This window comes from Anaerolineae bacterium (genome assembly GCA_013178015.1).
Lineage (GTDB): Bacteria > Chloroflexota > Anaerolineae > DRVO01 > DRVO01 > Ch71.
On record JABLXR010000027.1, the window covers coordinates 1 to 57391 of the forward strand.

Sequence of the window (57391 nt, forward strand, 5' to 3'; positions counted from 1 at the left end):
GGAGAGGCCCGTCAGAAGAGGACCTACGGCGTAGCTGCGCTTGAGAAGGTGTGGCGGGGACTGGGGGTGGTGGGGTGAGGATCACGTTCGACAGTGAAGTGGATGCCCTGTACATTGGTTTCATCGAGACCACCGTAACCGCAGTGCCTGTGGCCGAGGACATCGCCGTGGACTACGCCGCGGACGGGCGAATCGCCGGTATAGAGACTTCCGATGCGCCCCAGCGCTTCGGCGACCCGGGCGTGTTCCGGCGCGTGGCCCTGGCACTGCCTGTCGGGATCCAAGAGCCGAGTGGGGCGCGCCTACCGGAGGGCGTTGAGCCATGAGCACTGATCTCGAGATTCTGCGCCAGGGCCTGCGTCGCCGCGAGGAAGAGCAGAAGCAAGCCCTGACCGGGCGCCGCGAGCGCGCCTGGCAGCTCGCCCGGCAAGCCGCCTGTCTCCTCAGAGACGAGTTCGGCGCGTCCCGTGTGGTTCTCTACGGCTCCCTGGTGCGTCCTGAGGAGTTTCATCTCCGCTCCGACGTTGACCTGGCTGCCTGGGGAGTGCGCGACTACCTGAGTGCCGTGTGCCGCTTGCTAGACCTCGATCCGGAGATAGAAGTCAACCTGGTCGAGTACGAAGCAGCTTCGCCCGGGTTGCGTGAGTGCATCCGCCGCGAGGGGGTGGAGCTTTGAGCGAAGGTGATGCTCTGGCAGGGCGCATCCGCGAAGCCCTGGCCGAGGTTGAGCAGGTGGTGCAGCGAGCTGTTTCCCTGGGAGACAGGGCGGTAGCCAGCGGTGACACAGGCTACTGGGACGGCGTCGCCCTGAATCTCCACGGTTACTACACAGCTGTGGACAGGATCTTCGAGGACATCGCCCGCACGCTCGACGGCGGCCTGCCCTCCGGGCCAGAGTGGCACCAGAGGCTCCTGCTGCAGATGTCCTCCGAAGTCGCGGGACGTCGGCCACCGGTCATCTCGCGGGAGACCCGGCATCTTCTGGACCAGTACCGTGGCTTCAGGCATCTGGTACGGAACCTCTACGCATCCTCCCTGCGCCCCAGCAGGGTGAGCGAGCTGCTGAGCGACTTGGGCCCAAGCTTCGAGTCGCTGAAGGCCGACTTGTTCGCCTTCGCCGCTCTGTTGGAGGAGGCAGGTCAGCGGAAGCTTACGTAGCACGCCCGCACCGGGTGCCACCCGAGCCGCGGCCGGACCACTCTGAAGGACGCGAGGTGAGGAGAAGAGAGCCGGGCTCGAAGGAGCTCCGCACAGGCGAGGCTGGCCTGGTCTTCTCGCTAATCCCGGTGGCAGAGGACGAACTGGGCCCGCTCTCGGAGTCTCCTTTCATGCGGTCCGTCCAACGGGAAGACATCCCACTGTGAGGCAGGAGCACGGAGATCGTGCAGTGGGCGGAGGCGTCCGTGCGAGAGGCAGCACGGTTCCTATCCCCGAGCTCGCCTGGGTAGAAGCCGACGCTGGCTGACACTCTCGCACCGATCTCGTCCCGTCGGAAGAGGGCCTACGGCGTGGTTGCGCTGGAGGGGGCGATAGAACGCTTATGCCGCCGACAAGCGGCGCCCTCACCTGCCATAGTGCTAGACGCGGATGAGGGCACGACGAGGGCCAACTACAGGAGGTTGCATGGCCGAAGCACTAAGCGTTGTGGGATCGCGGGCCATGGATCGGATTGTCCGGCAGATCGTTGAGGGTTTCCACCCACAGAGTGTGATCCTGTTTGGCTCGCATGCCTACGGCACTCCCGATGCCGACAGCGACGTGGACTTGCTCGTGATAATGGATACTGATGATCCGCTCCATACCGCTGGTCTCATCTCGGCGTCCATTGATCACCCGTTTCCCCTGGATATCGTGGTCTTGCCGCCCTCAGAGCTAAGGCAGCACCGCGAGGAGCGACGCATCTTCGCTGAGAAAGTAGTGGCGGAAGGCAAGGTCTTGTATGAAGCCGGCGAGGATTGAGTGGCTCAGGCCGGCCGAGGGAGACTGGAAGGTAGCCCAGCGCGAGATCCAGGCGCCTGACCCAGTCTACAACGTGGTTTGCTTCCTTAGTCAGCAGTGTGCCGAGAAGTCCCTGAAGGCATTGCTTGAGGAGACGGAGATCGCCTTCGGCAAGGCGCACGATCTCGTGGTCCTCCTCGATCTCACCTCAGGGCGGTTCCCGGTGCTCGAGGAACTGAGGCAGCCATTAGGGTACCTCACGCCCTTCGCCATCGCCGGCCGCTACCCGGGTGTGGAGGCAGGTCCCGAGACGGCCGCGACCGCCTTGCGCATTGCCAGCCAGGTACGGCAAGCAGTACAAGAACTCCTAGCAGAGTGAAGACAGGGGCGGGCGGTGATTGAGCGCTAACTGGTCGCTGGCCCACGCTGATCGAAGCCGTACGACCTATGGGCGGCAATGCCGAAGGACGCAGCAGCCGCTCCGGCCCCCCGCTCTTGAGCGCAAGACGCGGGACAGCACCTGACCACTGGAACCCGCGACTGCGTACCGGCGTCTTGACTCCAGGCACTAGCTCGGGCGCAGACAGAGACGACCAACTGACCTCAGAAGGAATGGGAACATGACACGTACCAGACGACGCGCGACGCCAGAACTGCTCGCCATCCTATCCTTGGCGGCTATCGGGCTCCTGCTGGCGGCCTGCGGGAGCACCCCTGTGCCACCCACCCTGCCCCCACCGGCCCCTACCGCCGCACCGTCGCCGACCTCCGCCCCTGAGGCGCCAACTGCTACCGTAGCTGCGGCCGAGGTTCCCACCGAGCCCTCCGCGACGGCCACTACCAAGGCTCTGGATACCCCGACGCCGCAGGCGGCCCCCACCCTGCCCGCCCAGGCCCTGGAGCCCGCCGAGCACTGGGTCGTGCGCAACCTCATGGTCGGTCCCGGCCGCACGTACGTCTTCCTGGCGGACCTGAGCGGCCGGTACCAACTGCTCTACAGCGATGACGATGGCCAGACATGGGCGCCCTTCCCCGGCGAGTTGCCCCTCGGCCATTGCCTCAACAACGTCAACATTGACTACGCCGCCATCGATTCGCTCTACGCTGGGGCCTGCGAGGGAGGCCTCTATCACTGGAATGGCTCAGAGTGGGAACGCATCTCGGATCAGCGCGTGGGCACCCTCGAGGTCGTCTACCTGGAACCCCAGCTGATGTGGTCCACCGACCCGGCGGCCGGGCCCGGTGACCCCAAGATCAGCCGCAGCGAGGACGGCGGTCGCACGTGGGTGGCGGCCGACAGCGGCATCGACAGCTCCGAAACCATAGCCTACCTCGGCATGGACCCGCGGGACAGCAACACCTTCTACGCCATGGGCCGAGAGACGCTATATCGAGGCACGGCCGACGGTCAGTGGAAAGCCATTCCGACCGCCCGCTTCCCTTCTACGTTCACCGGCATGGCCATCGAGGGCGGGAATGGCGCCCTCTACGTCAGCCTGAGCGCCCCCAACAACCAGATCTGGCGCTCCCAGAACCCCAACATGGCGGATGTCACGGGCGTGCGCTGGGGTCTTCTCCACGACTTCGGCGAGCGCCAGGCGGTACACCTGATGGCTACCGGCCCTAGCTCTCACCCGGTGGGCGTGGCTCTCTATGCCAACCTCGCCGAGATTCAGCGGGGAGACAGCGGGGACCGGCCGGGCAACTACCTCCCCTACCGCTCCCCCGACGGCGGCATCACTTGGGAGCGGATCGTCATACCCGGCTGGATCGAGTGACGCACGGGGGCCAGAGCCACCTCGCGACAGGCCGCCCCGCTGAGGCACAGATGATCCCGGATCGCGGGATCGCCTGTGCCTCCGTGGAGCCTTCCCCCGGCCGACACCGCCCCGGTGTCAGATAGTGAGAAGCAGGCTGAAGGTGGCGAGAGTCACCAGCACTGCCAGCACTCCCGCCATCCAGTTGCTGAAGCGCGGGTTGCGCCAGGTCTTCATCAGGCTGCCGTCGTTGGCCAGGCGCAGCATGAGCACCAGGATGGCGGGCAGAAGCACAGCATTGGCCACCTGAGAGAGCCACATCAGGGGAAAGAGCCTCAACCCCGGGATGAGCACGATCAGGCTGCTCAGGACGATGAGGAAGGTATATATCCCGTAGAAGGCCGGCGCCTCTTCGAAGGTCCGGTTGATGCCGCGTTCCCAGCCAAAGGCCTCGCAAGTGGCGTAGGTGGTCGCCAGGGGAAGCACCGACGCCGCCAAGAGTGACGCCCCCAGCAACCCGACGCCAAAGAGAGTCTCGGCCCAGGGCCCGGCGATGGGCGCCAGCGCCAGGGCGGCCTCCTCCGCCGACTCCACCCGAATGCCCTGGGCGAAGAGGGTGGCGGCGGTGGCGATAATGATGAACCCGGAGACCACATTCCCCACCGCAGCCCCGAAGATCACGTCCAGTCGAGCGAGAGGAAACTCCCTCATCGTGATGCCCTTGTCGGCAATGGAGGCCTGCATGTACACCGCCGCCCAGGGTGTGATCGTCGTGCCCACGGTAGCCAGCACAGCCAGGATGTACTCCGTGTCCATCTCGAAAGTGGGTACCACTGCGTGGACCAGTACCTCGTCCCAAGGGGGATGCACGGCGATGGCGGAGATGACATAAGCGATGGCGTACAATGACAACAGCAGCAGTACCTTCTCCACACGCCGGTAAGAGCCACGCAGCACCACGAACCAGACACTGAAAGCGCCCAGAGGTACCGCTAGGTAGCGGCTCACACCGAAGAGCTCGGCGCTGGAGCCGATGCCGGCGAACTGAGCCGCGGTAGTGCCCAGGTTGGCCAGGAATAGCCCCAGGATCACGAAAAACGTGGCTCTGACGCCAAACCTCTCTCGAATCAGATCCGTGAGGCCCTTGCCCGTGGCCGCCCCCATGCGGGCCGCCATCTCTTGCACTGTGCTCTCCCCCACGGTGACCCAGACCAGGATCCAGAGGAAGCTGTAGCCGAAGGCGGCCCCGGCCACCGAATAGGTGGCAATGCCGGGAGCATCGTTGTCGGCGCTGGCGGTTATGAGGCCGGGCCCCAGTACGCTCAAGAAGAGCAGGACTCGGGCGAAGGGCGCAGCGAGGCGATCCCTGACCCGCATGGGAGACTCCGTCGAGTTGGGCTAGAAGAAGCGAGGAAGGCGCTTCTTCCAGGCAGTGGGCAGCACGGCGTCGAGGGCGTCGTCCACAGTCACGATCCCTTTGAGCACCCCCTCTTCATCTACCACAGGTACGGATAGCAGATCATACTTGGCCACCAAGCGGGCGACCTCTTCCTGGGACTCCTCCGGCCTTACTGTCACCGGCCGCTTGACCATCACTTCGCTCACGGGCGTGTCCGGCTCAGCGAGCACCAGATCGCGCAACGAGACCACACCCCGCAGCCGGCCCGCCTCATCCACCACGTGTACGTAGTACATGGCTTCGTCCTCGCGGGCCTCCCGGGAGCGACGCAGGTGTGCCAGTGCCTCGCCTACAGTGAGCCCGGTGGGGATGGTAGCAAACTCGGTGGTCATGATCCCACCGGCCGAGTCCTCCGGGTAGCCCAGGAGCATCCCGACCTCGTCCGCCTCTTCCTTCTCCATGAGGCCAAGCAGGCTCTCTCGGTCCTCCTCTTTCAGAGTGGCCAGAACGTCGGCCGCGTCATCGGGGTCCATTTCTTCCAGCAGGTCGGCGGCTCGCTCCGGGGGCAGGGAGGTGAGGATGGCCGCCTGCAGCTCGGGGTGCACCTCAGAGATGGTGTCGGCGGCGGTCTCATCGTCGAAGGTCTCGATGAGGGCCTGCCCGGAGGGCCGGTCCAGCTCGATGACGATGTCGGCGATGTCCACCGGGTCCATCTGGCTCAGCCTGTCGCGCGCCACTCTCAGACGGATGGGAGCGTCGGCCTGGACGGAGGCCACGTCCTGCCAGGAGATTACCTTCTCCGGCAGGGGGCGGCGCAGAGCGCTCAGCACTCGGCGCGCTGGTTCCTCCACTCCCAAACGGCGCAGCAGGCTGGAGGTGCCCACGTTGACCGCGCTGAGGTAGTAGCGGCCATTGTCGCCCACGCGGGTGAACTGAAGATCGTTGACACGCACCAGTCGTCGGTCCTCAGTGTCCACGATCTGGCGGTCGAGCACCTGCCGCTTGAGCCAGAGCTCATCGCCCCGAGGGGTGTACCGGGCCGGCTCAGTGCTCTTGAGGATGACAGATGGGCTCAGCCAGGCGATTTCGCCGGCAGGGATGAGGGTCTCCTGTCCGTCGTCGGGCCGGAGAGCAATGGCACGCAAGGGGGGGAACCCTCGCTCGGTCTCGGCCACCAGCACATCGCTGACGCGGCCCACGCGGCGACCCTGGGCGTCCCATACAGCCCTTCCCAGTATCTGGCTGAGGTAGATGGCCACGGCACAACCTCCTGCGGACACGGCACCACCGTGCCTAGCGCGGACACGGTAATGGTGCACCTGGCGCTAAGGATACGCTGACCTGGTCAGAGCCTCCTTAAGCGCCAAGCCGCGGCGCCAAAGCCGCGGCTGGATCATGCCAAGGCAGGAACCCTGGCCACCAGGATGGGCTTGCCGCTAAGGAGGCTCGGTATTGAGTTGAGCTTCGCCGCAACCGTCTCCGAGGGCTAGTTGCGGCTCGCTACTACTACTACCTGCGTCCATTTCTCCTGTGTTTGCCCGGCCTTGTGCGCGACGGTAAGGACCGGGCCAAACGTGCGACATTGTAGACCTGCGCCCAGTAGGAGTCAAACTGCCTTGACGGCGGAAGAGCGGGCGGTTCAGGCAAGCCCTTAGCCGGAGCCGTGAGCCACAGACCCAAGACCTCTTGGTCGTGAGTTCTCCGCTGCGGGTGGCCCGACGCGTTTGCCCACCTCGTCCAAGGTGTGCAAGGGACGCCCCGCGCAGGGCCTCCCTATGCCCCCGATGAGCACGCCGCCCCTGCTGTATGCCTTACCGCCGCCCACCCGGGAGAACGGGACTCACCGCGGGGGACAACTAGCCACAAGTCCACAATCCATTCGAGGGAACGTTCCACCAGGCAAGATCGCCGCTTTCCTTCCTTCTGTGCGCTCTCTATGGTCTCTGTGGTCTCGGCGGTGGAATCCCTACGCGAACATGGGCAGGTAGGGGCGATGAGCCTCGATCATGCGATCGGCGATCTCCACTGCATGTTCCACCCGTTGCAGCGACGGATCTAGCAACAGGGCCTGCACCACGGCGCTGCGGCCGCCCTCCAGAGCCGCCTTCACGATCAACTCCTGCTGGGCGAACACCCGGCTCAGCACCCCCAGCACCCCGGCGGGCAGGGCCGGCACCGCCTGGGGATGCAGTCCATCGTCGCGGACGGTGGTAGGCACCTCGACGAAAGCATCCAGGGGTAAGCCGGCGATGGAGTCGCCGTTGCGGGTGTTGGTCTGGAGGGTACGGCCATGCCCAAAGAGGAGGTTCTCGATCACCTCGGCAATCATGAAGCCCCCCATGGCCTCTCCACCCAGGTTCTGGTAGAGCTCGCCCAGATTGCGCTCGTCCACGCGGCGCGTCAGGTCGGCCCAGCCCCGCTGGCGAGAGGCGATCATGGCATCCACGTCCCGCAGCGCCAGCCCGTAGTCGGCGCCCCGGTTGGTATCCTCGCGGACAAAGAAGGGAAAGAACTCAGCCACGTGCCGGTCGGCCGGCGAGGGGTAGAGGCCAAAGTGGCGGAAGAGCAGGAAGCTCACCGGCTGGCCCTGGGGGCCGCGCTCCTCGTATCTCTGCCTCAGCAAGCCATAGGCGTCCTCGCCGTCTACCTCCAGCCGGGTGACCCAGGTGAGGTGGTTGAAGCCAGCTATGTCCACCGCCAGGCGCGTCTCATCCACTCCCAAGAAGCGGGCCAGGAAGCTCTTGAGCCCATAGATGCCGGGGCACAGGCCCACCACGGGCACCCCATTGCCCTCGTGGACCATGCGGCAGATGCTGCCTTCGGGGTTGGACATATTGACTATCCAGGCGCCCTCGCTGCTATAGCGCTTCATGTCCTCGGCGATGGCCCCGATCACCCCGTAGTTGCGCAGCCCAGCGAAGATGCCGCCCGGGTTGATGGTGTCGCCCACGATCTGATAGATACCGTAGTCTTTGGGCAGCTCGATGTCTATCCGGTGCGCCTTCAGCCGACCGGCGCGCAGAGCGGTCACCACGAAATCTGCGCCCTCCAGAGCCTGCCGCCGGTCTACAGTGCTCTCTACCTGCAACTCACTCCCCACGCCCTCGGCCATCAGGCTCACAGCGCGGGCCATCACGGCCAGGTCGGCCTCCTCCTCCGGCGGAGCAAAGAGGGTCAGGGTGGACTCGGCCGCCACTTCCGGTCGCCGGATCAAGTGGGCGGCGGCGCCCAGGGTGAAGCCGCTGGTGGCGCTGATGAAGGCGATCTTGATCGGTTGCGTCTTAGCCATAAGCTCAGCCTCTGTTGGTGACGTTGGGGAGAGCCCTCGCCCACGCCATCTGGCGGCACCCCTCTCCCACGCCTGGGACAGGAAAGGGCGGGCTCCCCTTCCTTCGCAGCGAAGGGCGCTGGGGGGTACGTCAGTCGGCGAAGAACCGCGGCAGCACCGGGCGGGAGGCCTCAAGCATCTCGTCCAGCATCTGCTCGGCTTCCTCCACGTCGAAGGAGTACATGAGCGGGTCCATGAGCAGGGCCTGTAGGGCAAGCTTGCGATCGCCCTTCATGGCCGCCTCCACCGTCAGGCTCTGCACCGTGCCGTAGAGGTTGGTCCAGCCAGCGGCTGCCTCCGGCAACTCCCCGAAATGCACGGGGTGGAAACCGTAGGCATCGCAGGAGACGTCAATCTCCACCACCACCTCGGGGCCGACGTTGGAGATGGCCCCCCGGTTCATGACGTTCAGGGTGAAGGTGTCACCTCGATCGTAGACTATGGAGCCGATCATCTGCTCCGCCTTCTCCACCGACTGGTAGCCGCCGGTCAGGAGTGGCCCCTCTCCTGCGGCCGCCTTCTCGATATTGGCCCACACGACCTTGCGCTTCTCCACCCGCTCCTCAATATAGTCGTGCTTGAGGCCGTACTTGCCGATGTCCACTCCCTTGCGGATGAAGTGGGGCACGAACTCGGAGGTGTGCCCATCGCCGGGGATGGGCCAGGCGCCGTAGACCTCGTAGAGGGTGCGGCTGACCATGTCCATGCCCTGGGCGAAGCTAGCAGCGTACTTGGACTCGTAGCTGTCGGAGGCTCGGCGGCTGTGGGTGCGGGTGTAGTCGCGCCACTCGGCCAGCAGGTCCCGCCCGTCGGCCTCCAGGGTGGTGATCCAGTTCATGTGATTGACGCCCGCCGCCCGATAGCGCATGGACGCCGGATCCACCCCCAGGGCCTCGCCGATCCGGCCCAGGTAGCCGTATATGCCCGGGCAGACCCCGGCGCAGGGGATGGAAGTGTGACGCAAGACGCCCAGGGTGATGCTGGACATGGGATTGGTGTAGTTGAGGAGCATGGCATCCGGGCAGAGCCGCTCCATGTCCTGGGCCACCTCGACGATCATGGGCACGGCCTTGAGCCCCTGCATCAGGCCGCCAGGCCCCACGCTCATTCCTGCTGGCTCCATGAGGCCGTGTTCCAGGGCGATGCTCACGTCCTTCGACCAGTACTGATGTCCGCCCGCCATGAAGGTGGTGATGACGAAGTCGGCCCCTTCCAGCGCTTGCTGGCGGTCGGTGGTGGACACGAAGTCTATGTCGCCGCCGCTCTCCCGTCTCATCCGCTGGACGTAGCGCATCATGGTGTCCAGGTGGTCGCGGTCGGTGTCCATCAGGACGAGGGTGCTGCCCCGCAGGGGCTCGTACATGAGAAAGTCGTGGGCGAAGGACGGCATCCAGGTCATGCTGGCCCCGCCGATGAAGGCAACTCGAACCGCTCTCGACATTGTTAGCCTCCGCTATAGTGGCCCCGACGTCAGCCCCGGCGTGTCTAGAGAGCAAACCACTCCTCTACCGTGAGGCCGACAATCCGGACGATTGCCCGAACGGTACCCACGGGTAGATCACGGGACTGGTGCATGGGGATAGGTATCTTCAATCGGCTGTCAGGATGGCGCATGAACAGGTGCTTGCCACCGCCGTACGGCCCCTCGAAGCCCAGTGCACGCAGCTTACGGATTACCTCGCGGGGTGGCTCCGGGCTGAGCTTGGGCATTGGGGCCTCAGGCGGCGGAGCAGTCGGTAGCGTAGGCTAGGCCGAACCCGCCGATGACCGGCACTTCATCACCGAACCGCAGGGCCATCACAAGCCAACCCTGCACGGCGTCCTCCGCCATGATGGCGGCCTCGGCACGAGTGGCTCCCGAGGTCACGCATCCCGGCAACACCGGCACCTCAACGGTCCACTGGCCATCCTCATCCTCAGAGAAGACGGCGTAGCTTAGCGCCAGACGGACGTACTCATTCCAGGTCAGGGGCACCATTTCAGCCTCGCCTTTCATACTGTTAGGCGACATTGTACCGCCGATTGCTGTGTCTGAGCAGCTGGACTGAGCCGAAAGCGACGACTACCGGCTGGCGTAGAACGCCGGCAGCCACTCCTTGTTGGCCTCTAGCATCTCATCCATCATGGACCGGACCTGTTGCACCTCCAGGCTGTAGCACATGGGGTCCAGCAGCAAGGCCTGGAGGGCCAGCTTGCGGTCGCCCTCTACAGCGGCGCGCACGGTCAGGTCCTGCACCGTGCCCAGCAGGTTCACCCAACCGGCCACCGCCGGCGGCAACTCCCCGAAGTGCAGGGGATGGAACCCGTGGGCACCGATCTGCACCGGCGCCTCCACCACCACCTCCGGCATCACGTTCTCGATGGCACCCCGATTCATGAAGTTCAGGTCATAGATACGCTTCTCGTCGAAGAGGATGCTGGTGATCATGTGATCCAGCTTCTCCAGCGACTCCCCCCGAGGCCCAGGGACGGGTGCCTGGCCGGCCAGCGCGGCCTCGATCTCCTGGCGGTACCGGGCCCGTTGCGCCATGCGGTTCTCTACGAAGTTGTGCCGCAGCCGGTAGCGGGATAGGTCCACCCCCGGCCGAAGGTAGTAAGGCCAGCACTCCGAAGTGTGGTCGTCGCCGGGGGTGGGGAAGGCCCCGAACAGGTCGTAGAGCTCGGCGCTGATGGCCAGCGGGTTGTCGCTCACCCTCGCCTTCTCCACGATCTGTGGCAGTAGGTCCTCGCCCGACTCTCTGTGCCTGACCTCCAGCACCCAGTTGAGGTGATTCACGCCGGCGGCCCGGTAGGCCAGATCGTCTCTCTCCATCCCTAGGAAGTCGGCGAACCACTGCATGGCGATGGTGATGCCGGGGCACACCCCGATGGCCTTGATCCGGCTGTGCCGCTGCAGGGCCAGCGTGATGCTCGACATGGGGTTGGTGTAGTTGAACAGGGGCGCGTCGGGGCAGAGCCTCTCCATGGCGTGGGCCAGGCTGAGGAGCTGGGGGATGGCCTTGAGCCCCTGGATGAAGCCACCGGGGCCGACGCTCATGCCCTTAGGGTGCTGGACGCCGTACCTGTGGGCAATGTTCAGGTCGGTGGCCCAGGCGTTGTGGCCGCCGGCCATGAAAGTGGAGACCACGAAGTCGGCGCCGTCGATGGCCTCGTCCCGGTCCAGGCTGGTGAGCACCTCCAGGTCGCCACCCTGCTCCGCGATCATGCGCCGCACATAAGGGGCCATCAGGTCTAGGGCCTTCTGGTCCACGTCCATGAGGACGACGGTGCTGCCGGCCAACTCCGGAGTGCGCAGCAGGTCGTGAGTGAAGCGCGGTATCCAGGTGAGGCTTCCGCCTCCGATGAAGACGATACGTGGCATGGTCTATCTCTCCATAGCTTCAGATGGCCGGTGGGACGGGGAGAGGGGGAGACAGGGAGAGGGGGAGAGGGGGAGACACGGAGACGGAGACGTTCCTCCTCCATTCGCGTCGCCGCCTCACCCCCTCTCCCTGTCTCCGCGTCTCCGCGTCTCCCCGTCTCCCTGTCTCCCCGTCGTCATGGCTCGCTGCGTCCTTCAGGGAGGCCGGTGCCCCCCACGATCTGCTGGGCCGCCTCTCGGTACAGGTGCCGTAGGGCGCGGGCCTGCTCGGCCGGGAGCTCGAACTCGCATGCGTCCAGCAGCCGGCGCATCTCCTCTCGGGCGCGGTGGCGCAGGTCGGGGGCGCCAGCGGCGAGCCAGCCGTTGAGCATGCGCCGCTCGGAGAGCTTCGGGAGCCAGTACGCTTGGCGGAAGTGCTGCAGGGTCGAGTCCAGGCCCATGAAGCTGCCGGCCAGGGCTCCTTCCTCGGCCACCGCCGGGTCCAGGGCCTCCGGGCCCAGCTCGATGCCGCGGGCGAAGCGCTCGGCATAGTCGGCGATCTCCCGGTCCATCACCAGCATCTCGGGGCTCCACACCTCGTCCACCGAGAGCATGCCCGCCCCGAAGAAGGCACGCGATCCCATCAGAACGCCCGCCACCGCCGAGCCGGCCCTTTCCAGCGCCGCCTGGAAGTCCGGCCGCTTGGACATGCTGCGGATGGAGCGGGTGGCGCCGTTCTCCCGGCCGTAGAAGGCGGCCATTTCCATGCGGAACATGTCGCAGAGGTTCATCTCCGGCGCTCCGTAGACCATGGTCCCGAACTTCATGTCCATGGGGAAAGCCATGAAGCCGAAACTGACCCGAGCGTCCGGCCGAAGCAGCTTGATGACCACCAGCCCGCCGAAGGACTCGGCCAGGGCCAGCATGAAGGCCGAGGGCATGTGTATGGGCGCCGTGGCCCCCATGACCGGCATGGAGCCCACGCTGAACCGGTCCACGCGGTTCAAGAAGCGCTCGACGACCTGGAAGGAGTCGCCCATGAGCTTGAGCGGGCTAATGACATAGAGGGGGAGCGACGTCTCTCGCCCCAGCACCTCGTCCATGCGCAGGAGGTACTCGTAGGCCTCCAGCGGGCAGGGGGCGGTGAAGCTGGGACCGCCCCGGCCGTAGAGGGCTCCGATCACGTACTCGCCCAGGGCTTGCATATCCGGGGGCACGTCCTGAGGGAAGCCGGGGGCGTGCCCGCTCACGTCCACATCGTGCATGGCGTCGAAGAGCCGGACGCCTTCGACCAGGTCGTCCCAAGTGACGGGGCGAATCCGGTCGGTGTCTGGGTCCACAATGTGATGGGCACAGCAGCCGCCACTCAGGTGAATGCGGTCACCCTGAGCGGGCTGCCAGGGGCGCGGCTCCGGCCGCTGCAGCAAGTCCTCGACCAGCTGGGACTCGAAGCGGGCCCGGCCCTCGACCACCGAAACACCTCGATGGCGCGCCAGCGTCTCCCGAAGGGAGGCCGACTCCACCTCCAGCCCGGTCCGCTCCAGGATGGTCAGAGCGCCGTCGTGCACCGCCTGGCGCTGCTCATCGGTGAGGAGCGGCCCCCTCACCGGCACCGCTCGGGTTGTGGGTTCTACCATCACGTAATCGAACTCCTCGGATTCTGCCACAGGGACGGGGAGAGGGGGAGACGCGGGGACGGGGAGACAGGGGGACCGGGCGACGCCGAGACGAGAGGTACGATCCCTCTCCCATGTCTCCCGCTCTCTACGTCTTCACATCTCCGCTTCACACCCTCTCCGTGTCTCCCCTCTCCCCCTCTCCGCGTCGCCCCTTCTCCCTGTCTACCTCCCCGCCAGGCCGGTGACGCTGATGCCCCGGATGAAGTACCTCTGGGCGATGAAGAACAGGATGATGACTGGCAGCACCTGGATCATGGAGGCCGCCATCAGGTAGTTCACCCGCTGGCTGCGGGTATTCTGGAAAGTGCGCAGGGCCAGGGCCAGGGTGTACTTGTGCATCGAGTTGAGGTAGATGAGCGGGCCCATGAAAGCGTTCCAGTGGTCCAGCACCTGGAAGATGAGCACGCTGGCCAGGGCCGGCCCCGACAGCGGTATGGCGATGCGGTAGTAGATCCAGAAGTTGCTGGCCCCGTCCATCCGGGCCGCCTCGTCCAGCTCGTAGGGCAGGGAAAGGAAGAACTGCCGCAAGAGGAAGACGCTGAAAGCCGTCCCCCCCAGCCAGTACGGCACCGTCAGGGGCAGGAAGGTGTTCAGCCAGCCGAGGTAGCGAAAGATGAGGAAGGTTGGGACGAGCGTGACCACGCCAGGCAGCATCATGGTGGAGATCACCAGGAAGAAGACCCGCTCCCGGCCCCAGAAGCGCAGCCGGGCGAAGGCGAACGCCGCCAGGCTGGAGGTCAGGAGGGTGCCCAGGGTGGCGAACACGGTGATGGTCAGGGTGTTGATGACGTAGCGGTAGAAGGGGACCGCCAGGACTTCCATGAACTCCACGTAGTTGCGCCAGGCTACCGGGTTGGGAATCCACTTGGGCGGAAACACCCATTCCTGGCCCGAGACCTTGAGCGAAGTGGAAGTCATCCACAGCATGGGCAGCATCATGGCAACGGAGGCGACGATGAGCACCAGGTGGAGAATGGCGCGTCCGACCAGGCTGCGGGCCCGTGCCACGGTCCTGGTCCTGGCTTGGGCCCGCGCTCGGATGGCCTCAGTAGTGATGACGCTCATCTAGCGCGCCTCCTCGACTTCGTAGTACACCCAGGCTCGGGCGCCCCAGAACTGAATGAGGGTGAAGAAGAGCACGATGAGGAACAGCACCCAGGCCAGCGACGAGGCGTAGCCCATCTTGAAGTAGTCGAAGGCGTTGCGGTACAGGTAGAGCACGTAGAACAGGGTAGCGTTCTGAGGTCCGCCTCCAGTGGCGATGTAGGCGGTGGTGAAGACCTGGAATGATCCGATGATGCCGATGACCAGGTTGAAGAAGACGGTGGGAGAGAGCATGGGCAGGGTGACGGAGACGAACCGACGCCAGGCGTTGGCACCGTCAATGCTGGCCGCTTCGTACAATTGGTCCGGTATGCCCTGCAGCCCTGCCAAGAAGATAATCATCTGGCTGCCGATGTGCCACACTCCCATGATGATGAAAGACGGCTTGGCTAGGTTCACGTCGAAGAGCCACTTCTGGGGAGGCAGGCCTAGCTGGTAGAGCAGAGCGTTGGCCAGCCCGAAGTCGGGGTTGAAGATCCAGATCCACAGCAAGGCGTTGGCCACCGCGGGCGTGAGGCTGGGGAGGAAGAAGAAAGTGCGGTAGACGTTCATCCCTCGCAGGCCGGTGTTGAGCAACACTGCCGCCAGCAGCGACAGGACCAGGTACAACGGCACCCCCAGGAAGGTGTAGAAGGCGGTGTTGTACAGGGACTTGGTGAAGAGCGGGTCCTGGGCCATCCGGGCGAAGTTGGCCATCCCGCTCAACTTGGGCGGGGTGAGGATGTCCCAGTCCATGAAGGCCATGACGGCGGACGCGATCATGGGCCCCAGGGTGAACCCCAAAAAGCCAACCACCCAAGGAGCTATGAACAGCCAGCCGTCTACGTTCTCCCGCCAATGCAGGCCCCGATATCGAGGCCGACGGCGCGTCTGCGCTAGAGTCGCCATGGCACTCCCTCATAGGGGATAGGTTACAGGGGTTAGGGAACAGGGAATATGGTTGGGGGAGTTAGCCTGGCGGCATCCCCCTCAACTCCCTGTCCCCGATAGCCTGTTCCCTGTAACCTGTCCCCTGTGACCTGTAACCTATCTAGTCGCAGTTTCCTTCGGCGCGGCACTGATCCAGCAGGGCGTTGATCTCGGCCGCCACACCGGGCATGGACTCGGCGGGAGTGGTGTCGCCGGCAATGATGGCGTCCCACACAGGGTTGAAGATGTCCATCATGGGGGCGAAGATGGCCGTGTCTGGATGCCGCCGCACGTGGCCCTCCAGCGCGTCAATGAACAGCTGCCAGTTGACGTGAGTGGGCTCTTGCTTAACGAAGACGTCGTAGAGGACGTTCCGCTTACTCGTAGAAAGCCCAGCCTTGGTCAGTTTGGTCAGGGACTCGTCGCTGTTGAGGAACTCGATGAACTCCCAGGCAGCGCTTCGGTTGGGGCTGCCGATCCAGATGCCCCAGGCGTCATTGGGGTTGCGCACCCAGGAGCCGCCCGCACCGGTGGGCTGAGGAGCCGTCTGCCAGTTAAGTCCCTCCTGCGCCTTGAGGTCTATCGCCCACCAAGTGCCCTTTTGAGCCATGGCCCCCCGCTTGGCATAGAACATGCCGCTATTGCCGCCCTGGGGGATGTTTTCCGGCAGCGGCTGCACTTGGTACTTGAGGACGAGATCGGCCGCCCATTGAAGCCCGGCGATGGCCTCGGGCGAATCCACAACGCACCTGGTCTTGTCCTCCGTCAGGAACCAACCACCGGCGCCCCAGATCCAGTTGAGCAGGTAGTACCCTCGCTCGCCCAGCCAGCCGAATTGCCTTTCGGCTCCTTCGCCTGAGGTCAGGGCCTGAGCGGTGGCCAGGAAGTCCTCCCAGTTCCACTCGTCGTAGCGCGTAGGCGGATAGGCCACCCCGGCGGCGTCGAACAGGTCGGGGTTGTACCAGATCATAGCCGGGGAGTTGTCGAACGGCACCAGGTACTGCTTGCCGCGGAAGAAGCACTCGCCCCAGTCGGCAGCGATGTACATGTCTTCCTGTACGCCCGAAGACGCCGCCACCATCTCGTCCAGAGGCAGGAAGAACCCACGAGCGGCGAAGCCGAACATGTACTTGTTCTCGAACATGTACACATCGGCAGCCACGTTGCCAGCGGCGGCCGCCATCACCTTCTGATAGCCCTCGGCCACGTCCTCGTACTCAGGAACGGTGATCCGATCCTGGGAGGCGTTGAAGTCCTGAACGATGGACTGCCAGGGTTCGGAGAGCCACCCGCCCCAGCCCACGCTGGAGAAACGCACTGTCACCTTCTCCGCCGGTGCGGCGGTGGCCTCCACCACCTTCTCCACCACCACGGTTTCCTTCACTACCTGCGGGGTGCCCTCGACAATCCTGGTGACCTCCCTTTCCACCACCTGGGGCGTAGGCGTGGCCCCGCAGGCGGCCACGGTACTCGCCGCGGCACTGATACCCGCCACCTTCAGAAGTCCGCGCCTGGTCAACATCCTCTTGCTGGACATCGCCTAACCTCCTCCTCTAGCGCCCCTCAGGGCTTCGTCTGATGGGAGACGCCGGTCTCCCCGTCCACAGACCGACCTGGCTGCCGAGGCCGCTAGCCCAGCTCTCTACCGGCTGTGGCCATCCTTCTCCGGCCCTCCTCCGGGCCGCTGACGATCGCTTCCAGGATGAGTCCTGTATCTGCCCGTTCTCGCCAGCCCTCGGGCAGGGGGCCGTTCCAGATCAGGCACACGCCGCGCTCCTGAGCCAGAGGCCAGACCACATCGAACTCCTCTGCCTTCTCCGTCCACCGGTACAGCCCGGTGATGCCGGGCGTGTCCAGCACGTCCCGGATGGCAGGGAGCCCCTCATCGGCGTGTAGCAGGTAGCCTCCCCCGAAGGCCTCGTACACGCGGGCGTTGTAGGGCACAGCGAATTCCGCGTAGTGCCGGGGAGAAAGGCTGAGGGCGAAATCCTCGGAGATGCGCACCCCGCCCACCACCCGAAAGTGCCAATGGTAGGCCCGGTTTCGCTCCTCCCCGATGATCTCTTTCTGCCGCAGCGTACCGGCGATGATGCTCTCCGTGACCACGCCGAGCAACTCGTGTAGCAGAATGGGGTCGTCGTAGACGGCGGTGTAGACGTCGGGGCCCATCACCTCCGCGGCCACGTTCATGGGGCCCTGCAGATCGGCCTGACCGACGCGGACGGCGGCGCTAAGGCGGGGGTAGGGAGCCAGGGCCTCTATGAAGAACTGCTCCGTCTCCAGCGCCCGGGCGAACAGGCCCCGATCCAGGTCAGGAGGGCCGGAAGACGCCACCCGGCGAACCTCATCAGGACTCAGGGGCTCCACCCACGGCAGGTCGTTCCCGGCGGGGGCGTGTATCTCACACCCGAAGACAGACGGCAGAATCCCCACCCCATAGTTCGCGCGGACGGTGTAGACCTTGTCGTCTCCCAGCAGCGCCCCGACGTACACGTCCTCCAGCTCGTCCAGCAGCATCTTCTCGGGCGAGCGGAAGATCTCTGCATAGGGAAAGACGGGCCAGTCGGCGGGGGCCTTGCGCTCCTTACTCACCTTGTCGCGATAGTTGAGGACGCAGGGAATGCGAGGCACCGGCCGGAAGGCCCAGGCGTCTTCCTGCAAGCGCTCATTGGCCCGGGCGCGCTCGGGGTCCACCAGGTGCTCCAGTCGTTCCAGATGGATCGCGAGGTCTGCGCTCAAAGGCTCTCCTCTGGCTGCCGAGCCATGCTCGCTTCGGCGGGCCTGACGGGACGGACATACGGCTCGTGATGTGGACCAGCGAGCTACTACACAATGATAGCGCAAGCCGAAGCCGTACGGCGCCAGCGGGCTGTGTCGCCGACATGACATGTCTGTGACATGGGCCCTGGCGGGGCAGCAGAGAGGCCGGGAGCAGGGCTGCTCCCGGCCTCGACCAAGGCGTGGGATACACCGAACTGGCGTCGGCGGCTGCCAGGGGCCGCCACTCCGGAGGCAGGCCGGACTACCCTCCCGCCCTGTCGAGCAGGCGCCGCAGGTTACCTCCCCCCACGGACTCCTTTTCCGCCCGGCTCAGCCCGCTGTAGGTCAGGAGGGTGATGGCCGGGCCGGGGGCGTACATGGGCATGCCAGTGCCGAACAGCAGCCGCTCCGCCCCTACCCGCGCCGCCGTCCGCTCCAGGGCGTTGGAGCCGATGTAGTAGGAGATCTCCAGGTGCAAGTTGCCGTACAGGTCCATCAGGGGCAGCAACAGCCGATCCACCGCATACCCGATGCGCACCAGCACCACAGGCAGCTGGGGATACTCCCCCAGCAGCCACTGGAGTCCGTCCCAGTCCACCGTCTGCAGATGGCTGCCCCAGTGGCCCAGCTCGAAGTCCACCAGAAGCGGCACCCTCCGCTCCTGAAGGGCGCCCAGCAACTCGCCATACAGATAGGCTCGCAGGGGCCCCACCCGCCTGGGACATACTCGCGCCGCCCGGGCCCCGCTGGCGAGCAACCGCTCCACCAGCTCCCTCGGTCCCGGCACCTCCCCCGTGTGCGATGGCATCACCACCCAGCAGGCATGCAGGCGCTCCCTCCCCGCCAGCTCCTTTCCCAGCAACTGGTTGCCATAGGCGGGATCGTACGCCACAGCGGAAGAATGGGTCACCAGCGCCTCGGCAATCCCCACCCGGTCCAGCACCTGCACCAGTTCGTCCGCGCTCGCGGGCCCGGTCAGCGCGCCCGTGTGCCCCAGGTGGCAGTTGGCGTCGAAGAGGGCGATCTCACTCATGGCCCCCTCCTCGGGCTGATAGGCCGAACAGCCGGGCAGCGTTGCCTCCGATGATGGCCCACTTGTCTTGCTCGGTCAGATCCGCCAGTAGCACCCGGCCAATCTGGTGGGTGAGGTGCTGCCAGGTGAAGTCGGACCCGAACAGGACCTTCCCCGCCCCCACCCGCTCCACCAGCGCCTCTATTCCCCCGTAGGGGACTAGAGAGCTGCACACGTCCGTGTAGAGGTTGTCCCGCTCCGCCACCAGGTCGATGATGGCCTCGGGCCGGCCCCGGTACCCACCCCCGGAGTGGGCCACGATGAAAGGCACGGTGGGGAAGAGAGCAGACAGCTTCTCCATGGCCCGTGCGTCGTTGAAGCCATGCCCCAGCACCGGCAATCCTCCCTTCTCCGCCGCATACTCGTAGACGGCTATCATCGCCGGCCCATCCACCGGATACTCATGCAGCCCGGCATGCACCTTGATGCCCTTCATCCCCAGCTGCTCCACACAGCGGTCTAGCTCGGCGCGAATGGTGCCGGGGTGGTTGGGGTTGACTACAGCGTAGCCCACGAGGCGGCCGGGGAACTCCTGCATGGCCTGGGCTACCAGGTCGTTGCCCCGCGCCCAGTCGCCCACCAGGGACAAGACGTGGCTCACGCACAGGACGTCCACTCCCACCCGATCCATCACCGCTACCGCCTCAGCCGCCGTGGAGGCGGTGATGTCGAACACGCCGTAGCGGCCCAGGTGCCCGTGGGCGTCCACTACCAGCCCACCCTCCAGGGGCAACCCGGCGAGCGCCCTCTCTCTCAGTGTCATCTCCGCCGCCTCTCCGCTCACCGATTACTCCTTCGCCAGCTCCGCCAGCCTCTCCCCCTGCTCCGCTACCTTGCGGAAAGCATAGGCCGTCTGCTCCACCCACTCCTCCGGCGGGTCCACCGGAGTGGTCAGCCAGAAGGCGGTATCATGTATGGCCTCACTCACCGGCAGGTCCCCCCGCTTCATCGGCCGCCTCGCCCCCACAGGCAGGTCCCCCCACGGACCACCCAAACCCTCAAACGAGAAGTGGTTGAACAAAGGCTCCAGGTGCATCACCCCATACCCAAAGGGCGTGATCCCAGGGGTGGTCCTCACCCCCTCCGCCACCAACGCCCTAAGCACTATGTCCACCGGCGCCCCCACCACCTCCGGGTCTATCCGGCCGGTGTAAAGCAGCATCCCTCCCCTCTTGCCCTTGGCGTAGGTCTTCTGCACGCTCACCCCAGGGATGCCCACCATCAACTGGTCAAGCTTGCCAAACCACGCCCCCCGCTTCTGGTTCAGCTCCGGCAGCCGCTCTAACTGCGCCCTCGCCATGGCTACCGCCAAAGGATTGGCCCGGTACTTGATGCCCAACCCCATGTTGCGCAACTCCTTGAACCGCTCGGTCACAAACAACCGCTCACACCGCCCATAGTGCCCCAACGCTACCATGGCATCATACAGCTCATCATCGTCGGTGGTGGCTACCCCCGCCTCAATCCCCGTCACCGCCTTGGAAGCCTGCAGACTGAAACACCCCACATCCCCCACGCTCCCCACCTGCTCGCCCGCCCAGGTGGCCCCATGGGCGTGAGAAGCATCCTCGATCAGCTTGATGCTCGTCCCCTGCACTAGGTCACGGAAACGGTCCATATCCGCCGGATTGCCATACACATGCGTCACCACGATGGCCACCGTCCGCCCAGTGATCCGCCGGGCCACGTCCTCCGGATCGGCACAGTAGGTCTCCGGGTCGGCATCGCAAAACACCGGCGTGGCCCCACAGTGCAAAATGGGGGTGATGGAGGCGTGCCAGGTCACCGAGGGCACGATCACCTCCCTGCCCTGACGGGCCCCAGCCGCAAAGATGGCCGAGTGCAGGGTGGCAGTGCCGTTGCACATCACCAGAGCGTGCTTGGTGCCCACAAACCGGCGAAACTCCTCCTCAAAGAGCTCCAACTGGGAGTAGGCCGTGCTCAAATCCTCCAGCACCGCATTCACGTAGCCCCTCTCCCGCTCCCCCGCCACCTGCCAGCGGTCCTCCAGCCCTACCCTGACCGCCTTCGGCCCTCCCTCTATCGCCAGCTTCTCCGCCATCGTTCCTCCCTTGACCTGATCCCGTGCCACGGTATGCGGGTGTTCCCTCCCGCGCTGCCGGATAGTACACCATATGCACCCCGCTGTAGAAGCCAGGCGAGCAGGACCACTCCCGGACCGCCGTCGCCTCCTCCCGTTTGGCGCCACTGCACGTGATGCCCGCCACGAGCCATGGCATGGGGGTCGGTCAGCACCGCCTTCGACCGGGCTGCCGCCTCCGGCAGCGGCGAGCCCGGCTTGCACCGGCCTCGAATTGGGGCAGAATGGTGGTTCAGGAGCAGCTTTCCGATGGTGCGGGGCGAAGATGGTCCTCTTGGCGATCAGATGCCGGAAGCCAACGCGATCCCGACTCCGGATGCGGGGCCAGGAGCCCGGGCCAAGCGCTTGAACGTCGCATGACCGGTTGGCGGCCAGCCACACGTGGGCTCGGCCAAGGAGAGAGGTGTGAGCGGATCGCTTATCTCACGCTACCGAGGGGCCATGTTAGGCCTGGCCGTGGGCGACGCTGTGGGAACCACGCTGGAGTTCTGCCCTCCTGGCAGCTTCATCCCCATCGAGGACATGCTGGGCGGTGGCCCGTTCCGCCTCAGGCCGGGCGAATGGACCGACGACACCTCCATGGCCCTGTGCCTGGCCGAGAGCCTGGTGGCCAAGAGAGGCTTTGACCCAGTGGACCAGCTCGAGCGCTACTGCCTCTGGTACCGGACCGGGCACCTGGCCTGCACCGGTCGTTGCTTCGACATCGGCAACACCACTCGGGCGGCCCTGGAACGGTTCGAGCGCACCGGCGACCCCTACTGCGGCCCTTTGGGTCCGCGCACCGCCGGCAATGGTTCCCTGATGCGCCTGGCTCCGGTGCCGCTGGCCTACGCCCGACACCCCCGCCAGGCGATGGACTACTCCGGAGAAAGCTCCCGCGCCACCCACCAGGCGCGGACGGCGGTGGATGCCTGCCGCTACTTCGGGGGACTGATCGTCGGCGCCCTGGCTGGCGTCAGCAAGGCCGAACTGCTGAGCGAGTGCTACTCCCCGCTAGCCGGGTACTGGCAGGAGCGGCCCCTAACCCCGGAGATCGACGAGGTGGCCCGCGGCTCGTTCAAAGTGCGGAGGCCGCCCGAGATCCAGGGAGCGGGATACGTGGTGCGGTCGCTGGAGGCAGCCCTGTGGGCTTTCCACCACACCGACGACTTCCGGGCCGGCTGCCTGGCGGCCGCCAACCTGGGAGACGACGCCGACACTACGGCCGCCGTCTACGGGCAGTTGGCCGGGGCCTTCTACGGCGAGGAGGGCATTCCTGCTGCCTGGCGGGCCCGCCTGGCACACCGGGATTGGATTGATCCCCTGGTCGAAGGGTTGTTCGAGCTGGCCCAGGCCCTGCCGGGAGAGCACGATGGGCAACCGTGAGGTGCTGGAAAGCCTGCTCGCCGGCCGGAGCATTGATCTGTCCCGAGGAGCCTTGCTCGACTATGCCCCCGGGCCCATGCGGAAGGATCTGAGCTTCGAACGGGTGGAGGGCATGCTGCTCGGCCTGGCGGTGGGCGACGCCTTGGGCAACACCTCCGAGGGCCAGCTTCCTGATCGCCGTCGGGCTCGGTACGGCGAGATCCGCCACTACCTTCCCAACCGTCACGCCGCATATCGAGCCGTCGGCCTGCCCTCCGATGACACCCAACTGGCCTTCTGGACCCTCGAGCAAATGCTGCGGGATGGTGGCCTCGATGTCGAGCACCTGGCTCGTCGCTTCTGCCAGGAGCCCATCTTCGGGGTTGGCTCCGCTGTGAGCCAGTTCGTCACCAACTGGAAGGCCGGCCAGCCCTGGTACCAGTGCGGCGTCCGATCCGCTGGCAACGGCGCTCTCATGCGCATCGCCCCCGTGCTGATTCCCCATCTCCAGACAGGTGGCCGCGAGCTATGGGCAGACGTCGCCCTGGCTGCCATGGTCACCCACAACGACGCGGCGTCCATCTCGGCTTGCCTGTCCTTCACCCACCTTCTGTGGCAGGCACTCCAGCTCCCGCAGCCTCCGTCGCCGGAGTGGTGGCTCGAGGAGTACGTACAGGTCGCCAGGGATCTGGAAAGGGGGGATTACGCCTCCAACGCCCCTGCGCATGCCGGCTACCGCGGTCCGGTGTGGCGCTTTGCCGAGGAGCGGGTCGCCCTGGCCTGGCGTAAGGGTCTCTCCGTTTTGGAGGCATGCAACTGGTGGTACTCCGGTGCCTACCTGCTAGAGACGGTGCCGAGCGTGCTCTACATCCTGATGAATCACGGGCACAACCTGGAGGAGGGAATCATCCGGGCCGTCAACGACACCCTGGATAACGATACCATAGGCGCCATTGTGGGAGCGGCTCTGGGTGCGCTTCACGGGAAGCGGGCCATACCGGGCCACTGGTTGGGAGGACTCCTCGGCCGGACGGGAGCCGAGGATGATGGCCAGGTGTTCGCCTTGCTGACGGAAGCGCGCTACGCCTGGTGGGGCGGTCATTGACGCCAGGCTCCGAAGCAGGTGGAGACGACCTCAACAAATCGCGCACGGTGCCGCGCTTCCGCCTCGCGCCCGGAGGTCGCCAGTATCCCGAAGCAGAGGTGTGGGGAGCCCTTGGGGTAGGGCTCCCCACAAGTTCTGAGGTAGTGAGAGGAGTAGAGAGGGGGACACTTTGCAGTGGGGGGATCACTGCAGTAGTGTAACTGGGCTATTGGCTTGTTACGGAAGCGAGTATGCCTCGGATGCCTCAAAGCACCATAAAGTGTATGTATTAGATTCATTAAGGAAGGAGACAGACCGTCGGCAGTGAGAGGCGCGATGCTGGGACGGCGACAGTCCGCCTACCCCCGGCGTCTTTGCTGCCCGAAGCTTCCCTCCGTCATCCCGCTCGTCCTCGGTTGGCAGCGCCATCGTCCTGACGGCCATGCGTTGGGGAACCCTCTGCCCCGCTCAAGATCTCCGGTAGCCGCCCGCCTCCGTTCCCTCCTCCGACCGCAGTCCAGGCGGTCTTTCGCCGACCCGTGGTAAGATTAGGTGCAGGATAGATGCGGGCAGACGATGCCGGAGCGTGTCCGGCGGGGCTTGGCCCGTTCAGCGAATGAGCATTACCGTCTCCACCCGCTCCGGTGGAGGGACAGCGAGGGGTGGCGTATGGAAGCTCCGGAGTCCATCGAACGGCTCAGTCTCTCCCGCGTGAGCGCCCTCAACGAGGACGAGATCAGGCGTTCGACGCTGCACGGGCTACTGGCGCTCTCGGGCGCCTCGGTGCTCGCTTCCTGGTGGGTGCTGGCCAACGCCGACCGGCTCGATCTTCCTCACTTGCTGACCAGCATTGCCCTGGCGTTGTGCCTCGTTCCCCTGGCCTTCCTCGCCCCCCGGCGGCCTCGGCTCACGGCGCTGCTCTTCCTGGCTGCCCTGAACCTGGCCTGCCTGGCGCTGGTCGGGCCGGCCGGCGTGGTCGAAGTGGGGTACCTCCTTGCCCTCTCGCCCGTGGCGGCGGGAGCCCTGCTGCGCCCCGGGGCTGCCCCGCCCGTGGCACTGATGGACGCGGCCCTCTTCCACCTCCTGGCTCCTTCGGGGACGGCTCTGCCCGTTGCCCTGATCTTGCTGAATGGCCTGGCGGCCTGGGTGGTGCTGCGCCCCCTCCACCACCTGCTGGAGTGGGCCTGGCGTCAGAGCGTGGAGTCCGTGTCCCTGGCGGAGCAGCTACGGGACCAACGAGGCAAGCTCAACCGCACCATCAAGGACCTGGACGTCTCCTATCAGCTCCTGCAGGAGACCAACCGTGAACTGGCTCAGGCTCGCCACGAGGCCGAGATGCTCCGCGACCTGCGCACCCGCTTCGCCACCAACCTCAGCCACGAGTTGCGCACCCCCCTGAACATAATCCTGGGTTTCAGCGACCTGATCTACCGCAAGCCTCAGCTCTATGGCTACCCGGGCTGGAAGGAGGCTCTACGACGGGACCTGGCCGAGCTGCAGCGAAACGCGGGTTACCTGTCGGAACTGGTCAACGACGTGGTGGATCTGGCCCGAGTGGACGCGCTCACCATGCCCGTCCGGCGAGAGGAGTGCGACCTAGGCCGCCTCATCGGGGACGTCGTCGCCACCGTGGGCAGTCTGGCTCGCGATCGTCATCTCCAACTGGAAGCCTTCTGTGCGCCCGACGTGCCCGACGTCTACGTGGACCCTGTCCGCATCCGTCAGGTAGTCTTCAACCTGCTCACCAACGCCATCCGCTTCACCAGACGAGGGTCAGTAGCGATCAGGGCGGAGGTCAGCGGCGCGGAAGTGGTGGTTTCGGTCACCGACTCTGGGCGCGGCATACCCCAGGATGAGCTCCAGACGATCTTCGACGAGTTCTACCAGGTGGGCCGCTCGCGCAGCGATCCAGACGTGGGCAAGGGGTTGGGGCTGGCCATCGCCAAGAGGTTCGTCCAGCTCCATGGCGGTCGCATCTGGGCGGAGAGCGAGCTAGGCAAGGGTTCCAGATTCTGCTTCACCTTGCCGCTGGAAGAGCGCAGCTACGCCCGTTCCCGGCTCGGGCCAGTGCCCTACCTGCCCCGGCCCCGCCACAAGCCTAGGGTAGCGGTGGTCGATGCGGACGGCTCCATCACTCCCTACCTGAGCCGCCGCCTCAGCGACTACGAACTGCTGCGGGTATCCTGTCCGGACGAGGTAGTGGCGCCCGGCGGCCTGGTCGCGGTGGTGGCCAGCCATACCTCCAACGGCGGCCTGGGGGAAGGCCTGGCGGAGCGACTGGCCGACTCCGTCGCGCTGATCGAGTGTACCCTGCCCAGTACGGACTGGATCTTCCACGGTCAGGAGTTGGCGGGGGTCCTCACCAAACCTGTCTCAGCAGAGACCCTGGGCGAGGCCGTGGCTCGAGCTCTGGGGCCAAGGGACACCACCGCCCGCATCGTGGTGGTGGATGATGACCGGGGGTTCGCGCAGTTGGTGGCTCGCATGTTGCAGTCCACCTGGGCAGGGACCGTCGAGGTAATTCCGGCCTACAACGGGCGAGATGGCTTGGCTCGCATCTCCCGAGAGAAGCCGGACCTGGTGTTGCTGGACCTAGTCATCCCGGAGTTGACAGGCTTCGAGGTGCTGGCTGCCATGCGCAGCGATCCCGAACTGGAGGCCATCCCCGTGTTGGCGGTCACAGCAGCCACCCCGGGCGAGGACGAGGTCTCCGTTGAAGGGGCGTGGTTCTCGGTGCGGCGGCGCGGCGGATTCCGGCCTGGGGAGATGCTGGCCCTGCTGGAGAGCGCCCTCAGCGTGACCGCGCACGGTGCGGTGGAGTCCCTCAAGCCGGACGCGCCAGGCAGCGCCGCAAGGCGGCCAGGAACTCCCCCTGGGAGACCGGCTTGGTGAGGTAGGCCTTGGCGCCCAGAGCCTCGGCCAGCTCCGGGTCTTCCACAATGGAACAGATGAGTACCGGGATATGCCGGGTCCGGTCGTCGGCGTGCAGGCTCTGGAGTAGGCTCCAGCCATCCAGCTTGGGCATCATTACGTCCAGCACGATAACGTCGGGCCGAGCCCTTCGGGCAACCTCACAGGCCACTCGCGGATCGCTGACGCTCTGGAGCTGCCAGCTGCGGGAAGAAAGGTAGCGCCGATAGAGCTCTACCGCGCCCGGGTTGTCCTCCACCACCAGAACCGACACCGGGGTACCCGTCTCCAGCGACAGGGTCACGTGGACGTGGCCGTCGCTCTCGGACCAGTCACAGAGCATGCCCTGAGAAGCGGCGATGCGCTGAGCATCCAGCAGACGTCGCTCCTGGGAGCCTTTGAGGCTTCCGGCGAATCGCACCCGCACCTGCACTCTGGATTCCTCGCCAGCATCGACCGACATCTCCACCCGGGATCCGGCGGCCTGCACTGCCGAGCTGAGCAACTGCACCAGCACCTGCCGCAGTATGGAGCGGTCGGCCAGGGCCAGGACCGGTTCCCCGCCCGGAAGCTCCTGCAAGCTAACGCCGGTTCGCACCGCCAAGGGCCGTACCACTGAAGCCGCCTCCGCCAGCAATTCCCGTAGGTCCACGAGGACAGGATCGCTGGCCAGGGCGGTCAGCTCGTCGCTGAGGAAGTCGTGCCTGCCGGGCTCTGCAGGCGTCTCCAGCCCTGCCCGGGCCCAGGAGGAGAGCAGCTCCGCCAGGTCTGCCTCTGCTTCCTCCAGGTCACGATATATCTGCCGGCGGCCGATGGAGAGCTCGCCCTCCATGCGCTCGATGCTCATGCCTTCCACGTAGCGCAGGGTGAGTACGTCGTAACTGCGGGACTCAAGCGCGCCGAAGGGGACCCGTCGCGGGGGACGAAGGGCCTCGATCGCCTCCAGCAGCGTTGAGCGAGCGGTCTCGGCGCGCTCGTCCACCGGCTGGATGGCCGCCACGCTGGGGAACCGGGCCACCAGGCCCGCCTGGGCCAGCCGAACGTTGTCGTACAGGCACTCCAGGGCCTCGTGAACGGCCTCCCGGTCCAGAAGCAACCCCAATGCCCCCTATCCGTGCATCGCTACGTCCATTGTGACGAGCGACGCTCCCATCCGCAACCCCGGGCCCAAGGCGCAGAGAAGCCCGCCGGTGGCCAAGACCCGGCCTTTAGGGATGGCAATTGGGCCGGCAACTCCCGAGGAGTTCGCGCCCCCACGCGCAGAAGAGCCCCGACAGCACAAGCGCCCGTGCGGGAGTCACCGTGCCTGGAGGCGCGGACGGCTCAAGCAAGGAGCCAATCACCCCCGGGGAGTTCGCGCGCCTACGCACGAAGGGGTCCTGAGCGGAGCCACCGGCCAACACTCATCCCCTCCATCGTGAGCCCGTACAGCGCCGCGCTACCATGGGAGGCGCCGACCCGGTGTGCTATGCTTGGCCCACTTCAGACCCGCGCTCGGGGAGAGACGATCGTCCCGCGTTCTGCCGGCCAGGACATCGCCTGTCTCATCGCCTCGTCGCCCCTGGGCGATCTCGTGCGCGGGCGCATCCAGGTGCATCAGCGGATGCTGTTCACTTACGCGCGCTACCACAACCGACGCCGAGGGTGAGCAGGTCCCCGGCGCACTAACCCATGGAGGAAGGCATGACTGCGAACACCCAATCCCGAAGAGAGCACCTCTATTCCCTCCTAGGGCCCCTGCCCGAGCGGGACCGTCCGGTGGCGGCGGATATCGTACGGGTGGAGGAGCGGGACGGCTACCGCCTGGAAACCCTAGTGCTCGACCTCAACGGGCTCGAGCCGGTGCCCGCCTACTTCGTGAGGCCCCTGGAGAGGCAAGGTGGGGTGCCGGTCGTCCTGTACAACCACGCCCACGGCGGTGACTACGTCCTAGGCAAGGACGAGCTGCTACGGGGCCGGCCCAGCCTGCAGGACCCTCCCTATGGCGTCGCCCTGACCGAGGGGGGCTACGCTGCCCTGTGCATCGACGCCTGGAACTTCGGGGAGCGACGAGGTCGCACCGAATCGGAGCTGTTCAAGGAGATGCTCTGGCACGGCCGAGTCCTCTGGGGACACATGGTGTACGATAGCCTCAAGGCTCTGGACTACCTGGAGACGCGCGATGACGTGGACCGATCGCGCATCGCCACGCTGGGGCTGTCCATGGGCAGCACCATGGCCTGGTGGGTAGCGGCCCTGGACGAGCGGGTGAAAGTGTGCGTGGACCTCTGCTGCCTGACCGACTTCCACGCCCTGATCCAGAACCGTGGACTCGACGGCCACGGCATCTACTACTATGTGCCCGGGCTCTTGGAGCACTTCGACACGGCGGCCATCAACGAGCTGATCGTCCCCCGGGCCCACCTGGCCCTGGCAGGTGTATTCGATCGGCTGACGCCACCGGAGGGCCTGGACCGGGTGGATGCCCACCTGCAGAGAGCCTACGCCGAGGCAAGCGTTCCCGAGCGGTGGAAGCTCCGGCGATACAACACCGGGCACTTCGAGACGGCACACGGCCGGCGGGAAGTCTTGGCGTTCCTGCAGCATTGGCTGTAGGCCGTGGGGCGGGCTCAGTGCTGAGATCCCAGAAAGGGAAAGAGGGGCACGCCTAGCCAAGAGTCGAGCGGCGGGCCAGCACGGCGTCCACGGGCAGGCCGTAGAAAGACGTCTCCTGCACCGACTCAACCGCGAACCCTGCCCGCTGCAGCCATGTAGCCATGCCAACGGGGCGGCAATCCAGGTAGCGGGGAGACGGCGGCGCCGGCCGGTGTAGAGGCGCTGAACCCTGCCAGCAGGCGAGCGCTCGGGCAGCGACACACCACGCAGGCGCCCCTCCGGCCGCAACACTCTTCGGCAGGCTGCCAGCACGGCTGGAATCTCTCCCTGCGTGAAGAGCTCGAGGACGAAGCTCATGAGGACCGCGTCGAAGGAGCTCCCCGAAAGCGGTGACTTCAGGACGTCGCCGCACAGATGAAGGGCGCTCAGCTCAGGCTCGCGGCCTCTGAGTCGCGTGTGGGCGCGGGAGCACATGCGATAGAAGACATCCAGGCCATAGACAGACCTGCCCTGCCCCGACCTGCGCATTGGCTCCGCCAGAGCCCGTCCTGCGCCCACCCGCAGTTCCAGCACCCGCTCTCCCAGCCGCGGAGGGAACTCGTCCAGGCCAGCCGAGATAGCGCTCCACTCCCAGAGAGCGGTCATGAGGCCGTACCAAGGGCTTAGCCGGTCGTAAGTGCGACTGGCGGTGTCTGTGGCGAGGAGCACGACGCCGTAGGGCGAGCGCGGCTAGCTCACGCGGTAGCCGAGCCCAGCGCGTGGCCCGCTTGGGCGACTCCGTCGGCCTTACCGCGCAAGCGCAGGGAGTTTCCCACCACCAAGAGGCTGCTGGTAGCCATGGCCGCAGCGGCGATCACCGGGCTGATGAGGCCCAGCGCCGCTAGGGGCACCGCGAACACATTGTAGGCGAAGGCCCATCCCAGGTTCTGCTGGATTACCGCGCGGGTCTGGCGAGACACTTCAACGAACCATGGCACCACGGCCAGGTTCGGTCGGGTGAGGACCAGGTCTGAGGTCTCGCCGGCAACGTCGGTTCCGCCGGCAGTGGTGATGCTGAGGTCGGCCTGCGCTAGCGCGGGGGCATCGTTCACGCCGTCGCCCACCATGGCCACCGTCTGGCCGGATCGCTGCCATTCGGCGATTCGGGCCGCCTTCTCCGTGGGCGAGCAACCCCCCTCGTAATCCTCCAGGCCCAGATCCTTGGCGATAGCCCTAGTTGTCCCGGGGCTGTCGCCGGAGAGCATCACCGGCTGGACCCCATGCGCGCGCAGGGACGCGAGGGCAGCCGGCGCCGTGGGGTTAGGTTGGTCGCGCAAGGCTATGAAGCCCTTCAGGCCATCACCGGAGCCAACCCACACCACCGTCTCTCCGCGCAACTTCCGTCCTTCCGCCTCCTGGGCCAAGTCGGAGCTAGAGTCGACACCAAGGAATCGGTCTGAGCCCACCAGCACTCTCCAGCCGGCTTCGGCACCGTTCGTCCGCACGCTCACTCCCATGCCCCTCACGATCCGCGGGTCCTCCGCCGACGGTGGGGGCGAAGGGGCGGCAGCCACGATCGCTCTTGCCACCGGATGCTCCGAGTACTGCTCCGCCGCTGCCGCCAGCGACAGCAACTCACTGCGGTCGATCCGGGCGGCCGGGACCACTGCCACGTCTGTGACCGACAGCCGGCCTTCGGTCAGGGTGCCCGTCTTGTCAAACACGATGCGCTGAACCCTTGCAGCCGTCTCGAGGGCCACCGGGTTGCGAACCAGGACTCCCGCTCGAGTGGTGCGGCCGAGGACGACCGCGAGAGCCAGTGGCGTAGCCAGGCCCAGAGCGCATGGGCAGGCCACCACGAGCACCGACACGGCTGCCAGGAGCGACCGGGCAGGCGCGTGCCCGGTGAGCCACCAGCCCACGAAGGTGAGCGCAGCCGCCCCCATGATCCCGAAGGCGAAGTAAGCGGAAGCTCGGTCCGCCAAGCGCTGGATGGGCGGCTTGATGGCCAGGGTTCTCTGCACAAGCTGCGCGATCTGAGCCAGGCGGCTCTCTGCCGGTGGCCTGATCACCCGACCGATGATGGCGGCATCAGTGACGACGGTGCCCGCAAGCACCGAATCGCCGGGGCCACGTTCCACCGGGGCGGACTCGCCCGTTACCAGAGACTCGTCCAACGTGGCGTGGCCCTCCTCGATTGCGGTGTCAGCAGGCACACGCTCCCCCGGTTTGACCAGGATCCTGTCCCCGGGGGCAAGGGCGCTGGCACTGACCTGGTGCCACTCATTGTTCCAGGGGCGCCAGGCCTTCGCGGGCTGGAGGGACAGCAGCTCGCGGATGCCCTTGCGGGCCTCGGAGCCACCCACGGCCTCCAGGTAGCGGCCTAACATGACGAAAGTGGTGATCATGACCACGGAATCGAAATAGGCCTCGCCGCTGCCGGTCAGCGTGACGTAGACGCTGTAGGCGTACGCTGACAGCGTGCCCAGACTGACCAGGGTGTCCATGTTGGCGGTGTGGGCGCTGCGCAACATACCCCAGGCACCGCGCAGGAAGCTGCTCCCGCCGTAGAAGAGCGCCGGGGTGGCGAGCGCCCAGACCAGGTACTGCAGCGTCCGCACTTCAGGGTCGCTGAACCTGCCGGCGGCGTACAGGGGGTAGAGCTGCACCAGGTAGAGCAGCATCACCTGCATGCCGAAAGCGGCGGCAGTGATCAGTTGGAGAAGAGTGCGCTCCTGGGACATGGCAACGTGGTGCGACTGGGCGCTCGCCATCGGGGAGGCGTGGTAGCCCAGCCGCTCCAGGCTCTGCAGAACAGAAGCCAGATCTGCCCGGTCCGGGTCATAGTCGATGCGGCCTTGCTGACCGGAGAAGCTGATCTCAGCGCTTCTCACCCCTGGCTGGTGCCGGAGGACGCGCTCGGCCGCGACGGCGCACCCGGGACAGTGCATCCCCTGCACAGTGAAGTGAGCGGACCGCTCGTGCCCCTGGAGGGGTGCCGGCCGCAGCGCAGGCTCAGATGTGGGGTCTGCCAGCACCTGGTCCAGCATGTCGTTCGCCTGGGCCACTTCGTAGACCCGAGCGCAGCCCTGGCTATCGAAGTGCTCTTCCACCCCATTCAGTTCTCTGACGACAGGGCTACCCTCAATCACGCGGCCGCATAGGGCGCACCGCTCGTGCTCATTCGCCACGTGAGATCACCTCCGATGAACCCGCGTTCGCGGACCGTCAGCCCACCTCGGAGTAATCGTGGACAACCAGGTCCCCTTGAGAGAGGTGGGGCCCGAACTCCACGAGCACCTTGCCCTCGGCCAGGCCCGACTCCGCGTGAGCCAGCAGGTCCTCCCAGAGCTCCCACTGGCTCTGGAAGATCAGATGCTGGCGGTCGGGGATATCCACCGAGTAGAGGGCTCGAGCGGTGATAAAACCCGGCTGGCTGGGGAGAAGAGAACGAAGATAGGCTAGCACGCGCTCGAGTGCGGCGCCGATCTGCAACTCACTCATCTGCTCAGGCCCGATGTAGAAGCTCACTTGGTGAACGTAGGCCATGTCCTATCATCCTCATCTTGGCGTCCAATAGATCACAAGATAGGCCAACCACCAGAGAATGATGCCGGGTAGAGCGATTCGCACTATCAGCGGCAACCCGCCTCCTGCCTCTTCAATCTCCCCGGCGAAGCTGTCGATGTAGCTGTCCGGCCGTACCTCTTCCGATTCGTCTTCGATGTCGCGATGGCCCCTGCTCCCCGGGAGGGCGCCTATCCGGTGCGGGATAGCCACGGCCACCGCGAAGATGATGAGAATGAGCGCTCCTCCGAAGGTGTAGGCCAGCTCCAGAGGCACGCGAAGCACATTCTGTGTCACTGCTCACCTCCAAAAGAGACTGTCCAGGGTAGGGTGTAAGAGGCGGCGAGAGGATGCAGCACGCCACAGCCTACCCTCGATTCTCTGCAGTCTGTTTCTCGTCCCAGGGCTCTGGTTCCCTGTCTTCCAGCATCCGGTACTTGGGCTCCTCAATGTTCTTGAACTGACCTGTACGCCAGCCCCAGATGATGGAGGCGATCGCCGTGAGGATAACGAATGCCATCCAGGCGACGACAGTCCACAGACCGATGGGCATGGCTAGCCTCCTTGGCCCTGGTTCGGCAAGGTCTGGACGTGGGCTACCAGGTCCCAGATGTCCGCTTCACTCAGGAAGCCGTAGAAGCCGTACATCATAGTGCCTGGGACCCCGTCCCAAGTTCGCCAGAAGATGTAAGCCTGACTCATGTTGGGGGCGAAGGCCGCCGGCCCGGGGATGCCGTGCCCGGCCGTGTCGGGACCGTTGCCCTGCCCCTGGTTGCTGTGGCAGGGGCCGCAGTAGCTGTCAAACAACTGGGCGCCGTGGTCAGCTGAGATGGTATGGCCCAGGTCCTGAGTCCACATGTCTGTGGAGACGGTCATAAAGTCGGTGGCCACGGAGCCGTCGCCATACACGCTGTCCACGGGCGCGGGTGGAACTGGCCCGCCGGCAGGCACGTTCATGACTATCGCCTGCTGGATGTACTTGATAACGTGCCAGCGGTTCTGGATGGGCATCCATTCGCCCCAGCTGGGCATGGCCGAGTTCTGCAGGCCATAGGTGACCCGGGCAAAGAAGTCACCGTCACTCAATCCGCGCACGTCCGGGTCGGTGAAGTTGGCCGGCGACACGTCCAGATACTGGCCGTCCCAACCGTTTCCCAATCCGGCCAGGCCGTGGCAGTGAGCGCACATCAGGAGGAACATCTGCCGGCCCGGGTCGTAGGCGGCGGAGTCGGGCATCGTCTGCGCCATGGCGATCTCAGGGTACGTCTGCTTGGCGGCGCTCTCCGGACGGGGTTCAGTCTGGGTGAAGTTGGTCCGGATGTAGTGCACGACGTTCCAGCGATCCTCGTCTGAGTACTCTAGTTTCCACGCAGGCATGGCCGTCCAGGGCACGCCCTCGCTGATGCGCCAGAAGTAGTCGGCATCGGTGAAGGTGGGGTTATCCATGGTGCCATAGCTGCCGTCGCCAAAGTCTGGGGGCGGTGGCTCTAGGCCCTGCCGGTAGATGCCGTGGCCACGACCGGCGTCGCCGTGGCAGACCCAGCACTCGCGGATGAAGATGTGCTTGCCCGCCTCCAGAGTCTCGATACCGGCCGGCACAGGGTTAGTGAGGCCAGCGTAGGGCTCCGGCGGGTCGCCCTCATCCGGGTCGCGAGCCATGGGCGCGGCGAACACCTGCTGCACGTACCGGATGACGCTCCAGCGCTGTTGCTCAGTGAGGCTGGCCTTCCAGACAGGCATCACCGTTCCCGGGACACCCTCGGAAACGTGCCAGAACCACTGATCATCTGGCATGCTCCTGACGGGTTCCTGCTTGAAGTCCGCCGGAGTGACGATCTTGGTACCGGCGTAGTGGCCCAGCCCGTTGCCAGCGCATCCGTGACAGGTCAGGCAGTACTTGACGTAGATCTCCTTGCCCTCCTGAAGCCCAGCTGCAGTCCACGTGGCCCAGCCCTGTGACTGGTCACCGGGCACCGGAGTCGCGGTCGGGTAGGGAACGGGGTCCACAGAACCGGCATACTCCGCCGGCGGCAAAACCATGTGTTGGGCTGAGGTACGATCGCCCAAGCGCGACAGGTAGGCGGCAATGTCCTGCAGCTCCTGCTCCGGGAGGAAGTACCAGTTGGGCATGATGGAGAGGGGCGACAGGTCTCGCGGGCGCCTCAGATGCTCGATCTCCCAGGCCACGCTGCGTTTGCGGCCGATGTAGGACAAGTCTGGCCCAGTCCTCTCCGACCCCAGGATCATGGGGTTGTCGAACACGTAGTCCCCGCCATCGGAGACGGAGCCCATGCCTGTGTCCTCGTCGCGGACGTACTGGGTGTGGCAGTAGTTGCAGCCGTTGCTGTAGTAGGCGACCCGGCCACGTTCTTCGGCCTCAGTGTAGGGGAGAGCGATGAAGGTTTGGCTGGGGTTCCACACCAGACCGGGAATGAAGACGGCGGCCGCTGCCACGGCGAGGAACACGATCATGGCGCCGAACACCACCACTCTGAAGGTCATTCTCATGCGGGCACCCCCTAATAGGCCGGCGCCGAGTAGGCAGTGGTCTCGCCCGGCTCTACGGTCGGGTGGCGGGCCGGTCTGCCTGCCAAGGCCGTGGCGAAGAGGTTGTAGGTGAAGATCATGAAGCTAAGGACCAGTAGGACGCCTCCCGTGGCCCGCAGAGCCATGTAGGGCCGCAGGCCAGGCAGGACGCTCCACACCGGAAGACCCTGGTGCACCCAGTTGGTTCCCTGGGTCAGGCCGGTGAGCAGGAAGCCTCCAAAGAAGAAGGTGAACCCCACGACGTAGAGGCTGTACTGAACATTGGCCAGCGTGCGGCTGAAGAGCACCCGTCTGTAGATCCTTGGAATGACATAGTAGGCCCCGCCGACCACGGTGGAGGCGGCGAAGAAGAGCAGAGACAAGTGTGCATGTCCGGGAACGTACTGAGAGAAGTGCGTCAGCAGGTTGATGTGGCGCAGCGCTTGATGCGAGCCCTGATAGGAGACGAGAACGTAAGCCGCCCAGCCGGTGACGATGAAGCGCAGAGGTAGGCTCGTAAGAACACGGTTCCAGTTGCCTCTCATGGTGAGGAAGATGTTCATCATGAAGGCGACCACCGGTAGGACCATGCCGATGCTCTCGGCGACAGCTATGGTCTTGAGCCAATAGGGGATCGGCGCCCACAGAAGGTGGTGCGCGCCCACACCGGTGTAGAAGAAGGCGATACCCCAGAATGCTATCAGGGAAAGGAAGTGGCTGTAGAGTGGGGTATTGGTCTCCTTGGGCACCACGTAGTACATCACCGGCAGCAGCCCGGTAGTGAACCAGAGGCCAAGGACGTTGTGGCCGTAGAACCAGTTGAAGATGGTGTCGTCGATACCGGTGAGGGCCCCGGTCCAGGGATGCCACATAACGTTTCCGATGAAGTAGAGCATGGGCATCCAGACCAAGGTGCCGGCAATGTACCATAAGCTAACGTAGAGCTTGGGCTCTATCCGGTGGCGAATGGTCATGTAGAGGTTCGCCAGGTTGAGCACGAGCACCACCATGACGGCGACATCAACTCCCCAGGTGAGCTCGGCGTACTCCCGGCTCTGAGTGTGCTGGTTGACCAGGCCCCAGATGCCAACGATGAGAGCGACGTTCCATAGAATGACCGTGAGGTTGCCCAGGGACTCACTCCAGAGGCGGCGGCCCGTGAGCCTCGGCACTATGTAGAGCCACATACCCATCATGCCACCAGAGAGGAAGGCGAACATGACGGTGTTGGTGTGTGCCTGGCGCAAGCGGCTGAAGACCAGTTGGGGTATCCCTTCGAGGAAGTCAGGGAACACGAACTGAGTCGCCAGGATCAGGCCCATCAGGACTCCGATGACGATCCAGATCGAGGCAGCTAGGATGAAGTTACGGCTAGCACTATCCGGTTTGGTGAACATTGACCGACTCCTGTCGCGATCGAAGCTCAGGCCAACTCGGTGCTGGAGGGGACGGTACTGCATGTGAGGACAGCAGCAGCTCACGGAGAGTGGCAATAGGTGGCCGATCCAGCGGCACTAGCCGAAAGGGAGGCGTTCGACAGGAGAGGGTGCATACGCATCGCAGACCACCCTGGCAACAGACCATGCCAACACTGAATCAGGCGCCTTACCAGTCCGCGGTTGGCGACCGGGCGCCCGACACGCTCCGCCAACCGACTCGATTCTGCTCCCGGTGCCCTGCCTCTGTCAAGCCAGCTGCAGACAACTGCATCAGAGCGGATACCGGCTTGCTACGGGTGAGATGAGGCGCCGCGCGCAGGTCACTCGTGTCGATACGCCGTGTCAGCGAGCTTGTTCGCAGCGCCTTCCCGCTCTATCCTGTGCCCTCGACCCACCTCAGAACCCAGTGGCGCCGGCGCCGGCGCCTACCGCTTTCAGGAGAGCCTATGTACTCGGAGAGCTTGATCGCCCAACTGGAGGAGCGCGCCCGGCAACTGCGCTGCGATGTGCTCCAGATGGTCTACGACGCCGGATCGGGGCACCCGGGAGGGTCGCTCTCGGCCGCCGAGATCATCGCTGCCCTCTACTTCCAGCGCCTGCGCCTGGACCCCAACAGGCCGGACTGCCCCGAGCGCGACCGCTTCATCCTCTCCAAGGGCCACGCCGCCCCCACCCTCTACGCTGCCCTGGCCCGGCGCGGCTTCTTCCCGGTGGAGGAGCTGTGCACCCTGCGCCAGCTGGACTCCCGGCTGCAGGGGCACCCCGACCGGCTCAAGACTCCGGGGGTGGAGATGACCTCCGGGGCCTTGGGCCACGGCGTCGCCATCGGCGCCGGGCTGGCGCTGGCCGCGCGGCGTGCCGGCCAGACCTGGCGCACCTACGTGCTACTGGGCGACGGCGAGGTGCAGGCGGGCGTCGTCTGGGAGGGGGCCCTCATCGCCGCTAAGTACGGCCTGAGCCACCTCACCTGCATCCTAGACCAGAACGACGTTCAGCTGGACGGGCCAGTGCACGAGATCCTGCCCCTCGAGCCCCTGGTGGACAAGTGGCGCGCCTTCGGCTGGGCCACGGTGGAGATTGACGGCCACAACGTCCGCCAGATCCTGGAGGCGCTGGACCTGGCCGCCAACATCCACGACCGCCCCACCATGATCGTCGCTCACACCACTAAGGGCAGGGGATGCAGCTTCATGGAGGGCAAGTCGGCCTGGCACGGGCGGGTGCCCAGCGCGGAAGAGCTGGCCTGCGCTTTGGAGGAACTCAATGCCTGAGATGCGCGACACCTACGGCCGAGCCCTGGCCGAGTACGGAGCCCAGAACGAGCGAGTGGTGGCGCTGGACGCCGACGTGTCCGCCTCCACCCGCAGCCGCTACTTCGGGGATCGCTTCCCCGACCGCTTCTACAACGTGGGCATCACTGAGGCGGCCATGGTGGACGTGGCCGCTGGCCTGGCCCTCGGGGGCATGATCCCCTTCGCTCACACCTTCGCCTTCCTGCTGGCTCTGCGGGCCGCCGAACAAGTCCGCACCTGCGTGGCCTACGCCCGCACCAACGTCAAGCTGGTGGGAGCCTACGGCGGGCTGTCCGACAGCAAAGATGGCCCCACCCATCACTCCATCTGCGACCTGGCGGTCATGCGAGCCCTGCCCAACCTGACAGTGATCGTTCCCGCCGACGGCATCGAGGCCGCCGCCTGCGTGCCGGTGGTGGCCGAGCTGGACGGGCCGGTGTACCTGCGCCTTAGCCGGGCCGACGTGCCCGACCTCATGCCGGAGGGCTACCGGTTCCAGGTGGGCAAGGGCGCGGTTCTGCGGGAGGGCAGGGACGTGGCCATCGTCAACTGCGGGGTGCTCCTGTCCCGCTGCCTGCGGGCGGCAGAGGAGCTGGCGTCGCGGGGGATCTCGGCTACGGTGGTGAACCTTCCCACGCTCAAGCCACTAGACGAAGAGCTGCTGCTCCAGGTGGCCGAGGCGGGGGCGGTGGTCACGGTGGAGGAGCATACCGTGATCGGGGGGCTGGGCGGCGCGGTGGCCGAGTTCCTATCAGCGCACCGGCCCACGCCGCTGCAGATGGTGGGCATCCACGACACGTTCACCGAGACCGGCCCCTACGAAGGACTGCTGGACCGCTGGGGCATGAGCGTGGCCGACATAGTGGCCGCCTGCCAGCGGGCGCTCGCCGCGGTGGGATAGGAGACAGAACGGAGACGCTTCGGGGAGAGGAGAGGGTGGCAGCCGGGTGCAACTAGTAGAGCGCTGCCTTCAGGCTCTTGGCCCCCGGTTCCTGTCTCCACCCCCTTGGCCGATATTCCAGAGGTCTCTGCAGGAGAGTGAATGCCCTTCCACTTCGGCGCCTGGGACGCCGTGCTGATCGTCGCTGTGTCGGTACAGGCGACGGCGCTGGCATACCTCCCCCAGCCACGGCTCAAGGCCCTGGCCTACGTGTTGCCCTTTCCCTTCACCATCGCCACCCTGGCTCTGGGCCGCCCCGTGGACGCCACCAACGTGCTGGGACTGTTACTCCTCTTCGGCTACATCCAGGGAGTGCGACTGCTGCACGATCGCCTGCGGCTGCCTATCGTGGCCGCCATCCTCCTCTCCGCCCTGAGCTACACCGCCGCCGGCTGGTTAATGGCGCCGATCGTCCCGGCCAGCGACGGTGCGTTCTGGGCCGCCGTGGCGCTGAGCCTGGCTCTTGCCGCGACGCTCTACCTGCGCATCAGCCACCGCGACGAGAGAGCCCACCGCACTACGCTGCCGGTGTGGATCAAGCTGCCCGTGGTGGCTTCCGTGATCGTGGCCCTGGTGATCGTCAAGGAGTACCTCCAGGGGTTCATGACCCTCTTCCCTATGGTGGGGGTGGTGGGCGCCTACGAGGCGCGCCACTCGCTCTGGACCATGGGACGACAGATCCCCACCTGGATGCTGGCGATGATCCCCATGCTGGTGGTGATCCGGCTGACCCAATACGGCCTGGGCCTGCCCGGCGCTCTGGCGCTGGGGTGGGTGGTCTTCCTGGCCGTGCTGCTGCCCCTGACCCGCAGGCAGTGGCGCCGCGGTTAAGGCGAGGCTGGAGCCGGGGCCGGGAACCTTTGGCGAGGCCGATGCGTCTAAGTGGTGCAGCTCGCCCGTGGGGGCAGACGCCGACCCCGGGATAGCTCCCTGGTCGAGACTACACAAGCATGGAGGCAACCATGAGCAAAGGACGAGCGTTCGCGGCCACCGCCATCACCAGCCTGCTAGTGATCGCACTGGTGCTGGCCGGCAGCAGCCTGAGTGTGGGCACCGCGGCCCAGGCCCAGGACACCGCAGCTCCCAGCGCAACCCGGTTCATTACCGTGGTGGGGCAAGGCAAGACGAACGTCGAGCCCGACATCGCCACCCTGAATTTGGGGGTGCAGACCAAGGCGGCCAAGGTGGACGAGGCCATGTCCGAGAACACCGCGATCATGGACGCCATCATGGAGGCGCTCCTGGCGGCCGGCATCGAGGAGAAGGACATCCAGACTACCAGCTACAACATCTACCTCGATGAAGGGTATCGGGCACCGGACGTGGAGCCGGAGCCGGTCTACCGGGTGTCGAACATGGTTCTGGTGAAGGTACGCGATCTGGAGGCAGTGGGCGAAGTCCTGGACGCAGCGGTAGCGGCGGGCGCCAACCAGATCTACGGCATCAGTTTCACCCTCGAGGACTGGAGCGAGGCTGAGGCCGAAGCTCGAGCGGAGGCGATGGCCGACGCACGGGCCCGGGCTGAGGAGTTGGCCGGCCTGGCCGAGGTGGAGGTCGGCGAGGTGCTGAGCATCAGCGAGGTAGTAGGTGGCACCGCTCCTTACGCTGCCAGCTACGGCGTCGCCTTGGAAAGAGCAGCTATGGGTGGCGGCGGCGCCATTGCTCCCGGCGAACTGGAGTACAGCACCAGGATTCAGGTCACCTACGCACTGCGGTAGTACGTGATTCGTGATGCGTGATACGTGACGCGTGATTCGTGATACGTGACGCGAGCGGGGCGTGATGTGGCACACACATCACGCCCCGCTCCTCGTTCCTCACCTATCACGCATCCCGCGTCACGCATCACTTTCCGCCACTCTGCACCTTGATGCTACGTGGCTTGATCTCCGCCGCCTTGGGCAGGGTGAGGGTGAGGACCCCGTCCTTGAAGGAGGCCTCTGCCTTGTCCGCCTCCACCGGCACGTTCAGGGTGACTACCCGGCGGAAGGGGCCGGTAGCCCGCTCCTGCACCACGTAATCCACGTTCTCGATGGGGGGCTTGATCTCGCCCCGGATGGTGACGGTGTCGCCCTCCACGGTGACATCTACATCCTCGGGCTTGACGCCGGGCACGCTCATGAGGATGACGATGTCCTCATCGGTGCTGTAGATGTCCAGAGGGGGACGCAGAGCCCTACCGGTGTCCCCTCTCCAGGTGGAGGGGCGCACGAAGCTGTCTTCGAAGAGGCGGTCCATCATCTGCCGCAGGCTCACCGCCTCCGCTAGCGGATCCCATCGCGTTAGCGATCTCATCGTCCTAACTCCTAGCAGCTAATGATCTCGGGGAACCAGACGAGCTCTCTAGCTCGCGGCCTTTACCTGAATGCGGCGCGCCCGTGCCTCCTCGGCCTTGGGCAGGCTGAGCTTGAGCTCGCCGTTCTCCATCTTCGCTTCGGCGCCTTCAGCCTTCACGGCGCTGGGGAGGATGAGGCTGCGCTGCATCATGCCATAGGACCGCTCTCTGTAGGTGTAACGGTCCTCGGAGATGTCTTTCTCCTGCTTTTTCTCCGCCTTGATGGTGAGCATGTTGCCCTCGACCCGGATGTCCACGTCCTCCGGCTTCACGCCGGGCAGGGTGGCCTCTACCATGATGTGGTCGTCCTGGTCATACACGTCCACCGACATGCCACGGCCCATGCCGGTCAGGCTGGCCCAGGGCCTCACGATGCTCTCTTCGAAGAGACGGTCAATGGCGTCGCGCAGTGTCATCTCCCGGCCTTCGTCTTCTCTGCGGGGAACCAATTCAGCCATGACTAACCTCCTAACGCTGACTGCTGATGCCTGCTAACACAGGGCCCAGGTTACTCCAAGACCCCGATCTTCGTCAAGAGGGCTGCAAGACGCGCTGCCGGCCCCTCGTCGCCTAGCGCGCCCCCACCGCCTGCAGACAGGCTTGCATGTGACCGCGCGACTCGGCAGCGATGATGATGCACCGGTCCAGCGGGTAATCCTTTGCCCCAATGATCTCTAAGTCGAGCGGGCCGTTATAGCCGTTCTCGTGCAGGACCCGGATGTAACCTACCAGGTCTATGTCCCCCCGGCCGTTCGTCTGCATCTCGGGCTTGCCCGGGCTCTGCTGGCGGCCCTTGCAGTCCCGGATGTGAACGTGCTTCACCCGCGAGATCACCGCAGCGATGGCCTCCACCGGATTCTCGCCGGCGCGGTAGATATGCGAGGGGTCCATGTCTATGCCGAAGGCGGGGGAGTCAATGACCTGCATGGCACGAAGCGTGCTGGGAGTGTCATGGATGGCGGCGCCCACGTGGGCCTTGACGCAGAGAGTGACGCCGTACCTCTCGGCCATGCGGGAGAGCATGTTCAGGGACTCGATTACCTCCTTGACGCTCTCCTCATCGCCGGCCCTGCCCCCGGGGCCACAGTTGACGATGGGGATGCCCAACTCAACCGCCGCCTGGAAGGCGGTCTCCATCCGCTGGGGGTCCCGGGAGGGTTGCTCCATGGCGAGCAGTTCCAGGCCGTACTCCTGTGACAGGCGCCTGATCTCGGGGGCGATCTCCCGCCAGTGGTCCAGCACCAGGTGTTGGCTCATACCCTCGATGGCGGAGATCTCGATGCCGTCGTAGCCGCACAAGGCGACGTACTTGAAGGCGGTCTCCATGTCGTAGCCGCCGAAGAGGACCGAGTTGGCTCCCAGTTTCATGCTATGCTCCTACGTTGCAGGTTGAGGCGCACCGATGAGACCCCAGAGAGCGCCGAGACACCAGAGAAGGCTCACCCAGAGGATGGCTCTGTGCGGCGGAGTGCGCGGCCCGGCTGGTCACTCCGGCTCCACTGCAGCGACCACCCGCTGAGCCCGTTCCCGTAGCTCCTCGTCCCAAGTTACCAAGGGTAGGTCCAGCGTCTGCGCCACGGCGACGTAGCAGGCGTCGGCGCCGCGCAGCCTGAGATCGGCAGCCAGACGGGCGGCGATGTCGCCGAGCTCGCGGTCTACCGGCAGTAGGCTCAAGGTGCTGAGGCGAGACATTGCCTGGACTAAGGCCTGGGCCCCGGGACTGTCACCTGTCCGACGGCTGACGGCCCCAGAGACCTCCGCCAGCAGGATCACCGGCGCGACCATTGGCGTCCGCTGACGTTCCACGCGGCGGAACCACCGGTCGGTCGCCTGATGATACCTATCGTGGGCCAGGTGAAGGCTGATCCAGACGCATGCGTCCACCACCATCAGAGCGCACCGCGGTCCTCGCGGATAGCCTCGACAGCCGACACGCCCTTTGGCCACTGCCGGCTGATCTCCTTCCCGATCCGGCGTAGCTCCTCCCAGGCGTCCCGGTCCCGCTCTTCAGCGTCCCGGCCGAACACGGGAACGATTCGAGCCACCGTCTCTCCGCGATAGGTGATCTCGACCTCCTGCTTCTGTTCTCGCACAAGACGGATGATCTCACTCGCCCGCTGCTTGAGCTCTCTGACGCCCACAGACTCCACCGTACAGCCTCCTCACAGATCGGCGATGCTGACGACTCGTATCGCCCGCCCTGTTGTGTGCTCATATGTGGGTACATTGTAGCATGGGCCAGGCCGGTGAGCCCAGGCAGCTCCTACACCCGCCAGCCTCAGGGCCGGTCCGTGTGGACGCAGTGGCGGCAATGACCTGCCGTGCCGCTTAGCCGTGCGTCACCTGGCGCCCTTAGGCCGCCGCCCTCCGGACGATGTCGGCGAGCTTGGCCTCGGTAGCCTCGTCGAGCGCGGTGAAGAACCAGGCAGATTCGATGAGAAGGTCCGACGCGCCTTCCTCGGGGGCGAGGTTCGCCTTCTCAGCGAGCCCGAACGTCATGTAGGTGTCGGCGCGGAAGAAGCAGATGACCCTTCCGTCCTTTGCGTACGCCGGCATGCCATACCACAACCTCGGCTCGAGCTCCGGCGCCGTCCGACGGATGAGAGCATGAAGGCGCTCTCCCATCTCGCGGTAGGGCGCCGGCATGGCGGCAATCTTCTCCAGAACTGCCGCCTCGCTGTCGGCTTTCGCCGCTCTCCTCCTATTGGCCTTCGTTTCAGACATGGCTGCTTCCTCCGTCAGAAAAGCCAACTTCTCCGGGCACCAGCGCAACGAACGAGGACCACGCCGGGACCGCGCTGGCGCGGCCCCGCCGGATTACTTCACGTAGACCACTGATTCTGTCTGGATAGACTCTATTGCCGCGGCCAACACCTTCTGCGCCGCCAGGCCGTCGGCACCAGAGCCGTCTATGTCCTCGGGGGCCACCCCCTCGGATACCTGTTCCAGGAAGCGGTGGATGCGGTTGATGAAGGTGTCCTCGAAGTCCCGCATGCCCCCGAAGATGGGGTTAGTGTAGACCCGCTTGACCAGGTCGCCCGCCGGGTACAGAGTCACCTCGTGGAACATGTCCTCGATAACGAAGCGACCCCTGGTGCCGGCTACCTCGCAGCGCTCCATGGGATGGCCGCGCTCGATGTCGTAGGAGCCAGTCAGGCCGCCGACTACGCCGTTCTTGAAGCGCAGGCTGAAGTGGGCCGTGGACCAGATCTGGCGTCCGGGAGCCTTGGTGGCGAAACACTGCACCGCCTCCACGTCGCCGCAGTAGTAGCGCATGATGTCCACCGTATGCGGGTGCAGGGCCTTGATCTGGAACCAGGGTGAGCTCTCCCGCGGGTTCATGATCCACATGCTCATGTTGACGAAGAGCAGGTGACCCAGCCGGCCCTCGTCCTGCCACTGCTTGGCCAGGAGGGCGGCCGGAGTGAAGCGGTGGTTAAGGTTCACGCCCAGGCACAGTCCCTTCTCCCTCGCCTTGGCCACCATCTCCTCGGCCGGCGGAATCTCATTGCAGATGGGCTTCTCCACCAGCACGTGACATCCGGCGTCCAAAGCCTGCATGGTGGGCAGGTAGTGGTCGCTGCCGTACTCGTGGCCGCCGGTGGCGACACTCACCAAGTCAGGCTTGGCCTTGGCCAGCATGTCCTCGGCGTCGTAGTAGGCAGGCACGCCGTGGGTGACCGCGGCCTGGTCGGCGCGCTGGCGGTCTATGTCGCACACCGCCACCAGTTCGGCTAGCGGATCCTCTCGGTATATGCGGGCATGGCGGTTGCCGATGGGCCCCAGCCCGATGACGCCGACTCGCAGCATGGTTCTCTCTCCCAGCGAATCCGTAGTACGTGGGTTCAGTCTGCCACAGAGCCACGCAGACACGGAGTAGGGAATAGGGAACAGGTTGCCGGTCCCAGGGTGGAAACGCCAGGAGCGCGTTCCCTATCCCCTATAACCTATCACCTATCCCCTACTCCGTGGCTCTGTGGCCGGTCCGGGTATCAGACGTAGCCGTACTCCCTCATAGCCGGCTCCAAGAAGTCGAACCTGTGCACGCCCGTGCCCGAGCGCCACCGTCCTACGGCCTCCGGAAGCACCCGAATCTTGGCTAGCTTGATGCCCAGGTAGTCGCTCAGCCGCTGCAGGGTCTCGTCCTGCCGCAGTACGAAGTCCTCGAACCGCACGCTAAGCCAGTTCTCCGGCTTTGGCGTCGCCCTGACTAGATCGTCCTGATACTTCCAGGAGATGGCCCGGCGCCGGCGAATGTCATCCGTCTCCGGATACTCGACTCCAAAGCGGCGCAGATCGTCGGTGACGTGAGCACCCAGGATGCTGTCCCGCGGGTCGCGCACCCAGTGTATGTACTTGGCCTCCGGGAACATCCGCACGATCCACGGGAATACCAGGGTGGTCTCGGGGATCTTCCACCCCCTGTGCCGGGCATCGCTGGCCAGCACCGAACGCAGGTAGGACCGGATCAGGCCCGTGAACTCCTCCGGGATCTGCATCTCCGTCAGGGCGCTCCAGTCCCACTCCAAGCCGCCCTTCCACCGGACGTAGCGAGACATCACCCGGCAAGCCTCGTACATGTCCCAAGGGGGCAGAAGGTCTCCGGAGCGGTTCTGCGGCGTCCCCATGAAGACGCCGCTGGCGGCAAGCGTATGCGACATGGCCCGGGTCCCCCCGTGGCCACGACCGATGATGGTGATGAGGCTCATGACGACATATCCATCGCAAGAATGTACCGGACGAGTGGTGAGTGATACGTGATGCGTGATGCGTGATGCGTGATACGTGACGAGTGATGCGTGACGAGTGACACTCAGATCCTGAGACTCATCACGTATCACGCATCACGTATCACGTATCACGTATCACTCGTCACGCATCACGCCAGTGTGACGACCGTCCCCTTCTCCCAGGACTCGATGATGGCCTCGATGATGGTCTGCACCTTGAGGGCGTCCTCGCCCGAAGCGTCTATCTCCTCCGGCCGAGCGCCTTCCAGGTTCTGCTCGATCCAGCGGCCGATGCGGCTGGCGAAGGTCTCACTGAAGCTCATCATGCCGCCCACGTAGTCGTAGGTGACCGTCTCCCGGGAGAAGCGGGGGTAGAAGGTTAGGTGCTCGCATGCGTCCAGAAGCACGAAGCGCGCCTCGGAACCCACCACCTCCAATGTCTCCAGCCCGTACGACCCCCCGGCGTCGTAGGAGCCAGTCAGGTGGCCGATGATGCCGTTTCGAAAAAGCAGGTTCACCTGCACGTTGGACCAGCAGACGCGGCGCCCATCCGGACCGTCCTGGCGCGGACCGCGCTTGAAGAAGGCCTGCACCCTCTCCACGTCGCCACCGAAGTAACGCATTACGTCCAGCGAATGCGGGTGCAGAGCGCGGATGTGGAACCAGGGCGAGGTCTCGTTCGGGTTGTTGATCCACATCTTCATGTTGATTATGTTGACTTCACCCAGCCGGCCCTCATCTACCCACTGCTTGGCCATGAGGGCGGCGGGAGTAAAGCGGTGGTTGAGGTTAATGCCGTAGCGCAAGCCTTTCTCCTTGGCCAAGGCCACCATCTGGCGGGCCTCGTCCAGGTCATTGGAGATAGGCTTCTCCCCCAGGACGGGGATGCCGGCGCCCAACAGCTGCATGGTGGGCCGGTAGTGATCGCCGCCGTTCTCCTTGCCCGCGGTGGTGACGCTAGCGATGTCTATCCTTAGCCCGCTGGCCAGCATGTCGTCCACGGAGTAGAAGGCGCGAGCGCCGTACTTCTCTGCGGCCCGATCGGCCCTGTCTTTGATGATGTCGCACACGGCGACGATATCGGTCTCGGGGTGCTTCTGGTACACTCCGGCATGGATGTTGCCGATGTTCCCCATGCCTACGATAGCCACGTTCAAAGCCACTTCTCCCTCCCAGATCGAACCAGATCTAACCGCAGAGACCGCCGAGAGCGCAGGGAAGACAACAGGATGGAAGACGGCTGGACTGAACACAGTCCGAAGACCGGCACGGTATCTCACCTCTCCGGAGTCTGAGCCGTCGCCTTCTGCTCCTCCCCTCCTTCTCTCTCTGCGTCTTCTCGGCGTTCTCTGCGGCCTCTGCGGTGAATCCCTCCCTACTTCCGAGCCTCGGCCTGGAGCTTGATCGCCTGGCGGACGCCGCCGATGTACAGCGTCTCGTAGGCCTGCTCCGACGTCTTGAAGGCTCCCACGCCCTCATGCCCATGCCAGTCGCCCTGGTGATGGATGGGATTAGGCAGTCCCGTTTCCTCCTCTCGCCGGGCGATATGCGCCTGCATGCGTGCGCGCAGGTATTCCACCACCTCTGGCTCGCTGTCGGCCAGGTTCTCGTTCTCCTCGGGGTCCTGGATCAGGTTGTACAGCTCCACCGGTGGCTTGAAGTGGAAGTCCGGCTCCAGGGCCTCGATGAGCTTCCACTCCGGGGTGCGCCAACCGTGCTTGCGCATCCAGGTGCATTCGGTGAGGTAGATCTCGCTCTCGAAGGAGGGTTCCTCGCCGCGCACCAACTGCATCAGGCTTCGTCCGTCCATCTGGTAGTCGCCCGGGTCTATCTCGGCCAGCTCCAGTATGGTGGGCAGCAGGTCCTTGTGCTGGTTGTACCCTCCCACTCTCACGCCCGCCGGCACCTTGGCCGGGTAGCGGATGATGAGGGGTACGTGGAGAGTGGGATCGTAGAGCCCATGGTGATCGAAGTAGCACTCGTGGTCGTAGAGGGTCTCTCCGTGGTCGGAGTTGATGACCACGATGGTATCGTCCAGGATGCCCAGCGTCTCCAACTGGGTGAAGAGCGTCTGCATGCAGGCGTCCATGTAGGCCACGGCGCCGTCGTACTGGGCGATGACGTAGTCCTTGTCGGTGATGCCAGGCGGCATCCAGGAGGCGAAGAAGTCGCGGAAGGGCTTGAAGGACATCACCGGCTCCATGGACTTGTTGGCCGGGTCGGTCTCGTTGCCGTGGTAGAACATGCGCTCGTAGGGCTCGGGCGGCAGGTAGGGCGCGTGTGGATCCATGTGCCGCAGGAAGAGAAAGAAGGGCTTACGGGCCCGGGCCAGCCGTTCTAGCTCGGGCACGGTCACTTCGTTGAGGTTCTGAGCTTTGGGGCTGCGACCCTCCTCCCAACTCCCCCAACCGGCGAATTCGATGTACTTGTCGAAGTCGCGGGAGGCCGGGTTGCCCTTGAACCCGACCGAAGTGGTGTTGTAGCCGGCTTCCTTGCAGATCTGGGCCAGCGTCCTGGCCTCGGAACGCATAGCACCTTTGTGGCGCAGTGCTACCACCTGGGTGCCGAACGCGTCCCGTCCGGTGAACATATTGGCGTAGGCGCTGGTGGTGGGTATGTGGGCGCTGTAGGTGCGCTCGAAGAGGGCACCTCCCCGGGCGAACCGGTCAATGTGAGGAGTGGTGAGGCGGTGGTAGCCATAGCACGACATGTGATCGGCCCGGAGTGAGTCAATCCCGAATAGCACGATGTTGGGCTTGCGCCTGCGTCTGGTGGCCATGGTCTCCTCTTGCAGCTCTCTAGGCCGCGCGGACGTGGGTGGTCCAGGCAGGACCGTCGCCTCTGGCCGGCGCGGACACCTTTTGTGGCAGGTAGCGCGATTCTACCCCGCCAGGCCGCAGTTGCATAGTGTGAGCAGCGGCAGACGTTGCCGCAGAGTGCGTCACTGCTCAGCCGCGCGCTGAAGGGCGCTCTGGGACCATCCTTCGCGCCCAGCAGCCCAGCCGCAGTCCCTCAGGGCCAGGCACAGCCCGGCCGTGTCGGCGAGTGCCCTTTTGACAAGCTCAGAGCCTGGCGCAGGGGCAGGCTTCGCGCGCCCCGCGCTCCTCCACAGATTGACACTGCCACCTCGCCACCCTATAATCGGCCCCAGTTGAATACGCAGGCGATGGTGTCCTGAAGCCCGGACGCCAAGGCTTAATGGGGAAAGACCGGTGAAAGTCCGGCGCTGTCCCGCAACTGTAACCCCGATGTCGGGGGAGCCAGAACACCCGCCATCGCCCTGCTTTCAGCACCTGCGTGGACAGGGGGCGGAAGCACGAGCAGGACGGCGACGCTCATCCAGCGCCTGAATCCTCCTCTCGATGCCCGCTGACCCCGACCTCCCGTCGGGGTCAGGTGGTGTGTAGCCCCAACTTCGCGCCGATCGCGGAGCCGCAGGTATATCGCTGAGGAGGTACGCTGTGAGAGGTCGCCCTTTGCTGTCACTCGTGCTGCTCGTGTCCCTTCTCCTGTTCTCAGTCCTTCCGGCACACGCCAGTGCCCCTGAGGCCGTCAACTGGCTCAAAGCCCAGCAACGTCCGGACGGCGGCTTCGGCATGGAGCAGAGCACCCTTTCTGAGACCGCCGAGGTAGTCTACGCCCTGGCTGCTGCGGGCGAGGACCTGACTTCCGTGGCAGTTGGGGGCAACAGCCCGCTCGACTTCCTGGCCGCCAATGTGGACCAGGCCACTACCGTGGGCGCTCAGGCGAAGGTGGCTCTCGCCTTCACCGCCGCTGGCCGCGATGCCTCCGACGTGGATGGCGTCGATCTCATCGGCGTTATCGGGGACAGCCTGGACGCCGAGGGCAAGTTCGGCGGCCCGGAGGCCATCCTCACCGACCACCTCTACGCCATGCTGGCTCTGACTTCGGCCGGACAGGAGGTACCTTCTGCAGCGGTGGACTGGCTGGTCGCCCGGCAGGCCCCCAACGGCGGTTGGGCCTGGAACGCCTCCCCCGACGAGGCCGATACCGACAGCAACACCACCGCCCTGGCGCTGCAGGCGCTAGTGGCCGCCGGCGTCGCCTCCGATGAACTGGCGGTCACCTCAGCTCTGGAGTACCTGCGCGGCCTCCAGAACGAGGATGGCGGCTTCTGCTATCAGAAGCCCTCGCCCTACGGCACCGACACCGACGCCAACTCCACCGCCGTCGTCCTACAGGCGCTGGTGGCGGTGGGCGAGGACCTGGCCGACTGGGTCAGCAGCGAGGGCAACGGGCCCCGGGACGCGCTGGCAGCGCTGCAGAACCAAAGCGGCGCCTTCGCTTGGCAGGCAGCCTTCCCGGACAACAACCTCCTGGCCACCGCTCAGGCCGTACCGGCGTTGCTCGGACGGCCCTATCCCATCGCCGTGACCCCGGTCGGGGCGGAACCGCCCGTGGCCGCCATGGAAGCCACGCCCGTCCCCACCGAGACGGCGGCCCCTCTCGAGCCCGCTACCACCCCGGCTCCCGTCGTCCCCACCACGGGCGGCGTCCTGCCCTCCACCCCGTGGGGGCAGATCCTCATGGTCACCGGGGCGCTTCTCGCCGGCGGAGGCTACCTCCTGCGCCGGCGACTGGGCCAGCGCTGAGGCTACCATCCATCCGGCCGAACGAGGGGAACCAGAGGACGGGACCATGAGTCAGTCGAGCGCCCTGCCCAGGACGTGCTGGGCGCGCAACAATCGTAGGGGCGAACCTTGTGTTCGCCTGTGCACCGAGCGGATGAACACAGGGTTCGCCCCTACGGCAGCGGGCCTGGCTGGGACGAACTCGTGCAGCCAGGCAGGAGCACGCCGCGGGGCGGACGTGCTCCGCCTAATGTTGGTCGCGCTGCTGCTCGTCCTGGCGACGCTCTCACCCGGCTCCCCGGCGCTAGCTCAGACGCCCTCGTTCGGCAGCGCCGGTCTGATCGTGGAGTACGGGGACGGGCGGGCCGACGTCTTCTGCCTCACCTTGCCTCGGGAGAGCGTCACCGGAACCGAGCTGCTTCAGCTCAGCGGGCTGCCGGTGGGCATGGCTACAGCAGGGATGGGCACTCAGATTTGCCAGATCGGGGAGGTCGGCTGCGAGCCCGGCCGCCAGCACTGCTTCTGCCAGTGCCTGGGCACTCCCTGCACCTATTGGACCTACTTCTACTGGAAAGACGCCGCCTGGATCTACTCCCCGCTGGGGCCCGGCCTGCGCCAGGTGAGCGATGGCGACGTGGACGCCTGGGTATGGGGCGACGGAACGACGCTCCCAGCCACCCCTGCCGATGCGGCCTGTGCTCCCTCTGCCAGTGCAGTTCCAACGGCGGCGGTGACCGCCACTGCCACGGCGGCACAGCCTAGCGAGGCCGCCACGGCCACCGTCGCCCCGGCCCCTCCTTCCGAGGCCAGCCCGGAACGCACCGTCTCTCCTACCGCGGAGCCGGCCGTGGGTACCGGCCTGGCCTGCCCGTCGGCGGTTCTGCTGTTACTGCCCCTGGGGCTTCTGGGCGCCCTGGCCTGGGCGAGGAGATAGAGCCGTGTTCCATCCGGTGGCCTTGACCTTTTGGGTGGTGGCAGCGGCTGCCGCCGCTCTGGGGACGCGTAACCCCCTCTATCTGTCGCTACTACTACTGGTCGTCTGGCTCACTTACTCCGCCGCCCGACGCTACAACCCTCGCGCCCGCTGGGGCAGCATCCTCAAGCTGGGGCTGTGGGTGTGGGGCATCACCATACCCTTCAATGCCCTGTCCTCTCACATTGGACGCTACGTCCTCTTCACCCTCCCCCGCAACTGGCCCGTCATCGGAGGGCCGGTGACCGCCGAGGGGGTGCTTTTCGGCTTCCTCAACGGGCTGGCGCTGGTGCTGTTACTCACCACCTTCGCCGCCTTCAACACTGCTGTGGAGCAGCACGAGCTTCTCCGGCTCGTCCCTTCCGCCTTCTACCACGCAGGCATGATCGCCTCCATCGCCGTCACCTTTGTCCCGGTGATGACCGCGACCTTCGAGGACATCCGCCAGGCCCAGACGCTGCGCGGGCACCGCTTTCGCGGCCTGCGCGACCTACTTCCTCTGATCGCGCCCCTGCTGGCCAGCGCCCTGGAGCGGTCCATCCAGCTGGCCGAGGCGATGGAGGCTCGAGGCTACGGTAGCGGCATTCGGCCCCTGGCCCCCGGACGTAACGCTCTTCTCCAGATCGGGCTTCTCATCGGGCTGCTGTCCCTCACTGGCGGGCTCTTCGTCCGGGCCTACTACCCCGACGCCCGCTCGCTGGGAGACGCGCTCTCGTTGGCAGCCGGAGGGGGCATCGCGGCTATCCTCTGGTACCAGGGGCGCAGGGTGCACCGCTCCTACTACCGGGTATGGCGCTGGGATTGGCCGAGCCGGATAGTGGCCCTTCTGGCAGCAGTCTCGTTCCTGGCTCTGCTCACGGCGAACCGCTGGAGTGCCACCGGGCTGGTCTACTACCCCTATCCCCCGGGCGACCTGCTGCCGTCGTTCGATCCGCTGCTCGGGATGGCACTGCTGCTGCTGGGGGCGCCGGCAGCGATGTCGGCCCGCTCGTCTGCGCCGGAGGTGGTGCGTGCCGAGTCGTGACCGGGGGAAGGCGGCTACGCAGGGCCGCCCCTTCGACAGCCCGCCTGCCTGCGAACACGCAGTAGGGGCAGGGCTGCGAGACACGGCTTCGCCGTGTGCGCTTGCGCCTGCTTCAGGAGTGGTGGGGCATAGCAGAGGCAGCCCCGTTAACCTGCGCCAGGTGACCTACCGCTATCCCGATGCCGACCGCTCGGCGTTGGAACGGGTGGACTTGGACCTGGGGGAGGGGGAGTTAGCGCTGGTGATGGGCCCCAGCGGCGGCGGCAAGTCCACCCTGCTACGTTGCCTCAACGGACTGGTCCCCCACTTCTATGGCGGCGTCTTCTCCGGAAGGGTGAGCGTCTTCGGGCGGGAGCCGGTGGTCCTCGGGCCGCGAGGTATGAGCGACCTGGTGGGGTTCGTCTTCCAGGACCCGGAGGCGCAGTTCATTGTGGATGACGTGGAGGGAGAGCTCGCCTTCTCCATGGAGGCCCGCGGATACCCCAGAGCCGAGATGGTGGAGCGAGTGCGAGAGGTCAGTCGCCAGCTGGGTATCGAGGCCCTCCTGGGGCGCCGGCTCAGCACTCTCTCCGGCGGGCAGCGGCAGAGGGTAGCGGTAGCCGCCGCCCTGGCCCTGCGCCCCCGGCTGCTGGTGCTGGACGAACCTACCTCTCAGCTGGATCCCATGGCAGCGGATGAGTTGCTGTCCACCCTGGTACGCCTGAACCGGGAACAGGGCCTTACAGTCCTCCTCTCCGAGCACCGGCTAGAGCGGGTGGTCCCCTACGCCGACCGCATCGTCTACTGCTCCGGGCCCGGCGGCCCCCTCACCGTAGGCAGTCCACGCCAGGTGCTGCCCCAGGTGCCCCTGGCCCCGCCCGTCGCGGCGTTGGGGCGCCACCTTAGGTGGACTCCTCTCCCTCTCACGGTGGATGAGGCGCGGCCCTTCGCCCGCGACCTCCCTCCTTCGAACAACGGCCATCGCGCCCATCCGGCTCCCGGTGAGGTACGCTTGGCCATGCACGGCGTCTGGTACAGTTATCCCGAGGCCACTGCGCTCCGGGGCGTAGACCTAGAGCTGCGGCAGGGAGAGATCCTGGCCCTGCAAGGCCACAACGGCGCCGGCAAGACCACCCTGCTAAAGGTCCTGGTGGGGCTGCTCAAGCCCGAGAAGGGAGAAGCCCTGCTCGATGGCGCCAGCGTGGCCGGCCTGGGCCTGCACCAGGTCATCCGCCGAGTCGGGTTCGTGCCCCAGAGCCCCGGCAGCCTTCTCTTCCAGGACACGGTACGGGCGGAGCTGGAGTTCACCCGTCGCAGCCATGGCCTACCGGCGCGCGACCCCATGGCGCTGTTGGAGCGGCTCGGCCTGGCCGAATACGCCGACACCTACCCCCGCGACCTGAGCCAGGGGGAACGGCAGCGGGTCGCCCTGGCCGCCATCCTCGTCGCCGAGCCCGAGATCCTTCTCCTGGACGAGCCCACCTTGGGGCTGGACTACCTGCAGAAGGCGCGGCTGGTGCAGATACTGCGGGAACTCCGCGATGAGGGGAAGTCGGTCCTCATGGCTACCCACGACGTGGAGCTGGTGGCCGCCTGCGCCGACCGGACGGTCGTCTTGCAGGACGGCCGTGTCCTCGACTCCGGCCGCCCGGGCGAAGTGATGCTGCGCCACGAAGGGTACGCCTCCCAGATCAGTCGACTCTTCGGCGATGGAGAGCGCCTGACCGTCGAGGACGTGCTGGCATGAGGTACCTGAACCACGCCATCCTGCTGGCAGCCAGCCTGCTGGGCGCCGGGTCCCTGCTCCTGCCCTTCTTCGCTCCGCCAGCGGGCGCGGACCAGGCCGGGCCCATGGCCCACGCGGGGGACGCCCCGGTCATCTTCGTAGCCCTGGTGGTGCTCTGCCTGGGTGCCGTGGCCGCCAACCTGGCCGGTCGGCAGATGAACTCCAAGGTCATGGCGGTCCTAGGGGTCCTAACCGCCATGAATGCCGTGCTGCGGGCCATCCCCGGCCCGGGCGGCTTCAGTGCCATCTTCGTGCTCCCCATCCTGACCGGCTACGTCTACGGGTCCACCTTCGGCTTCTTGCTGGGCTCCCTCAGCCTGCTGATCTCGGCCCTCATCGGTGCCGGCATTGGGCCCTGGTTGCCCTACCAGATGCTCTGTGCCGGGTGGGTGGGTATGATCAGCGGCTGGCTGCCCCATCTGCGCCGGCCCCAGGCCGAGATGGCCGTATTGATAGGCTGGGGAGTCCTGTCCGGCCTCATCTTCGGCGCCGTCATGAACCTGTGGTTCTGGCCCTTCATCAACGTTCCCGGCGAGGCGGACCTTTACTGGAGTCCAGGGGCCACCCTGGCCGAGGGACTCCGGCGTTACCTGGCCTTCTACCTGCTGACCTCGGCCTGGTGGGACGCCATGCGCGCCGCAGGCAACGCCGTGCTGCTGGCCCTGTTTGGCCGGGCCCTGGTGACCACCCTGCGCCGTTACCAGCGCCGCTTCCAGTTCTCCCTGGGCTGATACGGGAGAGCAAGAAACGGATTGAGTTGGTGCGGCCGCGTTAGTACAGTGTCGGTCAGCATGCCGTTTGGGAGGTATCGTGTCTCAAGTGGATGACTACCGGCTGGTGGAACGGGCCATCGGCTACCTGGAGGCCAACTTCATCCGGCAGCCGAGCCTGGCAGAGGTGGCAGCGGCCGTGAACCTGAGCGAGCACCACTTTCACAGGCTGTTCCGTCGTTGGGCCGGCATCAGCCCCAAGCGCTTCCTCCAGTTCCTCACCCTCGAGTACGCCAAGGAGCTGCTGCAGGAGTCGCGGGCGCTGCTTGAGGTGACCTACGAGGCCGGGCTATCCGGCCCGGGCCGACTCCACGACCTATTCGTCACGCTGGAGGCGGTGACCCCGGGCGAATATCGGCGGCGGGGCGATGGGCTGACGATCGAGTACGGGGTGCATCCTTCTCCCTTCGGCTACTGCCTCTTAGCCGCTACGGAGCGGGGCATCTGCGCCCTGCACTTCGTCGATGACGGCGACCCGTCCGCGGCTCTGGCAGAGCTCAGGCACACGTGGCCAGGAGCCCGGCTGGTGGAGAGCCCGGAAAGCACCGGGCGGCTGGCCGAGGCGGCCTTCTCCGGCGACGTGCCTCTGGCCTTGTTCGTCAAGGGCACCAACTTCCAGGTGCAGGTCTGGCGGGCGCTGCTAAGCATCCCTCCCGGCCACGTGCTTTCCTACGAGGATGTGGCGGGCATGATCGGCCGCCCGACGGCATCTCGAGCGGTGGGCAACGCCGTGGGCAGCAACCCGGTGGGCTACCTTATCCCCTGCCACCGGGTGATCCGCAAGACGGGGCGCTTCGGGCACTACGGCGGCGGCCCGCTGCGCAAGCGGGCCATGCTGGGATGGGAGATGGCAGCGCGCGAGCGCGAGGCCACGGAGTAGCTCGGGCGGCACGCCCTCAGCGCCGCCCCGTTCCAGTCCATGGGAGCACTCGCCGGAGCTCGTCGGCGAGCGCAGGTGCGCCAGTCCGTCGGTTGGCGTGGGCAGGGCCAACCGGCGACAATGGGTCTGACCGATGGAGGAGGGCCATGCTCGACTTTGACCGTATCCGGGACGAGGTGCTCGAACTGCTGGGCCCCTACGGGGTCAGGCGCATAGCAGTGTTCGGCTCCGTGGCCCGCGGCGAGGAAGAAGAGGGAAGCGACATTGACATACTGGTCACGTTCGAGCGCCCATTGCGCAAGCCTCTGGGGTTTCGCCTAGCGGGGATAGAACAGGAACTGGGAGAGCGCCTCGGGCGTCGCGTGGATCTCATATCTGAGGAGGCCCTCAGTCCCTACATACGCCCGTACGTTGAAGAGGAAGAAGTAGTGCTCTATGAAGAAGCGAGTTGACGCCGTCTATCTGCATCACATGCTCGACGCTGCCCGCGAGATAGACTCCTTCCTCGCCGGCGTATCTGAAGCGCTGTTCTACCAGAACAGGATGCTACAGAGCGCCGTTGCCCACCAGTTGCAGGTCATTGGTGAAGCCGCCCGGCAGGTGTCAAGGGAGTTCCAGGCTGAGCATCCAGAGGTGCCTTGGTCGGACATCATCGGTACCAGGCACCGCATCGTGCACGACTACCTCAATGTCGACTTGGCGGTAGTGTGGTCGGTGACACAGGAGGACCTGCCGGCGCTGAGAGGCCAGTTGGCCACTATCCTTTCGTCTTTGGAGTCCGACCCCGATGCGTCTTAGAGTCATAGCCTGTGAAGTCCTCGCCCGCCCCCTCTACCTGGCGGCCGCATACTCCCCCCACGTGGTGGACTTCGACCTGGTGGACAAGGGACTGCACAACGAGCCGGACACGCTGCGGAGCGCGCTGCAGCAGCGCATAGACGCCGTGGACGAGTCCCGCTACGATGCCATTGCTCTCGGCTACGCCCTGTGCAGCAATTCCACTGCCGGGCTGATGGCGCGGAGGCTGCCTCTGGTGCTACCTCGCGCCCACGACTGCATCACCCTCTACCTGGGTTCCCGGGCCGCCTACGCCGCCGAGTTCGACGGCCACCCGGGCACTTACTACTACACCGCCGACTACTTCGAGCGGAACTCCGACGGCTCGGTGGCCCTGGGGGCCACCAGCGAGGCGGCCTGGCGCCGTTCCTATGAGGAGTACGTGGAGAAGTATGGCGAGGAGAACGCCGCCTATCTCATGG

The 57391-nt window shown here is 65.7% G+C and carries 54 protein-coding genes, 2 pseudogenes and 1 riboswitch (1 of these 57 cut by a window edge); of the genes and pseudogenes, 23 read left to right on the forward strand and 33 right to left on the reverse strand.

All coding sequences use genetic code 11. The features are described 5' to 3' along the window. Window positions 1-74 precede the first annotated feature (74 nt). The 6 genes from HPY83_11350 to HPY83_11375 all read left to right on the forward strand — a co-directional run bounded on the left by HPY83_11350 (window position 75) and on the right by HPY83_11375 (window position 3716). Entirely contained in the window at window positions 75-326 is a 252-nt protein-coding gene (locus tag HPY83_11350) for a DUF2283 domain-containing protein (protein NPV08540.1), read from the forward strand. Continuing rightward, window positions 323-676 (forward strand): nucleotidyltransferase domain-containing protein, encoded by a 354-nt coding sequence (locus HPY83_11355; GenBank protein NPV08541.1) that lies wholly within the window; start codon window positions 323-325, stop codon window positions 674-676. Before HPY83_11350 ends, HPY83_11355 begins: the two co-directional genes overlap by 4 nt. Next, on the forward strand, window positions 673-1158 hold the full coding sequence (locus HPY83_11360; GenBank protein ID NPV08542.1) for a hypothetical protein: 486 nt from the start codon (window positions 673-675) through the stop codon (window positions 1156-1158). Before HPY83_11355 ends, HPY83_11360 begins: the two co-directional genes overlap by 4 nt. A gap of 465 nt (window positions 1159-1623) precedes the next feature. Further along, window positions 1624-1959, forward strand: coding sequence for a nucleotidyltransferase domain-containing protein (locus tag HPY83_11365; protein ID NPV08543.1), 336 nt, complete (start codon window positions 1624-1626; stop codon window positions 1957-1959). After that, entirely contained in the window at window positions 1940-2317 is a 378-nt protein-coding gene (locus tag HPY83_11370) for a HEPN domain-containing protein (GenBank protein ID NPV08544.1), read from the forward strand. The genes HPY83_11365 and HPY83_11370 overlap by 20 nt, the downstream gene beginning before the upstream one ends. Window positions 2318-2558: 241 nt before the next feature. Next, complete coding sequence (locus tag HPY83_11375) at window positions 2559-3716, forward strand: hypothetical protein (GenBank protein ID NPV08545.1); 1158 nt, start codon at window positions 2559-2561, stop codon at window positions 3714-3716. A gap of 117 nt (window positions 3717-3833) precedes the next feature. On the opposite strand, the gene HPY83_11380 is transcribed toward HPY83_11375, so the two are convergent. The 15 genes from HPY83_11380 to HPY83_11450 form a co-directional block, all read right to left on the reverse strand. Further along, complete coding sequence (locus tag HPY83_11380; GenBank protein ID NPV08546.1) at window positions 3834-5072, reverse strand: Nramp family divalent metal transporter; 1239 nt, start codon at window positions 5070-5072, stop codon at window positions 3834-3836. 21 nt (window positions 5073-5093) lie between these two features. Then, window positions 5094-6353, reverse strand: a complete 1260-nt coding sequence (locus tag HPY83_11385; protein ID NPV08547.1) for a magnesium transporter — start codon at window positions 6351-6353, stop codon at window positions 5094-5096. Window positions 6354-7060: 707 nt separating this feature from the next. Next, on the reverse strand, window positions 7061-8383 hold the full coding sequence (locus HPY83_11390; protein ID NPV08548.1) for a hypothetical protein: 1323 nt from the start codon (window positions 8381-8383) through the stop codon (window positions 7061-7063). 130 nt (window positions 8384-8513) lie between these two features. Beyond that, window positions 8514-9863: a hypothetical protein gene (locus HPY83_11395; GenBank protein NPV08549.1), complete on the reverse strand. Its 1350-nt coding sequence runs from the start codon at window positions 9861-9863 to the stop codon at window positions 8514-8516. Between the two features lie 44 nt (window positions 9864-9907). Continuing rightward, window positions 9908-10132: a type II toxin-antitoxin system HicA family toxin gene (locus HPY83_11400; protein NPV08550.1), complete on the reverse strand. Its 225-nt coding sequence runs from the start codon at window positions 10130-10132 to the stop codon at window positions 9908-9910. A gap of 7 nt (window positions 10133-10139) precedes the next feature. After that, the gene (locus HPY83_11405) at window positions 10140-10400 is read right to left on the reverse strand and encodes a type II toxin-antitoxin system HicB family antitoxin (protein ID NPV08551.1); all 261 of its coding nucleotides are present in this window, start codon (window positions 10398-10400) and stop codon (window positions 10140-10142) included. A gap of 84 nt (window positions 10401-10484) precedes the next feature. Then, the gene (locus tag HPY83_11410; GenBank protein ID NPV08552.1) at window positions 10485-11783 is read right to left on the reverse strand and encodes a hypothetical protein; all 1299 of its coding nucleotides are present in this window, start codon (window positions 11781-11783) and stop codon (window positions 10485-10487) included. A gap of 176 nt (window positions 11784-11959) precedes the next feature. Continuing rightward, window positions 11960-13399: a hypothetical protein gene (locus HPY83_11415; protein ID NPV08553.1), complete on the reverse strand. Its 1440-nt coding sequence runs from the start codon at window positions 13397-13399 to the stop codon at window positions 11960-11962. Window positions 13400-13603: 204 nt separating this feature from the next. Further along, window positions 13604-14506 carry a carbohydrate ABC transporter permease gene (locus HPY83_11420; protein ID NPV08554.1) on the reverse strand — a complete coding sequence of 301 codons (903 nt, stop codon included), beginning with the start codon at window positions 14504-14506 and terminating at the stop codon, window positions 13604-13606. After that, window positions 14507-15433, reverse strand: a complete 927-nt coding sequence (locus HPY83_11425; protein ID NPV08555.1) for a sugar ABC transporter permease — start codon at window positions 15431-15433, stop codon at window positions 14507-14509. A gap of 142 nt (window positions 15434-15575) precedes the next feature. Further along, window positions 15576-16991: an extracellular solute-binding protein gene (locus HPY83_11430; GenBank protein ID NPV08556.1), complete on the reverse strand. Its 1416-nt coding sequence runs from the start codon at window positions 16989-16991 to the stop codon at window positions 15576-15578. A gap of 92 nt (window positions 16992-17083) precedes the next feature. After that, window positions 17084-18193: a hypothetical protein gene (locus HPY83_11435; GenBank protein NPV08557.1), complete on the reverse strand. Its 1110-nt coding sequence runs from the start codon at window positions 18191-18193 to the stop codon at window positions 17084-17086. 283 nt (window positions 18194-18476) lie between these two features. Beyond that, a complete protein-coding gene (locus HPY83_11440; GenBank protein ID NPV08558.1) occupies window positions 18477-19247 on the reverse strand; it encodes an amidohydrolase family protein in 771 nt (256 codons plus the stop codon). Beyond that, window positions 19240-20070 carry an amidohydrolase gene (locus HPY83_11445; protein NPV08559.1) on the reverse strand — a complete coding sequence of 277 codons (831 nt, stop codon included), beginning with the start codon at window positions 20068-20070 and terminating at the stop codon, window positions 19240-19242. Before HPY83_11445 ends, HPY83_11440 begins: the two co-directional genes overlap by 8 nt. A 3-nt stretch (window positions 20071-20073) precedes the next feature. Beyond that, window positions 20074-21348, reverse strand: a complete 1275-nt coding sequence (locus tag HPY83_11450) for a DegT/DnrJ/EryC1/StrS family aminotransferase (protein NPV08560.1) — start codon at window positions 21346-21348, stop codon at window positions 20074-20076. A gap of 480 nt (window positions 21349-21828) precedes the next feature. On the opposite strand from HPY83_11450, the gene HPY83_11455 reads away from it, so the two are divergent. From HPY83_11455 to HPY83_11465, 3 genes are all read left to right on the forward strand, one after another. Next, window positions 21829-22752 carry an ADP-ribosylglycohydrolase family protein gene (locus HPY83_11455; protein ID NPV08561.1) on the forward strand — a complete coding sequence of 308 codons (924 nt, stop codon included), beginning with the start codon at window positions 21829-21831 and terminating at the stop codon, window positions 22750-22752. After that, a complete protein-coding gene (locus HPY83_11460; protein NPV08562.1) occupies window positions 22739-23836 on the forward strand; it encodes an ADP-ribosylglycohydrolase family protein in 1098 nt (365 codons plus the stop codon). Before HPY83_11455 ends, HPY83_11460 begins: the two co-directional genes overlap by 14 nt. A 648-nt stretch (window positions 23837-24484) precedes the next feature. Then, entirely contained in the window at window positions 24485-26707 is a 2223-nt protein-coding gene (locus tag HPY83_11465) for a hybrid sensor histidine kinase/response regulator (protein ID NPV08563.1), read from the forward strand. Here the strand turns inward: HPY83_11465 and HPY83_11470 are convergent. Then, complete coding sequence (locus HPY83_11470) at window positions 26640-27827, reverse strand: response regulator (protein ID NPV08564.1); 1188 nt, start codon at window positions 27825-27827, stop codon at window positions 26640-26642. The two genes, HPY83_11465 and HPY83_11470, sit on opposite strands and share 68 nt — an antisense overlap. A 581-nt stretch (window positions 27828-28408) precedes the next feature. Between HPY83_11470 and HPY83_11475 the strand changes: the two genes are divergently transcribed. Continuing rightward, entirely contained in the window at window positions 28409-29320 is a 912-nt protein-coding gene (locus HPY83_11475; GenBank protein ID NPV08565.1) for an alpha/beta hydrolase, read from the forward strand. 267 nt (window positions 29321-29587) lie between these two features. Here HPY83_11475 and HPY83_11480 read toward each other — a convergent pair. The 7 genes and pseudogenes from HPY83_11480 to HPY83_11510 form a co-directional block, all read right to left on the reverse strand. After that, window positions 29588-29965 (reverse strand): annotated as a pseudogene (locus HPY83_11480) (class I SAM-dependent methyltransferase). Between the two features lie 89 nt (window positions 29966-30054). Further along, window positions 30055-32490 carry a cation-translocating P-type ATPase gene (locus HPY83_11485; protein ID NPV08566.1) on the reverse strand — a complete coding sequence of 812 codons (2436 nt, stop codon included), beginning with the start codon at window positions 32488-32490 and terminating at the stop codon, window positions 30055-30057. 37 nt (window positions 32491-32527) lie between these two features. Further along, the gene (locus tag HPY83_11490) at window positions 32528-32848 is read right to left on the reverse strand and encodes a hypothetical protein (protein ID NPV08567.1); all 321 of its coding nucleotides are present in this window, start codon (window positions 32846-32848) and stop codon (window positions 32528-32530) included. Window positions 32849-32860: 12 nt separating this feature from the next. Then, window positions 32861-33163, reverse strand: a complete 303-nt coding sequence (locus HPY83_11495; GenBank protein NPV08568.1) for a hypothetical protein — start codon at window positions 33161-33163, stop codon at window positions 32861-32863. A gap of 70 nt (window positions 33164-33233) precedes the next feature. Then, window positions 33234-33419, reverse strand: coding sequence for a cbb3-type cytochrome oxidase assembly protein (locus HPY83_11500; GenBank protein ID NPV08569.1), 186 nt, complete (start codon window positions 33417-33419; stop codon window positions 33234-33236). 2 nt (window positions 33420-33421) lie between these two features. Continuing rightward, complete coding sequence (locus tag HPY83_11505) at window positions 33422-35374, reverse strand: c-type cytochrome (GenBank protein NPV08570.1); 1953 nt, start codon at window positions 35372-35374, stop codon at window positions 33422-33424. An 11-nt stretch (window positions 35375-35385) separates the two neighbouring features. Continuing rightward, entirely contained in the window at window positions 35386-36789 is a 1404-nt protein-coding gene (locus HPY83_11510; protein ID NPV08571.1) for a cytochrome-c oxidase, read from the reverse strand. 488 nt (window positions 36790-37277) lie between these two features. Here HPY83_11510 and HPY83_11515 point away from each other — a divergent pair, with 488 nt between their 5' ends. The 4 genes from HPY83_11515 to HPY83_11530 all read left to right on the forward strand — a co-directional run bounded on the left by HPY83_11515 (window position 37278) and on the right by HPY83_11530 (window position 40781). Further along, complete coding sequence (locus HPY83_11515) at window positions 37278-38102, forward strand: transketolase (protein NPV08572.1); 825 nt, start codon at window positions 37278-37280, stop codon at window positions 38100-38102. Further along, window positions 38095-39024: a transketolase family protein gene (locus tag HPY83_11520; protein NPV08573.1), complete on the forward strand. Its 930-nt coding sequence runs from the start codon at window positions 38095-38097 to the stop codon at window positions 39022-39024. Before HPY83_11515 ends, HPY83_11520 begins: the two co-directional genes overlap by 8 nt. Window positions 39025-39165: 141 nt before the next feature. Next, a complete protein-coding gene (locus HPY83_11525) occupies window positions 39166-39894 on the forward strand; it encodes a hypothetical protein (protein ID NPV08574.1) in 729 nt (242 codons plus the stop codon). Between the two features lie 131 nt (window positions 39895-40025). Continuing rightward, on the forward strand, window positions 40026-40781 hold the full coding sequence (locus tag HPY83_11530) for an SIMPL domain-containing protein (GenBank protein ID NPV08575.1): 756 nt from the start codon (window positions 40026-40028) through the stop codon (window positions 40779-40781). A gap of 127 nt (window positions 40782-40908) precedes the next feature. On the opposite strand, the gene HPY83_11535 is transcribed toward HPY83_11530, so the two are convergent. From HPY83_11535 to HPY83_11580, 10 genes are all read right to left on the reverse strand, one after another. Beyond that, window positions 40909-41358: an Hsp20/alpha crystallin family protein gene (locus tag HPY83_11535; GenBank protein NPV08576.1), complete on the reverse strand. Its 450-nt coding sequence runs from the start codon at window positions 41356-41358 to the stop codon at window positions 40909-40911. Between the two features lie 48 nt (window positions 41359-41406). Further along, window positions 41407-41814: an Hsp20/alpha crystallin family protein gene (locus tag HPY83_11540; protein NPV08577.1), complete on the reverse strand. Its 408-nt coding sequence runs from the start codon at window positions 41812-41814 to the stop codon at window positions 41407-41409. A gap of 154 nt (window positions 41815-41968) precedes the next feature. After that, window positions 41969-42766, reverse strand: a complete 798-nt coding sequence (locus HPY83_11545) for a sugar phosphate isomerase/epimerase (protein NPV08578.1) — start codon at window positions 42764-42766, stop codon at window positions 41969-41971. A gap of 117 nt (window positions 42767-42883) precedes the next feature. Next, window positions 42884-43288 carry a type II toxin-antitoxin system VapC family toxin gene (locus tag HPY83_11550; GenBank protein ID NPV08579.1) on the reverse strand — a complete coding sequence of 135 codons (405 nt, stop codon included), beginning with the start codon at window positions 43286-43288 and terminating at the stop codon, window positions 42884-42886. Beyond that, complete coding sequence (locus HPY83_11555; protein NPV08580.1) at window positions 43288-43548, reverse strand: type II toxin-antitoxin system prevent-host-death family antitoxin; 261 nt, start codon at window positions 43546-43548, stop codon at window positions 43288-43290. Before HPY83_11555 ends, HPY83_11550 begins: the two co-directional genes overlap by 1 nt. Window positions 43549-43750: 202 nt before the next feature. Then, window positions 43751-44122 carry a DUF1801 domain-containing protein gene (locus tag HPY83_11560; GenBank protein NPV08581.1) on the reverse strand — a complete coding sequence of 124 codons (372 nt, stop codon included), beginning with the start codon at window positions 44120-44122 and terminating at the stop codon, window positions 43751-43753. 93 nt (window positions 44123-44215) lie between these two features. Beyond that, window positions 44216-45208: a Gfo/Idh/MocA family oxidoreductase gene (locus HPY83_11565; protein NPV08582.1), complete on the reverse strand. Its 993-nt coding sequence runs from the start codon at window positions 45206-45208 to the stop codon at window positions 44216-44218. 182 nt (window positions 45209-45390) lie between these two features. Next, entirely contained in the window at window positions 45391-46107 is a 717-nt protein-coding gene (locus tag HPY83_11570) for a sulfotransferase (protein ID NPV08583.1), read from the reverse strand. Window positions 46108-46277: 170 nt separating this feature from the next. Beyond that, complete coding sequence (locus HPY83_11575) at window positions 46278-47291, reverse strand: Gfo/Idh/MocA family oxidoreductase (protein ID NPV08584.1); 1014 nt, start codon at window positions 47289-47291, stop codon at window positions 46278-46280. A 212-nt stretch (window positions 47292-47503) separates the two neighbouring features. Next, window positions 47504-48907: a sulfatase gene (locus HPY83_11580; GenBank protein NPV08585.1), complete on the reverse strand. Its 1404-nt coding sequence runs from the start codon at window positions 48905-48907 to the stop codon at window positions 47504-47506. Between the two features lie 371 nt (window positions 48908-49278). Further along, window positions 49279-49420: riboswitch (cobalamin riboswitch) on the forward strand. Between the two features lie 169 nt (window positions 49421-49589). Between HPY83_11580 and HPY83_11585 the strand changes: the two genes are divergently transcribed. The 9 genes and pseudogenes from HPY83_11585 to HPY83_11625 all read left to right on the forward strand — a co-directional run. Further along, window positions 49590-50741 (forward strand): hypothetical protein, encoded by a 1152-nt coding sequence (locus tag HPY83_11585; GenBank protein ID NPV08586.1) that lies wholly within the window; start codon window positions 49590-49592, stop codon window positions 50739-50741. A 229-nt stretch (window positions 50742-50970) separates the two neighbouring features. Then, window positions 50971-51654 (forward strand): hypothetical protein, encoded by a 684-nt coding sequence (locus tag HPY83_11590; GenBank protein NPV08587.1) that lies wholly within the window; start codon window positions 50971-50973, stop codon window positions 51652-51654. Window positions 51655-51658: 4 nt separating this feature from the next. Next, a complete protein-coding gene (locus tag HPY83_11595; GenBank protein NPV08588.1) occupies window positions 51659-52717 on the forward strand; it encodes a hypothetical protein in 1059 nt (352 codons plus the stop codon). 202 nt (window positions 52718-52919) lie between these two features. Then, a pseudogene (locus HPY83_11600) lies at window positions 52920-54443 on the forward strand (ATP-binding cassette domain-containing protein). After that, entirely contained in the window at window positions 54440-55213 is a 774-nt protein-coding gene (locus HPY83_11605; GenBank protein NPV08589.1) for an ECF transporter S component, read from the forward strand. Before HPY83_11600 ends, HPY83_11605 begins: the two are co-directional and overlap by 4 nt. A gap of 76 nt (window positions 55214-55289) precedes the next feature. Continuing rightward, a complete protein-coding gene (locus HPY83_11610; protein NPV08590.1) occupies window positions 55290-56132 on the forward strand; it encodes a methylated-DNA--[protein]-cysteine S-methyltransferase in 843 nt (280 codons plus the stop codon). 146 nt (window positions 56133-56278) lie between these two features. Continuing rightward, window positions 56279-56584: a nucleotidyltransferase family protein gene (locus HPY83_11615; protein ID NPV08591.1), complete on the forward strand. Its 306-nt coding sequence runs from the start codon at window positions 56279-56281 to the stop codon at window positions 56582-56584. Beyond that, window positions 56568-56930: a DUF86 domain-containing protein gene (locus HPY83_11620; protein NPV08592.1), complete on the forward strand. Its 363-nt coding sequence runs from the start codon at window positions 56568-56570 to the stop codon at window positions 56928-56930. The genes HPY83_11615 and HPY83_11620 overlap by 17 nt, the downstream gene beginning before the upstream one ends. After that, on the forward strand, window positions 56920-57391 hold the 5' portion of the coding sequence (locus tag HPY83_11625) for a DUF1638 domain-containing protein (protein ID NPV08593.1). Its footprint extends 275 nt past the window's final position; only the first 472 of its 747 coding nucleotides appear in the window; it begins with the start codon at window positions 56920-56922; its stop codon lies beyond the right edge, outside the window. Before HPY83_11620 ends, HPY83_11625 begins: the two co-directional genes overlap by 11 nt.

Bases quoted from the DNA above. Each gene is read 5' to 3' on its own strand.
- HPY83_11545 (NPV08578.1), bottom strand. From the start codon at position 42,766: ATGAAACTGGGAGCCAACTCGGTCCTCTTCGGCGGCTACGACATGGAG.
- HPY83_11520 (NPV08573.1), top strand. From the start codon at position 38,095: ATGCCTGAGATGCGCGACACCTACGGCCGAGCCCTGGCCGAGTACGGA.
- HPY83_11605 (NPV08589.1), top strand. From the start codon at position 54,440: ATGAGGTACCTGAACCACGCCATCCTGCTGGCAGCCAGCCTGCTGGGC.
- HPY83_11540 (NPV08577.1), bottom strand. From the start codon at position 41,814: ATGACACTGCGCGACGCCATTGACCGTCTCTTCGAAGAGAGCATCGTG.
- HPY83_11565 (NPV08582.1), bottom strand. From the start codon at position 45,208: ATGCTGCGAGTCGGCGTCATCGGGCTGGGGCCCATCGGCAACCGCCAT.
- HPY83_11475 (NPV08565.1), top strand. From the start codon at position 28,409: ATGACTGCGAACACCCAATCCCGAAGAGAGCACCTCTATTCCCTCCTA.
- HPY83_11530 (NPV08575.1), top strand. From the start codon at position 40,026: ATGAGCAAAGGACGAGCGTTCGCGGCCACCGCCATCACCAGCCTGCTA.
- HPY83_11375 (NPV08545.1), top strand. From the start codon at position 2,559: ATGACACGTACCAGACGACGCGCGACGCCAGAACTGCTCGCCATCCTA.
- HPY83_11380 (NPV08546.1), bottom strand. From the start codon at position 5,072: ATGCGGGTCAGGGATCGCCTCGCTGCGCCCTTCGCCCGAGTCCTGCTC.
- HPY83_11525 (NPV08574.1), top strand. From the start codon at position 39,166: ATGCCCTTCCACTTCGGCGCCTGGGACGCCGTGCTGATCGTCGCTGTG.
- HPY83_11450 (NPV08560.1), bottom strand. From the start codon at position 21,348: ATGGCGGAGAAGCTGGCGATAGAGGGAGGGCCGAAGGCGGTCAGGGTA.
- HPY83_11570 (NPV08583.1), bottom strand. From the start codon at position 46,107: ATGAGCCTCATCACCATCATCGGTCGTGGCCACGGGGGGACCCGGGCC.
- HPY83_11365 (NPV08543.1), top strand. From the start codon at position 1,624: ATGGCCGAAGCACTAAGCGTTGTGGGATCGCGGGCCATGGATCGGATT.
- HPY83_11465 (NPV08563.1), top strand. From the start codon at position 24,485: ATGGAAGCTCCGGAGTCCATCGAACGGCTCAGTCTCTCCCGCGTGAGC.
- HPY83_11505 (NPV08570.1), bottom strand. From the start codon at position 35,374: ATGAGAATGACCTTCAGAGTGGTGGTGTTCGGCGCCATGATCGTGTTC.
- HPY83_11460 (NPV08562.1), top strand. From the start codon at position 22,739: ATGGGCAACCGTGAGGTGCTGGAAAGCCTGCTCGCCGGCCGGAGCATT.
- HPY83_11515 (NPV08572.1), top strand. From the start codon at position 37,278: ATGTACTCGGAGAGCTTGATCGCCCAACTGGAGGAGCGCGCCCGGCAA.
- HPY83_11490 (NPV08567.1), bottom strand. From the start codon at position 32,848: ATGGCCTACGTTCACCAAGTGAGCTTCTACATCGGGCCTGAGCAGATG.
- HPY83_11405 (NPV08551.1), bottom strand. From the start codon at position 10,400: ATGGTGCCCCTGACCTGGAATGAGTACGTCCGTCTGGCGCTAAGCTAC.
- HPY83_11400 (NPV08550.1), bottom strand. From the start codon at position 10,132: ATGCCCAAGCTCAGCCCGGAGCCACCCCGCGAGGTAATCCGTAAGCTG.
- HPY83_11420 (NPV08554.1), bottom strand. From the start codon at position 14,506: ATGAGCGTCATCACTACTGAGGCCATCCGAGCGCGGGCCCAAGCCAGG.
- HPY83_11500 (NPV08569.1), bottom strand. From the start codon at position 33,419: ATGCCCATCGGTCTGTGGACTGTCGTCGCCTGGATGGCATTCGTTATC.
- HPY83_11455 (NPV08561.1), top strand. From the start codon at position 21,829: ATGTTAGGCCTGGCCGTGGGCGACGCTGTGGGAACCACGCTGGAGTTC.
- HPY83_11620 (NPV08592.1), top strand. From the start codon at position 56,568: ATGAAGAAGCGAGTTGACGCCGTCTATCTGCATCACATGCTCGACGCT.
- HPY83_11410 (NPV08552.1), bottom strand. From the start codon at position 11,783: ATGCCACGTATCGTCTTCATCGGAGGCGGAAGCCTCACCTGGATACCG.
- HPY83_11580 (NPV08585.1), bottom strand. From the start codon at position 48,907: ATGGCCACCAGACGCAGGCGCAAGCCCAACATCGTGCTATTCGGGATT.
- HPY83_11560 (NPV08581.1), bottom strand. From the start codon at position 44,122: ATGTCTGAAACGAAGGCCAATAGGAGGAGAGCGGCGAAAGCCGACAGC.
- HPY83_11355 (NPV08541.1), top strand. From the start codon at position 323: ATGAGCACTGATCTCGAGATTCTGCGCCAGGGCCTGCGTCGCCGCGAG.
- HPY83_11390 (NPV08548.1), bottom strand. From the start codon at position 8,383: ATGGCTAAGACGCAACCGATCAAGATCGCCTTCATCAGCGCCACCAGC.
- HPY83_11425 (NPV08555.1), bottom strand. From the start codon at position 15,433: ATGGCGACTCTAGCGCAGACGCGCCGTCGGCCTCGATATCGGGGCCTG.
- HPY83_11395 (NPV08549.1), bottom strand. From the start codon at position 9,863: ATGTCGAGAGCGGTTCGAGTTGCCTTCATCGGCGGGGCCAGCATGACC.
- HPY83_11415 (NPV08553.1), bottom strand. From the start codon at position 13,399: ATGGTAGAACCCACAACCCGAGCGGTGCCGGTGAGGGGGCCGCTCCTC.
- HPY83_11370 (NPV08544.1), top strand. From the start codon at position 1,940: ATGAAGCCGGCGAGGATTGAGTGGCTCAGGCCGGCCGAGGGAGACTGG.
- HPY83_11440 (NPV08558.1), bottom strand. From the start codon at position 19,247: ATGAGTGAGATCGCCCTCTTCGACGCCAACTGCCACCTGGGGCACACG.
- HPY83_11550 (NPV08579.1), bottom strand. From the start codon at position 43,288: ATGGTGGTGGACGCATGCGTCTGGATCAGCCTTCACCTGGCCCACGAT.
- HPY83_11535 (NPV08576.1), bottom strand. From the start codon at position 41,358: ATGAGATCGCTAACGCGATGGGATCCGCTAGCGGAGGCGGTGAGCCTG.
- HPY83_11430 (NPV08556.1), bottom strand. From the start codon at position 16,991: ATGTCCAGCAAGAGGATGTTGACCAGGCGCGGACTTCTGAAGGTGGCG.
- HPY83_11510 (NPV08571.1), bottom strand. From the start codon at position 36,789: ATGTTCACCAAACCGGATAGTGCTAGCCGTAACTTCATCCTAGCTGCC.
- HPY83_11615 (NPV08591.1), top strand. From the start codon at position 56,279: ATGCTCGACTTTGACCGTATCCGGGACGAGGTGCTCGAACTGCTGGGC.
- HPY83_11590 (NPV08587.1), top strand. From the start codon at position 50,971: ATGTTGGTCGCGCTGCTGCTCGTCCTGGCGACGCTCTCACCCGGCTCC.